The organism is Natrialba magadii ATCC 43099, assembly GCF_000025625.1.
In the GTDB taxonomy this organism is placed as follows: domain Archaea; phylum Halobacteriota; class Halobacteria; order Halobacteriales; family Natrialbaceae; genus Natrialba; species Natrialba magadii.
On sequence record NC_013925.1, the window covers coordinates 1 to 49,711 of the forward strand.

A 49,711-nucleotide genomic window follows, 5' to 3' on the forward strand; every position below is an offset into this window, starting at 1 on the left:
AACCACACCAATGTTCAAAGCAATCGCTACGAAGTCCGAACTTGAATCGTTCACAGATCCCATCAGCCAGCTCGTCGAGGAGTGCAAAGTCAACCTCAACGAAGACGGGCTGCACGTCCGAGCCGTCGACCCCGCGAACGTCGGGATGGTCGAATCCAACGCCCACGCCAGCGGCTTCGAGTCCTACGAGGCCGACGGTGGCCTGATCGGCCTCAACGTCGACCGGTTCGAAGACGTCATCGGGATGGCCAACTCCGGCGACCTCGTTCACCTCGAGCTGGACGAGGAGACGCGGAAGCTGGCCATCCAGATCGAGGGGATGGAGTTCACGCTCGCGCTGATCGACCCGGACTCCATCCGGGCCGAGCCGGACATCCCCGACCTCGACCTGACGTCCGAGATCGTCCTCGAAGGGCGGCACATCGACCGCGGCATCAAAGCCGCCGACATGGTCTCGGACCACATCACACTCGCCGTCGACGAAAAAGAGGAGCTGTTCGAGATCGAGGCCGAGGGCGACACCGACGACGTCCACATCGGCCTCGAACGCGACGACCTGATCGACCTGCAGGTGGGACCAGCCCGCTCGCTGTTCTCGTTGGACTACCTGAAGGACATGAGCAAAGCGATCGATGCGGGCGACGAGGTCACCATCGAACTCGGCGAGGAGTTCCCGGTGAAGCTCGCGTTCACGACTGAAGAGGGCAACGTCGACGTCCAGTACATGCTCTCGCCGCGGATCCAGAGCAACTGAGTGATCACGATGACTGAAAAAACCATCTCAGGCTGGATCGTGGTCGACTGGCGGAAGGGCAAGCACCGGACTCGGCAGTCGAAGCCGAAGGCGTCCGAACTCGGCAGTAACGAGCTGCTCGCGAAGCTGGCGATCGACGTCCACGTTCCGGAGGTCGAGGTCCCCGAACTGGCCGTCGAGATCGACGTTCCGGAACCACACGTCCGTGCGGCGACGCTGGAGGCCCTGGACGAGGAGCAGCTACCGGGCTGGACGGACGTCGCGAACGAGTTGATCCCGTCGACGATCCCGGACGAACCCGACGAGTTCCGGAACGAGATCAACCGGATCACCGTGCGAACCATGACCGAGGCATCTACACGGCCCGATCCAGAAGCGGTCCGCGAGTACGTCGACGAGACGATGCGGGCCGTCGCCGCGGGAGAGGAGGTTGATGCGTGATGGCGCTGGCCTGTCAGGCTCCTGAGTGCGATCACGAGTTCGATGATGCGGTCAGCTGGGACGAACACGACGCCCGCGACGCTGGCGAAACGCCGTACTTCACCAGGGTCTACGAGAACCCCGACGGAATCGGGATGATGACGGACTATATCTGCTCGGCTGAGTGCATGCGGGACTACGTCGAGGCTATCGATGGAGGGCAGGACGATGCCTGAGGCAGCGATATCCGAAATCGTCGTCGACGATTACGAACTCTCGATCGAGGTAGAGGGCGAGGAGGCCGGGAAGGTAGCGACCGATCTACGCGATCGCTTCTACCGAGTCGTCCAGGCGCTCGAAGACCCCGACGTCGCGACGCCCGCCGATGCCGAACCGCACCCGGCCACGATCGCCTGGGAACGACTCGCGGAAGAGGAGGACTCGGAAGATGAGTAAGACCGGCGATCGCGTCCGTGAGCTAGCGGAGATCGTCGACTACGTCGAGGACGAACGCGAGGCGACGGTCCGGGACATCGACGTCGAGTTCAAACGCCGGGCGAACAACGTCATCGAGGCCGCGATGCAGACCGGCGAGCGCGTCCCGGTCTTCGACCTTCAGATCGTCCCGGATGACGATCGGGACGACGCCGGCGACGAGGACCTCCCGGACGACGTCGACGACGAGGGCGTCACGATCGACCTCGAGGAGCCCGCCGGGTCCGTAGGGGGTGACGAGGCCGATGGTGAGTGAGTCCGACGAGTTCGCCTGCGCGAACTGCGAGGAGGTCCACGACGACCGCGGCGACGCGATCGCCTGCTGTGGCGATATCCCGATGGTCGTCTCTCGAGGCCCTGCCGGAACGACGGTGAAGGGGCCGGATCCGGCAGCGTTCGCTGACGCGACGGACTCTCATCCCGGAGGTGAGGCCGATGTCGAGTGAGGATTCTACCGAGCTCCACCACGCGAAGCAACTCGTCGCGGTCGCGGACGTGAATGACCAGAACCCGTTCGACGTTCTCGTCGAGGCGATGCACGAGCACCGCGGAAACTACTCCGATGTCCACGAGGCGATGGAGGAGACGTACGACTCCGTCGACGAACTCGCGTTCAACGAGTCGAAGCGCCTGACGGCGGACGGAACGGTGGTGGTCGAGTGATGCTCGAGCAGCGCGACCACCGCGGTCACCCGTTCACGATCGGCGACGATCGCGACGACCGTCGGGACGAGATCGACGAGGCGGCGGAACTCGAGCGCCAGGCCGAGCGGGAGCAACGCATCCTCGAGGAGGCCCGCGCAGTCACGGGCGGAGGTGGCCGATGAACAAAGAGACGGGCGAAGTCAACCGCCCGTCAGAACCGGCAGAGACGTCGGAACAGTCAGAGACCTCAAAGACGTCAAAGAGCGCAGAGAACTGCGCCCGCTGCGGGAAGCCGCTCGGATCGACTGTCCACCCGACGATGGATGGGGCGAGCTGCCACTCGTGCTACAACGACCAGGAGCCGACGTTCCTCGGCGTTGTCAACGACTGGGAGTTCCAGTCGGCGGCGCAGTCCGACGACGTCCTCCCGAGCGTCATCATCACGCTCACGAACGACGACCAGACGGCGATCACCGTCACCGATCGCGAGCAGGCGAAGGACATCGGCCCGGAGATGGTCGGGAAGGAGTGCTGGGATCACGGTGACGAGTGGAAGTTCAACCCGGTGGACGCCGGTGATTCCGATGACGAGTGAGGAGTTGAACCGGCTCGCGTTCGAACGCGATCTGGCACTCCGGCAGGCGAAGCTCTCAAAAGCTGATCTGCAGGTCATCCAGCTGGCACTCAACGAGAACCGACCGCTCGAAGCACTCTATACGGTGAACAACGCGATCGAGCGCCTCGATGAGGAACTCGACGCGATCGAGGAGTTCCCCAACGAGACGCAAGCGGACCCGCGTGAAGGAGCGAGCAAAGAAGGCGAGATTCGAGAGAACGTTCCGACACGAGAGGTTGTCGACGACTGGCTCTGGGAGCAGTACGACTTCGGCCTCAAGAAGATCGAAGAAGAGTACGCTGAGTTCGCGTTCACGGAGTCGCCCGAGGAGGTGGACGATGCCCGGTGAGACGCCGATCTCCTGGTGCGAGTCCAGCTGGAATCCGCACCACGGCTGCTTCAAAGTCAGCGAGGGCTGTCAGAACTGTAACGCCGAGCGGACGAGCTTCCACCGCTACGGTCACACCGACGACGAGTGGACGGTCTCGAACGCCGAGTCGAACATCACGCTCCAGGAGCACCACCTCGAGTGGCCGTCGACGCTCGACGAGCCGCAGCGCATCTTCGTCAACTCGATGAGCGACCTGTTCCTGCCGCCAACGTTCGTCCCGGACGAGCATCTTCACCGGATCTTCGACCAGATCGAGGCGAACCCGGAGCACGTCTTCATCGCGCTGACGAAGCACGGCACCGAGACCGGCGGCCGTCATCCCGACGAGGCGCGGATCCTCCAGTGGGATCGCGAGTACGGCCGCTGGCCGGACAACCTCTGGATGGGCGTCTCGATAGGCACGAACGGGCGGGCCTACCGCGCCGAGTGCCTGCGACGGACGGGCGCGTCGACGAAGTGGATCAGCTTCGAGCCATTAGTTGGGCCAATCGAGGACCCGGCCGGGACGCTCGCGGGCATCGACTGGGCGCTCGCCGGCGGAGAGTCCGGCGGCGAGGAGCGCCGGGAGATGGATCATTCGTGGGCGCGAGACATCCGCGACGCCGCTGAGGAGTTCGGGATCCCGTTCTACTTCAAGCAGTCGAGCGGATCAAAGCAGGGCCACGAACCCGAGTTGGCCGAGGCAGGAGCCGACGCTCAGGAGGCGGCCTGGGAGGGCGAGGGAACGACGCTCTACCGCGAACTGCCCGAGCTGACCGACGAACTTCGAGAACATCGCCCCGATCTCGCCGAGTGGGAGGTGCGCGAAGATGCCGCGTAGCACCTCGCAGTACCTCGAGAAGACGGTCAAGTCGCGGCAGGGCTACTGGTACGAAGTCCACGAAGCCGCTCGCGACGACGAGGACCTCCACCTGGTCCCGGTCGACACTGTTCCCGGCCAGTATGTCTCGGTTGAGGACCTCGACGAGCGGATGGCCGACGGCTGGGAGCTCGTCTACGACGGGACGACCGGCCTTCACGACGACGGCGAGGTGTCGGTATGAACGACGCTGAGACGCAGGTCGGACACTGCCGCCACGACGACATCGACGTCTACGTCGGTCGCGGTGACAACGGCGAGCGACACCTCCTGAACACCGATGTCCACGAGCGCGGCTGGCTCGGCAACCCGTTCCGAACGGACGAGCACGGCCGCGTTCAGTGCATCGACCGGTTCCGGAGCGAGTTTGAGGCTCGCCTAAACGATGACGAGGAGTTCCGCGAAGCGGTCGCCCAGCTGCAGGGGAAGGTCCTCGGCTGCTGGTGCCAGCGCCTCAACGATGACGGGCCTGGCTGCCACGCAGAGGTCATCGCCGAGTGGGCCGATCGCCTCGGTCGCGACCAACCGGACGCGATCTCCGAGCCCGCCCAGCGCGACCTCGAGGGCGAGCCGACCGGACAGACGACGTTCAACGTGGAGGAGGACGATGTTTAGGCGACTCATCGACGCCATCTACGACGGCCTGCTCCAGGTTGGCGAAGACGAGACGGTCGAGATGGGAAGTCACGACGGTCCCGACCACCCGGTCGGTGACGGTATCGAGCTGACCGAGGTCGGATCGGCCCGCGACTTCCAGGAGGACGTCGCTGAGGAGGTACAGGTTTCGATGATCCCTGGCGACGACCCGCGCCTAGCTGAGGTGACGATGACGTTCGTCGACGAGAACGGCGTTCGTCGCGAGTGGACCGCATCACATCACGAATACAACACGGAGAGCTACGAATGAGTCACGTTACAGATAGAGAGCTTGCGGAAAAGGCGAAGCAACGAGCGAACGAGCAAGATACTGGCGAGTTCGATCTGGTCAACCTGCTGTGCCCGATCTGCAACGAGCCGTATTTCGCAGAGGATCCCAACCCGAACGACTTCACCATCGATCCCGACGACGGTGAGTACGGCAACGATCGGGCTGCCTTCCAGATCAGTCCCTCGAACATCCTGGATCTCGATCCGGAGAACCCCTGGGACCGCATCTGTGTGTACCCGAAGGAGGTCGAGTACGACGACGGCCCGCAACTCCAGGTCGACTACGCCCGGCACGACTTCTCGCAGGAGAAGTACCAGAAGTGGAAGGAGGCGCTCGAGTACTTCAAAAAGAACGAACGGCGGAAAGAACAGAACCAGGGCCTCGACTCGTTCACGGGTGATGGGGATGTCTGACGCCGCCCGCGAGATCGAAGCCGAGCCTCGTTCGGCGTCGATCAGCGTCTACCTGGCCGGGCCGGTCGGCCACTCCGAGGACGCCGGGATGGGTTGGCGCGAGGACCTCGAAGCGGAGTACGCCGACGGGTTCGCGTTCAACAACCCGCTCTCGAAGTACAACGTCCCGGCTGACAACCTGTCGGTCGTCGACGGCGTCTCGGATGCCGACAACGACGAGACGGTCGGCGTCGACGAGATCGTGCGCGGAGACAAGCAACTCCTCGAGGGATCCGACGCGGTGCTGGTCGGCTACGAACCAGTCCGCTCGATCGGGACGCCGATGGAGGTCATGTGGGCGTACGAACGAGACTACCCGATCGCGCTCTGGCCGATCCACGGTGCCTGGGAGTCGAACCTCTCGCCCTGGTATCGCTACCACATCGGTCACATCGGGCCGGTCGAGTCCTGCTTAGCGTACTTCTCCGAGGAGGTCGATCCCGATGTCTGAGGCCACACCTCCCCGTCCAGAGATCAAATTCGACGATCGGCACGTCGACGCGATCATGGACGGCGAGAAGACGGTCACGATCCGCTACGAGTTCGAACACGAGTTCGAGCAAGGAGACGTCATCAACCTGCTAAACCAGAACGGCCACAAGTTGACCACGGCGAAGGCAGTCACACAGTTCGAGTTACGAGCCGACTGGGTCTCGTTCGCCGATTTTGAGGGTCATCGCCGCTACACTACGACCGGAGAACTCCTCGACGAGCTGGCCGAGTACTATCCCGGGGAGCCGATAGGGCCTGAGACGGTACTCGATGTGATAGTCTTCGAGACTGACCTGATCATCGCCGATGGCGGTCAAGAACCCCGTCAGGATGATCGAGAGCGTGTCACCTTCGCCGAGTCGTACGACGATATGCCGGAGAAATTAGATGTGTTAGTCGGCGATTCTGGCTTTATCGTACCGGCAAGTAACGCGATCTCGTTCAAAGAGCGCGTCCTCGTGCAGTTCGACGAGAACAAAACCGGGAGGCCAGGTGGCGAGAGGCATTGGATTCCCGACCGATGCCTTGAACGGGAACCTGAACGAGAGGGGGTTGATCTCGATGCTACCTGATGCCCTGGTCGGACTCGGCATCGGCATCGCGGCGATCGTCGTGCTGAAGCTCGCGATCCTCTACCGGTTTCACCGCAGAGGCTTCCGGTGGCCCGACGAGGATCGAGAGGACTACATCCGCCACAGTCCGCGATTCGAGCACGTCGCCGGCGACGTCTACCGCGACGAGTGGTCGGGCGAGCACATCGATCTTGAGGAGGTCGATTGCGATGCGTAACGGCCTCCCCGAAACGTTCGATGAGTTCCTCAAGGCCAGCAACGTCGCGACCTGCGACAACTGCGGCGACACCGTTCAGTGTCGATTCCTCGAGGACAGCGTTTGCGTCGGCTGCCGCCACGCCCCGGCGGCTGCAGGAGGTGTTGATGCAGATGCCTGAAACGATCGATCTGTCGTGCCCGAGCGGCTGCTTCGAACTCGAGGTGAGCGGTAGTCACGAACTTCGAGACGACCGCGAGTTCCTCGAGGACGTCGCGATCGATGACGATGCCGGGGAGTGCCCGGACTGCGGTTCTGACTGCCGAGGTGGGAGCGATGTCTAATCCCGACAACCCGCCGGTCGGCACCTGCATCCGGTGCGACGCCGAGCGAGAGGGGCACTCGTACCTCCTGCTCTACGGCGACTGGGATGCTGACCGGGACGGCTTCTCGAGGCCACCGATCACCCGTCCGCTCTGTCGCAGCTGCTGGAACGAACGATACGACCGGCTCGCCGGCGCCTACTACGAGGTCGACGACGTCCAGCGGCTCTGGGACATCCTTCGAGCCGCGAACGGCGATCTCGTCGCCGACCTCAAGCACATGTTCGTCGGCGGCCGCCCCTTCGTCCGCGTCGTCGACGGCGAGCTCCAGGGCGCGACGACGAAGCCGAAGGACGTCGGCGACAAGACGATCCGATTCGACCCGGAGATGGTCGATGTCGACCGGGACTGGCTGTTCGAGGTGTTCGGCGAAGACGACGAACTCCCCGATCGGGAGTACCCGACGATCGCCATCATCCGGCCAGTGGAGGAGACGCCGTTCGAGGACGTTCGCGAGCGCGGTGGCGACTCTCACAAGATCTCGAGGTGGTCGAAGTGACGAACCTCACCGACTTCGGCGTCGAGGTCGGCGACGCCCCCACTGGCGAGCCGGATCCCCAACCGGAAACCGACCCCGAGCCGAGCGAAGAACCGAGCACCGGCTACCCGAACGGTCGCTGCCCGGCGATCGCGAACGGCACTCGGCGCTGTCAGAATCCCGTCTCGCGGATGAACTCGGCTGGCGACTACTGTGGGACTCACGCCAACCAGGCCGGTCCCGTCTCGATCGACAGCCACCCCGAGCTACTCGTCCGCTGGCTCGGCAACGTCGACGGTCGCTCCGCGAGGTGCCGCGCGATCCAGGGCAATGGCGAGCGGTGTACGAACGACGTTGGTCCGCTCGAGTACTTCTGCGGGATGCACGAGGACGTCGACTGCGAGATGGTCGACGACCTGGACGACGACGAGCTCGACGTCGAACTCATCCGGACGGCGCTGCACACCGTCGCGGGGCTAGAAGACGAACCGCTGACCGTCAGTGAGGACGGCATCTGGTTGCCCGAGATGTACCGGATGCCCTCGAACATCGTGATCCGGACGCCGACCGCGACTCACCAGGCGACCTCAAGCGGCGACGGGTGGCGGAAAGCGGTGTACCCACTCGTGAACGTCGAGGACTGGGATTCCGAGAACCTCGAGCCGGAGGAGGGAACCGACGAACTGCGGAACCCGGAGTGCGTCGAAGATGGGCCGAAGGTCGGCCTCAAGGTGTACGGCGGCGATCAACGCTGGTTCCCGGTCGAGATCGTCAACGGAGGTGACTCGACCGATGCTTGAGAGCAGTCAGTTCCTTGGGACGCATCGGTACAAAGAGCCGGAAGACATCCAGGCCCGCATTGGCTACTCCGACCCGCCGACGCACGTCTCACTCTTTAGCGGCATCGGCGGGTTCGATCTCGGGTTCTCCCGGGCAGGGTTCAAGAACCTCGTCGCGGTCGAGGCGAATCAGGACGCAGCCGACACCTATCGGGCGAACCTGATCAACGACTGCGAGAACTACGGCCAGGACGAGCCACCAGTCCTGATGGAGCGCGACATCACGAAGGTCGCGACGTGGGAGATCCTCGAAGCCGCCGGCATCGGCGTCGGCCAACTCACCGCGGTCTCCGGCGGGCCACCCTGTCAGGGGTTCAGCCATATCGGGAAGCGCGAGGAGGACGATCCGCGCAACGAGCTCTACCTGGAGATGGTCCGGATCGTCCATCAAGCCAAACCCGTGTTCTTCGTGATGGAGAACGTCCCGGGGCTCGCGACGATGCACGACGGCGAGGCGATCATGGAGGTCTGCGAGAACTTCGAGGCAGGTGGCTACGAGGTGACCTGGGACAAACACGATGCCGCCGACTACGGCGTCCCGCAGCACCGAGAGCGCGTGCTCGTCATCGGCAAGCGCGTCGACGTGATGGGGATGCCCGAGGAGGGCAACCCGCAGTTCCACATCGGCGCGAAGCCCGGCGGGATCAAGCACCCGGAGTTCTTCCGAGAGCGTCACGATCTGAAGGAGCCGGACCAGGCGACGTTCGATGCGTTCACGAACGACGACCCCGAGACGCTGGACGCCCTGATCGAGCAGGTCATCCAGGACGGGATCCATCCAGAAGGAGGGCAGGGCGATGACTGAAGAGATCGACGTCCACGTCACGGCGACGGCGAAGTCGAAGGCGTTCCGGATGTACACTGAGCGTGAGCTCGTCGACATCGCCCGGTCGGCGTACCGCGGCGATCTCCGAACGTTCCAGAAGGGCAACCAGAGCGAGTTCCATGCCCTCTCCGAGGACTACGCGGTGGTCATCAAACCCGAGAACGGCGGTCTGGTCGTCATCACACAGATGCACCAGCACGAGGACTACAACCGCGCTGAGGTGTACCGGTACGTCGACTCGATCCGGTCGGCATCCACGGACGATCGAGGTGATCGGCGTGTCGAAAGCTGAGATCGAGCGGTTGCTGTACTGCGACCACTGTGTCGGCGACACGCTCCACCACCTGGACGATGACGACATGTGGACCTGCTCGAGCTGTGGGCGGTGGTCGACATGATCTCCGAATGGACCGGCGACATCCACGAGGGTGACGCCGAGGAGGTTCTTGCAGAACTCCCCGAGTCCTCGGTCCACTGCGTCGTCACATCTCCCCCGTACTTCGGGCATCGCGATTACGGAGTCGACGGCCAGATCGGCCTCGAGGACAGCCTCGACGAGTTCATCGAATCACTCGTCGACGTCGCGAGCGAGATCCGGCGAGTCCTGCGGGACGATGGGTCTTGGTGGCTCAACCTCGGAGATTCCTTCGCTGGATCCGGCGGCGCAGGTGGTCAGTGGGGCCAGAACGAACACGGCTCGGCGACTCGTCTCGCGGACGCTGGTGATGCGTACAACGGCCCGCTGAACACGAGCAACATCCGACGAAAGTCGAAGATGCTCGTCCCTCACCGGGTGGCGATTGCTCTCGAAAACGCCGGCTGGATCATCCGCGCCGACGCCGTCTGGACGAAGCCCAACGGGATGCCGAGTTCCGCACACGACCGTCTGAACGAAAAGAAGGAGTTCGTGTTCCACCTGGTTCCCGAGCCGCACTACTGGTTCAACCTCGACGCCATCCGCGAACCCCACTCTGAGGCGTCGCTGGAGCGGGCTGGTCGGCACGACCAGGCGAAACGAGGCTACCCGAGTAACGACCACTCGCTCGAGCCATCGCGGTTCTGCCACCCGAACGGCAAGAACCCGGGCGACATCTTCGAGATCAACGCCGCGCAGTTCTCGGACGCTCACTTCGCAGTTTTCCCCGAGGAGCTGTGTAAGGACCCCATCAAGTCATCGTGTCCTGAGAAGGTTTGCGCTGAGTGTGGAACGCCGCACGAGCAACTGACCGAGGAGATCGACCCGTGGAACGTCGAGAGCCCCGATCGCGAGCAGCTTCGCCGGGCGATCGAGGTGTACAAAGCGTCCGATCTCACGGAAGATCACCTCGAGGCAGTTCGTGCGTACGGGTTCGCCGACGCTGCGGCGGGGAAGAACCAGAACCGCTCTGGCCTGAATGACGAGCGCGTTCAGCAGCTCGCCAGCGAGGCGAAGGACGTCCTCGAGGGGTACTTCCGCGAGTTCACGACGACGTACGAGCGCCACATCGGGTGGGAAGCCGCCTGCGATTGTGAGACCGACGAGACGAACCCGGGAATCGTCCTGGACCCGTTCGCGGGCGCCGGCACAACCTGCCTTGTAGCAAAACGATTCGGCCGACGGTTCATCGGCGTAGACCTAAATCCGGAGTTCGTTGCGATGGCCCAGCAGCGGATCGGCCTCGACGTCGACGACCCTGATCTCCTCCTCGACGAGGACGAAACGAGCCTGAGAGAGTTCATCGAGGTCGGTGATACCCCGTGACGACCGAAAACCCGTACTTCGAGGAGGTCGCAGGCGGGATCACCGTCGGAGCGAACCGCGCCTCCTGGGACGACCGGGCGATCGAAGTCCTCGAGCAGCGAGAGGAGCTCGTCCAGGAGTACGCTTGGGCGATCCCGAACGAGGAGGCGATCGAGACGGTCGCCGAGCACGCGCCGATCGTCGAGGTCGGCGCTGGCGCGGGCTACTGGGCGTGGTGCGTCGAGCAGCTCGACGTCCGGATCGCTGCGACCGACCCCGAACCACCCCGGCCGAACACCTACACGGAGATCATCACCAAGACGGCGACCGAGGCGATCGAGTGCGCCCGCGAGATCTTCGTCGACGGGTACACGCTGTTCCTCTGCTGGCCTCCCTACGGCAACGAGATGGCGGCCGACGCCGTCGAGGCCTTCGAGGGCGACACGCTGATCTACGTTGGCGAGGGCCGCGGCGGCTGTACGGGCGACGACCGGTTCCATCGACTCCTTCACCAAGAGTGGGAGCTCGTCGAGACGGTCGCGATCCCGACGTACCTCGGCATCCACGACCGGCTGGAGGTTTGGTCACGATGACCGTCTTCGAGGACGAACTCAACGATATGACGTCGACGGCGCGGGAGCTGATCCCCGACGTCTTCGGCGTTCCGCAGGAGGCGATGATCGAGGAGTTCCCCTACGGGACGTCGTTCCCGTACCGGACGGACATCGCCGGCGTTGACCTCGAGATGGACGTCGTCGAGCAGCGCCGAAGCGACTTCTACGGCCTGACACCGGTCAATACCGAGTGGCGGTTCCTGAAGTCCTACCTCCGCGCCCGCCGACTGTCGCCACTCTCGAAGAGCGCGTGGCTCGACGAGTCGAACTACCGGACGCCGGTCGAGATCTGGGACTGGCTCACGCAGAGTGGGTTCATCCAGTTCGACACGTTCGCTCAGCCGGGCGAGGTCCAGGACATCCCGCTCCACGGCGACCAGTGGGCGTTCGAACTGAAGCCGCGGGACTGGGAGAAGGCCCTCGAGCAGGCTGAGCGAGCGGTCTACGGCGTCGGGATGGACTATCACAAGCAGCGGATGGAGAACGCTCGCGACGATCTCCCGTATTCCCCCTACCAGCACGGCGGTTACGCCGACTTCTGCGTCGTGATCATGGACGCCGACCACGTCGACGAACCGCTCGATCACCTAGACGAGTTCGAAGAGAAGGGCGTCGGTCTCGCGAGCCTCGATCGAGACGAGCTCGAGGTCCACCTGGAGCCCGATCGCCAGGAACCCCGGCGCTGGTCGCGGAATCGCATCGACCTGAACGAACGCACACTCCCAACAGACGATGACTGACTTCACACTGGACACGGACGGAACCGACCTGGTATCGAATCCACTCGAAGACATGATGCGGCGGCATCACGAGGACGTGGAGCGAGCGTATCACCTGGGTCTACTCCACGGTATAAACGCTCAGTCGATGGCCGAGGCGAAGCGCGACGTCATGTCGTTCGAAGACTACCCCTGGTCTCCAGAACCGGAGCGTGATCGCGATGCCTGAGTGGGAGTTCTGCGCGAAGATCCACGAGGACTGCGGCGGCGTGGTCCGGTGGGTCGAGGCAGTCGACACGCCCGGCGTCGGATACCAGGGTGAGTGCCTCGGCTGCGGCGAGACGGAGATCGTCGTCGAGGCGATCATCCCGATCGAGGACCTCGGCCCGAGCGACGTCCTCGAACTCAACCCAGCGGACCTCGACGACCTCCGCTGGGACTACGATGCGGACTTCGACGAGAACCAGGAGCGGCTGCTTCAGGAGGTTCCGACCGATGGCTGACCAAGAGATGCTCTCGGCGTTCGGCGCTGGCGACCTCGACAACGTCGACTTATCGCTTCCGGAGGATGGAATCGACCTCGAGGCCAAGCAGGAGGTCGAGGCATACGCCGAGCGCGTCACGACCGGCGGCTGGGAGCTCGTCAACATCTCCTCTGACCGCGTGTCATGGTGGAATCCGGACGGCCACGAGACCTACTGGATCGAGCGGAAGAAGTCCGGCTGGCACGGCGTCCGCAGTAAACGAGACGTCCGACCTCACTACACAGAAGACCTCCAGGAGGCACTCGACGGAGCCGCCGAGTGGATGGCGGACCATCCGCTGCGGGACGTCGTCGACGAGGCCGATGACTGACCCCAGCGTGTTCGTCCGTCGCGACTGGAAGCAGCACGTCGAGTCGCACCGTCGTGTCATCTACGAGCGGGCGGTCGTCGACGGCGACGAGATCGGGCCGGGCGACGTCCTGGCGACCAGCCGCGAGTACGTTGACCCGGCGATCGCGGGCTCGGTTCACGTCTTCGAGGTGGACTGCGTCGTCTACTCCGCCGACCGCTACAAGATCCGGCCCTCGTCGGGCGGCTACCAACTCCTCGAGGACCTCGTCGAGATGCCCGAGTGGGTCCCCGCCGATCTCCTCGTGGGTCGTCGTCTCCCGGCGGACGTCATCCAGTACGTCGACGGCGAAGTCGTCGTGCGGTAGACTGCGGTTTCTCGCCTCACCTTATCAAACATCTAACCCGGTATGCACCCTCTAATGTTTGATAAGGTCATGACTCTCCCCGCCGATCCGGCCCGCCTTCTCTGCCGCTACAGATTCGAGTTCTGACAATACTCTTATCAGTGAATAACCGGTAATCACGCACTAACGCGCTCCCACGCAAGGAGGATAGTTACCCCAGAGCTGCAAACCCACCCCGAGAATCCGTATACTGCTAAAAGTCACTACGGAGGGGTACGCGGAGCAACCTTCTCAGCTACGCATATGTCAACCAATCCCAAGTCAAACGAACGAACCACTCTCCTGGAATGCAAACATCCGGACTGCGACGAATACGGTCACGTCTGGGAGTTTCAGGAGGAGTACTGCTCGAACAGATGTAACGTCCGGCACGAGGGCCGGAAGGAGCTCGCGAAGCTGATGTACGACCACTGTCTGTGCTTCAGCTGCTTCCGCGAACTCAAGACGATCGAACCACCAAAGCCCGAATTCGCCTTCGACGAGGACGGCTACGGTTGGACGCGCGACGAGGAGACGGGCGAGCCGACCCTCGAGTACTACTCGCAGGAGGTCACTCGCCAGGTCGCCGTCGGCTTCCAGCACCTGACGCCGTTCGCGTCGAAGGGCGAGAAGCAACGAGGCGACCACGTCGGGTGGGGAACGATCTGTGGTCACTGCGGTAACACCGACCACAAGTTCCACTACCCAGACCCGAGCAACCGCGACGTCATCGGCCGTCTGGTAAGCATTCTGCTGGCCGAAGACGACGTCGTGATCGACATCGAGACGCTGCACCGAGAGTACGAACAAACCACCGACATCCAGCTGGCGGTCGGCAGATCACTCTGACGCGATCGCCGTTCCAGTCGACGCCTCATGTCTACCGATTCCCACCCCGAGAGCGACATCCCCAGAGATCCATCTGCCTACCGCGCGACCCTGCACTTCAAAAGCCGGTTCGAGGACGCCTTCGACGACTACAACCGGCACCTGGACGGCGAGATCGTCCGGCGCTGTATCACCGAGGGCGAGCTGACTCAGCAGGACTACCACACCTCGCTTTTCGAGTCAGTCATCGGCGGCGTCACGTATCGAATCGTCGTCAACCCGCGCAACGGCACCTGTGTCAGCGGGTTTCCGGTCGCGATTGACTGGCAAACCGCTCTTGACTCTGGGCGTTGGACTAGGATCCAACTAAAAGAAATTGAGGAGTTCCTCGACGCCAAGCCCAACCCCCGCCAGCGCTACTGATCGCCCTCCATAGTCCCGATGACGCCCCCGCGATATTCGCGGGAAACGGTCGAGGGACCTTGATTCGCGCGTTCACATGCTCCTGGCCTCTTCGAACGTCGAGGCGATCGGGCATCGTCACCACTCCATGATGCTGGCCAGCACTGTCGACGTCGAACGCCGTTCCGTATTCCCCCGGCGCTCGCGATCCGACAGGTCACCACTGGCTCGCATCTACCCCTGCCCGTTACAGAGCAGCTGCGCCCAGGTCCGTTCGAGGCCAAGAACACCGTCGACGCACGTCGACGACCAATCGGCGGTTCAAATCCGTCCCTGGGCATCAACCAATATCCCTGGTAGTCATGAATGAAAATAAAGCAAACGGCACGAGCGTTGGCCGGGTTCGCGACAGTTATCACACTACTGGCGCTGATCGTGGCCGACACGGTACACCCGCAGATCGCTCTCGGAACCGACGACAAGGTGATCCTGATCACGCTGATCGGCGCTCTGCTGGGTGTCGATCGCTTGCTCAGAGAACTCCCTCTCATCGAGGAACTCAGCGACGGTCTCAGTATCGAGATCGCGCCAAACAGCAAGGAGGATGACGACGATGATTGATCCCGGTATCGCCGACATACTCGGCATGATCGCCGGGGGGGTCTGGCTCAGTGGTGCGATCTACTTCCAGATGATCCGCCAGGGCCGGATCCATCCCGGCTGGATACTACTGATGTTCCTCGTCGGCACCGCGTTGATGATGGGATCCTCCGCGATCGCGCTGGCTGGCCGCGACGAACTCGTCGGCCTGTTCGGCATCCTCGCCAACGTGCTGTTCCTCGTTCTCGGCCTCGGCGTCTGGTACACGCTCGAGTGCCACGTCTGCACGCAGGAGACGAAGGCCATCGCCGAGAGCGAGTCGGACAACGTTCACTGAGTCGAGTCACCCCACTGAACGCAGATACCAGCTGTGTTCGGTCGAACCACCAGGGAATCGGTTACGAGGCGTCACGATGCAACTTGAAGAACTACCAACACCGGAACGAGAGGAATCGGTCGACCCGGAGGAACTCCAGGTCGATGGAGCGAACCCGAACGAGCAGAACGAAGAGACGTTCGGGCTGCTCTGCAAGAACATGCAGACGAAGGGCTGGATCGGGAATGCGATCGTCGCGAACACCGGGGACCTTCCCGGGTACGACGGCGACGCGGAGGGGCTGATCGCCGATGGCGAGCATCGCTGGCGAGCCGCCAAGGAGATCGAGCTCGAGGAGGTCCCGGTCAAGTTCTACGACTTCGAGGACGACGCGGAACGACGACTCTGGCGGCAGGAGCTCAACAAGATCTCCGGCGAGCACGACCAGACCCGCGATGCCCTCGAGTACGACTACCTCCTCAACAACGGCAAGACCGAGGAGATCTCCGCGCTGGCCGAAGCGAGCGGCGAGGACATCGATGCGCTACTGGCGCAGATCCGTGACGACTCCCGTGCTGGTGTCGCCTACGAGTACGACGTCGACCACCAGGTGTACTTCGAGGACTGCATCGAGGGCATGTCCCAGCGCCTCGAGGGTGACTCGGTTGACCTCGTCCTCACGGATCCACCGTACGGCATCGACATCGACCTCTCGGAGACGCTCGGCTCCCGATCCGTTCAGCACAGCGGCACCGTCGCGAACGACGATCTCGACGGCGCGCTCTCGGTCTTCCGTGACGCTGCGAAGGAGATGCGGCGTGTCGTGAAGCCAGGCGGTCACGTCTACGTGTTCGCCAGTTGGAAGACGTACGACCTCTTCCGAGACATCCTCGTCGACGAAGAGTTCACCGTCCGCAACTGCATCGTCTGGTGCAAGACGGTCCCGAACAACCAGCCGAACTTCGGGACTGGCGGGACGAACTGGGGCCTCCAGCACGAGTTCGTCATCTACGCCACGCTCGACTCGCCGCGACCACTGAAGCACACTCGGCCGGACATCATCGTCCACAAGCACTCGACGTCGGGGAACGAGCACCCCACGCAGAAGCCGGTCGGCCTCCTCGAGGAGTTCATCGAGCAGAGCTCCCAGCCGGGCGACGTCGTCCTGGACCCGTTCGCGGGCTCCGGCTCGACGGCCGTCGCCTCGGTCCAGACCGACCGCGAGTGCATCGGCTTCGAGCTCGAGGGCGACGTCTACCAGGAGGTCGTCGATCGCCGCATCAGCGAAGCGGTCCGAGCGAAGGAGGCGGCCGAGGACGGCGACGCCGAGAATGGCGACGCCGGTGATAATGAGTGATGATATCGAGTACGGCGCGATCGATATCCCGGAGGAAAAACACCCGACGGAGTACTCCTACGTCGAGCGCCGTGCTGAGATCCTATCACTCATCGAGCGAGCCGGGCATCCCCGGGCGATCACCCAGACCGAACTCGCCAAGCGATACGACACCTCGCAGTCCAACATCTCGAAGGACTTCGACCGCTTACGCGACTACGTCCACGACCGCGTCGGCGATGACGCGAAGGTGGTCTCCGAGCTCGTCTACAACCGCGCCATCCAGGACCTCCTCGACGAGGGGGACGCCTACAAAGCGGCGAAGGTCGTGAAGATGCGCGACGAGTGGCTGTTCGACCTCGGCGAACTCGAGCGCGCCCCCGATCGCGTCGACGTCGCCGGCGAGCTCGAGGTGGACAACAACCTCGAACTCAGCGACACCGACCGCGAGATGGCCCGCGACCTCCTCCGGGAGCGTCACCAGCAGGCCGCAGCGAACTCCGACGACGCCGACAGCGATACCGATTCCGACGGCGACGTCGACGACTGACTCTTTCCACACCCATGTCACGCAAAACCATCAGCATCGACGAGGACCTCCACGATCGCCTCGACCAACACAAGGGCGACGATGAATCGTGGACGGACTTCGTCGAACGACTATACGAGGCGGCGTATATCGAGGGACGAGACGATGAACGCACAGTGCGTGCACCGCTCGAGGACGTCGACGAAGCCGACATCCACACCTACCACGACGCCGTCGAGGAGCTCCACGACGAGATCGCCAGCTTCAACGATCAACTCGAGGGCGTCCTCACCGAAGAGCACATCGACGACATCGCGAACGTCACCTCGACTCAGACGGGCAAGGAGATCGAGAATCGGATGACGCCGCGATGAACGCAGTTTGCATGCACCCACCCGCCTGCCAGCAGCACGCGGTTTTCCATACAGAGGACTGAACGATGGGATACGACTACGAGTGCGACGTCCAGATCGACGACGTCTGCGACATCGGCGGCGACGTCCCCGGGCTCGCGGCACAGTTTCGAGAGGCCACCTGGCTCAACGACGAGTTCGGCGGCCTCATGCAGGATCGGGGCTACACCCTTCGCGACACGATCACCGTCTGCCCCAGCTGCACGCTCGAGCTACTCTCCGAAAAGCACCGATGAACGACGACTCCCCCGCCGATGGCCGTGCGGGCTCCCGGAACGTCTTCTGGGACCTTCACGATCGCGACCACTACGCCTGCCCTGGCTGCGGGCGCTCTGCGGACGAGGTCTCCTCCGTCCACATCCACCATCGAGACGGCAACAAGCACAACGACTCCCGACACAACCTCGTTGGCCTCTGTCACCTCTGCCATCTCGGTGGCCGACACGACCTCGACTTCGAAGACCCCCGACTCACCAAGCCGACGCCCGGTGGCCTGGGGAAGCCATCCGTGCGTGCAGACCCGCCGTCGGCCGATTTCTGAGCCGGGGCGGGATATCGACGAAACCAAACCACATGGCGCACCCTTAGAACGATGACAGATACCAACTCGAAATTTCACGAAGAGGCCCACCCCGAGGCCATCCAGATCACGAATCAGGAGCGTGATTACGGGCAGTGGGGGCAGTGTGTAGTTGACCCAGCGAAGTCGACCGGCGAGCGATGCACGCAGCCGGCGAAGGGCTCGCATGGGAAGTGCCACACTCACGGCGGCTCGACGACGACCGCCGACGAGAACCCGAAGCAGGGGCGCGGCGACCAGGACGGCAACGACAACGCCGTCGAACACGGCGCCTACCGGGAGAACTTCATCGATCACCTCACCGAGAGCGAGCAGGAGATGATCGAGAGCGTCTACGGCGACCTCGAGACGGCGGAGGACGCCCAGGACGTTGCCCGGTTCGTCGCCTCGATCCTGCTGGCGCAGTTCAAGCGGTCGGACTTCGATGAGCGGTTCGCCCGCCGGTTCGAGTCGATCTGCGACAAGGCGGGGATCTTCCCGGCCGAGGAACTCGAGATGACGGCCGACGTCAACCAGACCACGCAGATGGAGCTGGGGGACGACGAGAAGGACATCGCCCGCAAGCTCCTCCGTGAACGCCACGAGCAGGCCGCGGGTGAGTCGCGAGATGAGTAGCGAGCAGTTCGTCCCCGAGGAGCAACTCTCGACGTCGGAGGCGCTGGACCACCAGGCCGATCGGCTCGTCGAGGCGACGCGCGACCTCGAGACGAAGCGCGAACTCCTCAACCCGTTCGAGACGGGCGACTGGCTCACCTTCGCCAACGAGCTGACGATGAACTACATGGCGGAGGAGATGGAGGACGATCCGTACTACCTCCTCGACGAGCACCACGGCCTCTGGCTCGACAAGTTCGACTCCGGGGACCGCATCCTGCTGTGCCACCGGGACGGCCTGAAGACGACGATCACGCTGGCGTACCTGATCGCGGGACTCGAGTACAAGTCGGGATTCCGAGGCATCTGGGCGATGAACAACCAGATCCAGGTGGGCAAGAAGGCAGACACGGAGTTCTGGAAGATGGTCGATCGGAACCCGTGGCTCATCAACCTGAACGCCCCGCCGGAGAAGGAGGCGGTGAAGGCGAAGGTGTTCGCCAACGGCTCGATCCTGAACGCTGGCTGGCTCGGCGGCGGGATCGAGGGCGATCGCGCCCATCTCCTCATCCTGGACGACATCATCAAGGAGAAGGGAGACGGCGACACCGAGGACGTCCTCGACTGGATCGAGGCGGTCTGCGTCCCGATGGTCAAAGACCACGGGCGGACCGTCGTGATCGGGACGCGAAAGCGGCCGGACGACATCTACACGCACTTTCGCACCCTCGAGGGCTACGAGTTCGACGAGTACCCGGCGATCCTGGACTACTGGGACCAGCAGTTCAGCGCCGACGACGACTACGAAGTCCGCCGTCCCGACGAGGACCTCTACACCGCTGTCGACGATCCCTGGAACACGGGGGAGACACTACAAGTGCTCTGGCCCGAGGCTCGAGGCCCGCGCTGGTTGGCAGACAAGCGGTCGAAGATGGCCGATCACCGCTTCTGGCGGGAGTACTCGCTCGTCATCATGGGCTCGTCGGGCGACCTGATCGACGCGAAGGACGTCCGAGTCCCAGCGGAGGATGGCGGCTGCTCGATCGGTGACCGAGACCCGCCGCCGAAGTACCGAGCGGGGCCTGGCGAGGTGGTCGTTCTGAGCCACGATCCGGCGAACTCGCCGACCGGCGACGACGCCGCGTTCACGGTGTGGCTCCTGCAGCGCGACGGACGACGTCGCCTCCTGGACTGCCACGCCGAGTCGGGGATGGGGCCGACCGACATCAAGACCCAGCTGGTCGAGTACGACCGGGCCTACGACCCCGCGATCATCGTGATCGAGGACAACGGGATGCAGAGCTACGTCGTCGAGGACGCGATCGAGTTCGACTCCCAGCTGGGCGCGAAGGTGACTGGCCTTCCGATGACGGGCAAGAAGCACAGCCTCGAGAACGGCATCGCTCGCCTGCGAATCCTCGTCGAGAACGGACGCATCCTCTTCCACCGAGGTCACCAGACGACCGAGGACTTCATCACGTCGATGCAGTCGCTCGAGCGCCGGGACGGCAAGATGCACGGCCACACGCCCGACTACATCGCTGCCTGGTACATGGCGGAGAAGGGCCTCCGAAAGCTGGAGGAGATGGGGCTGGTCGACGCCGACGACACTGCGGCGCACGACGTCGACGAGGACGATGACGAGGAGAGTACAGGCGGCGGTCTCTACGGAGCTTGATTCTCATGAAACGAAAAGACGACAGCGAATCCGACGACGAGTCGAGGGCAAAGTACGCGATCGTGGGCGGTGAATCGACCGTCGACGAGATCCGAGCCACGCTGGATCGCGAGGAGGATGATGACGACTGAAGTCCAGTCGGCCCACTGCCTCCGGCGGATCGTCGTCGCACGGGTGGCCGCTGCGGACCTCTTCCGCGAAGACGTCCGCGTCGTTGACGGCATCCCGGACGACGCCGAGGTGAAGTCGACGTATCTGGATCCGGACACGGACTCGATCGTGTTCATCGTCCAGTCGAGCTCGTTCGAGCCGGTAAAGGAACGCGCGACGATTCCTCGCCTCGATCTCGAGGTGGAGGCGGTCGAACCAGAGCGGCAGAGGAACGCACAGGTCATCAACGAGGTGGAGCGCGCCGATGGGTGAGACGGACCCGCCGAAGATCTGGATCGATCACTACGACCTCAACCTCGGCGTCCGCGGTGGATCGCAGGACACCATCGAAGACGTCAAAGAGGTCTTTGACGAGGAACTGGAGAAGGCGATCGAACGCGACCCGAAGCTGGGAGAGGAGATCCCGGAGGACTCACGCGACTTTCAATGACACAACACGACCACATCCGAGCCGATCGGCTTCGGGTAGACTACCGGGACAGCGTCCCCGACGTGGCGAATACGGCGATGATCGCCACCCTCGAGGAACTCGTCGACGGGCCGCTCGTCGACGTGCGTTCCGGCGGGCTCCTCATCCACGAGTACGGGGCTGGGATCGATACGCAGCTGACGATCTACACGCCGCCGACCGTAGACGTCGTCGACGGCGAGGACGTGAACGAGGCGGTGGCGAAGCTCACCACTGGAGGTGACTCAGCACGATGAGTAGCAACACTGACAGCGGGCTCTACTCCGACATCACGAAGTCGGTCACGGAGAAATCCGCTGAGACTCAACAGCTCCAGGAGGAGCGCGCGTCTCGGACGCGGGGAGGAGCGCGCCGGCCACCGTTCAACCCGGTGAAGATGGCGGAGCTCCTCGAGCACAACGAGACGCACGCAAAGTGCGTTCACGCCAAATCGCGGTACGTCGCGGGGTTCGGAATCAACATCATCCCGCATCCCGAGGCGGAGGATCCCGATCGAGACGGCGAGCAGTACGAGCGCGTCTGGGACTTCTGGTTCGGCGACGACTCGAACTGGCAGGTCGGTCCGATGGAAAGCGAGCGGGCGACCGCGACGGACGTCCTCCAGACGGCCTGGACCGACTACGAGGCGATCGGCTGGCTCACGATCGAGATCCTCACCCAGACCGATGGCACGCCCACCGGGCTGGCGTACGTTCCCGGTCACACCATCCGGAAGCGTATGGACGAGCGCGGCTTCGTTCAGCTCCTCGAGGAGAAGGAGAAATACTTCGGCGTCGCTGGCGATCGGTACCAAACGAACGGTAACGGCGACCTCGATCCAGTCTTCGTCGACGCCGACGACGGCTCCACCGGAACCTCGGTGTCCAACCCCGCGAACGAACTCATCTTCAAGCGGAATCACTCCCCGCTGTACCCCCACTACGGCGCACCCGACATCATCCCCGCCGTGAAGACGATCCGCGGCGACAGTGCGGCGCAGGACTACAACATCGACTTTTTCGAGAACGACGGTGTTCCGCGCATCGCCATCATCGTGAAGGGGGCGGAGTTGACGGAGAAGGGGCGCGAGGAGATGCGGAACCTGATCGAGGACAACAACGAGGATAACCACCGGACAGCGTTCATCGAGACCGAGAAGATCGTCCAGAACGAGGACTACCTCAACCTCGCCGACGGCGCTGATCGCTCCGACGTCGAGATCCGACTCGAGCCGCTGACGGTCGGAATCGACGAGGAGGCGTCGTTCCTCGAGTTCCGCGGCAGAAACGAGCACGACATCCTCAAAGTCCACGACGTCCCGCCGGTGATCGCGGGCGTCGTCGAGTCCGGAGCGTTCTCCACCGACGCCGAGGAACAGCGGAAGGAGTTCGCTGAGGAGACGATCCAGCCCAAGCAGCACGACTTCGGCGAGCTGCTGTACGAACTCGTTCACAAGCAGGGCCTCGACGCGCCCGACTGGACGATCGAGTTCGAGCTGGCGAAGCCCGACACGAAACTGCAGGATGTCGAGATCGCCTCGCAGCGCGTGCAGGCGATGCAGGGCCTGCTCACCGTAAACGAACTCCGGGATGAGTTCGGATTCGAGCCGTTCCCGGAGGAACACGTCTACGGCGGAGAAACGCTCGTGGCAGAGGTCACCGGTGGAAGCGGTCCGGGCGGGGGAATCGGAGACCAGATAGAGCAGCTCGTCGAGGACCGAGCCGACGAGATCATCGACAGCTACCAAGCCGATTTGGAGACTGAGCAGCTGATCGAGATCGGGGCGAACGCCGATTCCTGACCACTGATGAGTACCACCAGCAGTTCGTCAACGTCGAGATCAAAGCTCGCCGATCGTCGCGAGCACATCCGGCACCTCCACAAGCAGGACGACCTCGTTCCCGAAGAACAGGAGGCGTACGAGGAGTTCCTCGACGACTACGTCGAGGGGCTCCAGCCGCTCGAGGACGAAATCGAGCAGTGGCTCCAGAGCGCCTCGGAAGAGGACCTTTCGTCGCTCGAGTCGATCCGAGAGGGGATCAACGGGCTGATCGAGGATGGCGACTACACGGACGACTTCGAGCAGGTGTTCCGGGAGGGCGGTGAGCGGTCTGCCCAGGCGGGCCGCCAGCTGGCCGACCGTCGATACAACCTCGGCGTGGCGACCGACGTCGTCCCTGAGGCAGCACTCGAGTCGATCGACGACTGGGTAGACGAGGCGGCAGGCAGCACGCTCGAGACGATCACGGAAGACTCGACAAGTTGGCTTCGCGGCGCACACGAGGAGGGCCTATCGATCCCAGAGATACAGGGTCAGATTAATGAGGATCTCTTCGAGGGCCGACTCGAAGATCACGTCGCCGAGCGGGCGGCGAGGACTGGGACGATCTCGACGTCGAACCTGGGCGTCCACAGCAGTTTCGAGGAGTCTGACCTCGTCATCGGTGAAGAATGGATCGCGATCGGCGACCAGCGCACTCGCGACGATCACGACGACGCCGACGGCCAGATCGTCGCAGTCGACGAGTCGTTCCTAGTGGGTGGCGAGGAACTCGACCATCCAGGCGACCCCTCGGCACCGCTCGAGCAGATCGTCAACTGCCGCTGTACGGTGGTGGCTGTCTTCGCTGATGACCTCACCGAGGACGAAATTGAAGCACTCGAGGCTGGCGAGCGGATCCAGAAAGCCACCGTCGACGAGACGGTGAAGATACTCGACGATGGTTCTCACGAACCGTTGGCTGCCGGAGTATAGTGCGGGAATTACGATGACGGCACTGCCCCCGCCGGGGCCTCTGCTTGAGGAACGTACCGGCGTTCTCACAGGATACAAATGAGCAACAACGAGAAGCGTCGCTTTACCAAGCACGTCGCGATCAAGACGATCGACGAGGAGGAGCAGACCGCCACGGGGATCGTCCTGACGCCGTACGAGCTGGACCATCAACTGGACTTCGTCTATCCCGACGGCGTCCAGGCGATGTACAACCCAGCGCCGGAGGACGGAGTTCTCCACGCTGCCTTCCCAGAAGATGCAGCCGAACTCGAGTTCAACGAGGTCCTCGAGGAGGACCAAGAGATCGATGGCGAAGAATTCGAGGAGGGTGACTGGGTTGTCCGGAGAAAGTACCATGACGATGAGCTGTGGTCGTTCGTCGGTGAGGTCCTACACGGGTTCTCCATCGGTGGCGACGTCAGCAAGGCGGATGAGTTCGAATCAATCGATGATCTGCCCGACGAGGTCGAGATTCCGGATAGCGTCGATCCCGACGCGGTCGACGATGAGCACTGGCCCCCGGCGGGCATCCGTAACGGTGCCACATCGGAGATCTCCGACGTCGACATCCCGGCGGTAACGTCGGCGATGTACGCGACGAAGGGGCGCGACCTCGAGAAAAACCTCTACGAGAGCGCCGAGGACCGAGATGACTTCGTTGATCGGATGACGAGACGTGGTGCGCCCGAGGAGGGTGCTGGCGGCCTCTACGATTACCTTGACCAGTTAGAGAAGACGGCGCCCGACGGTGCCGTGACGAAGTTCTTCGCTGACGCGGAGAAGTTCGATTTCGACAGCTGTGTGGAGAGCGTCATGGAGGATGGCCATACCCAGGAGGAAGCAGAGGAGATCTGCGGCGCGCAGTACCACGATACAAAAATGGAACACAGCAACACACCCGACGAAGAGCCCGACGACGCCACGAAGTGGCAGATGTTCAAGTCGTGGCTAGCTGGCACTGGCGGTCCCTTTGATGCCGCCGAGTCCGATGACGGCGTAAGTCCCGCGGAAGGGCAGTCCGAGGTCTCGGCGGGGACGTTCTCGAAGGCAATCGATGTCGCCAGAGACGTCACGAAGGAGGGCCGGACGCTCAACGCCACGAACCGAGAGGCGTTGATGGCTGGCCACGACGCGATCGAAATGGCGCTCGAGTCGGACGTAGACTTCGAGACGAACCGATTCACAGATGACGACAGTACGGAGTTCGACATCGTTCAGTACGGTTCTTCCGGGGAGAGTGACGACGAAACAGAGAAGTCACGCCCGGTAGAGAAGCTGACCGAAGAGCAGGGTGAACTCGTCTTGGCCGCGATCCAGCGGTTCGTGGACAATCAGGGCGAGGCTGCCTTCTCCGAATTCCGATCCTGGGTTTGGTCGACGGATATCCTCGACGACGACACAGCGTTCGCCGCTGACGAAGCCGCCTATCAGTACCGAGAGTGGGATCGCGAGCAGCGCGAGCAAACTTCGGTCACTGAGGATTTCCTCGACTGGGTCCAGGACGAGAGCGACACCGACACCGAGATCACCATGAGCAAGGACGACAACACCGATTCCGAGACGGACAAAGCGATGGAAGACGCCCCAGAGTGGGGTCAGGCCATCTACGAGGAACAGCAGAAGAACAGCGACCGCATCGACGAGCTGAGCAAGGCGATCGACGACGAGGGCGATGCCGACGGTGGCGAGACCTCGGAGTCCGACGGCGACTCGAGCGGCGACGGCGAAGGCGAGACGAGCAAGTCGGCCGACGGGGAGACTGCGCCCGAGTGGGTGCAGCCGATCCAGGACGGCATCGAGAAGAACGCCGAGAATATCCAGGCGGTGGCGCAGGCATCGGGCCACAGCCAGCAGCTGGACTACGACGGCGAAGCTGGCACCGAGAAGAACGCTGACGAAGAGCCGGACGACGGCGAAGTCAAGAAGGCGTTCCTCGGGCTGTAGATCGACTGACAACCAACACACCCATTAGAAACCTGAGATTTCAATGGCATCCCGAACCATCAACAACGACCTGAGTCGCATCACTGAAAAGAACGCTCTGACCGTCGACGACCTCGACGCTGGAGGCACGCTCCCAGATCCGCTCTGGGACGAGTTCTGGACGGACATGATCGAGGAGACTCCGCTCCTCGACGCGATCCGAACCGAGACAGTCGGCGCGAAGAAGACGCGGATCCCGACCCTCAACATCGGCGAACGACACCGCCGACCGCAGGACGAGGGCGAGTGGAACGAGAACGAATCCGACGTGTCGACCGGTACGATCGACATCAGCACCGAGAAGGCAACGGTAGCGTGGGACCTCCCGCGAGAAGTTGTCCAGGAGAACCCCGAGGGAGAGGCCCTTGCGGACCGCATCCTGAACCTGATGACCGACGCCTGGTCGGCAGACGTCGAGGACCTCGCCGCCAACGGCGACGAGGACGCAGAGGACTCGTTCGAGAATCAGAACGACGGCTTCATCACGGTTGCAGAGGGCGACGTCGAGACGATCGACGCCGCTGACGACATCCTCGACAACGACCTCGTCATCCGGACGATCGCGGGCCTCGACTCGAAGTACCGCGCTCGGATGAACCCGGCGCTCATCGTCTCCGAGGACCAGCTCCTCAGCTACCACTACACGCTGACCGACCGGGACACCCCGCTCGGCGACAACGTGATCATGGGCGAGGCGGACGTCAACCCGTTCAGCTTCCCCATCATAGGATCGGGGCTGTGGCCGGACGACAAGGCGATGTTCACCGATCCGCAGAACCTCATCTACGCGCTGTACCGCGACCTCGAGATCGACGTCCTCACCGAGTCCGACAAGGTGAGCGAGCGCGACCTCCACGCCCGGTACTTCATGCGCGGCGACGACGACTTCGCGATCGAGAACACCGAGGCTGTAGTCCTCGCCGAGGGTCTGGGCGACCCACTCGAGCACCTCGAAGAGGAGACCTCGTAACGGTGAACGATGGCTGAACGCACCATCCGACACCGAGACGACGGACCACCCGGCTTCAGCCGGTACGCCGACTCCATCTCGACGGAGCCCGGCGACGAGATCTCCGTCGACGGCGAACTCGCCAAGTACCTCGTCGACGAAAAGCGGTACTTCGAGTACGTCGACGACGGACCAACCGCTGACAGCGTCGACTCGGACGAAGAGGCGGAAGCCGAAGACGATCCGGATGACGCCGACGACTCCGAGGACAGCGGCGACGAAGACGGCGGCGACGAGGGCAGCTACGAGTTCGACGAGGACTCCTGGTTCGAGGACCACGACGACTACGAATCCCGCATCGAGCGGGTAGAGTCGGGCGACGTCGACGATCACCTCGACACGATCGCCGATATCGAGAGTAGCGAGCAGGTCAAGGACTCGATCGGCGTCCGTCGGGCGGAAGTCGAGGGGTAATCGCTCATGCCGCTCGAGCCTTCGGATGTCGAGTCTGAACTCCCGTTCGACGCGAAGGCGTTCGGGTGGAGCGAGGAGAAGTTCAAGAGCGAGCTGGAGACGTACATTGCCGCCGCTACAGAGACGGTCGAGAAGTGGATCAACACCACACTCGAGCCGGAGACAGTCACGCGAGACCTCTCCCGACCGTCGCACGTCGACGGTCACGATCTTCCGATGCCGTCCCGTCCCGTCCAGGACGTCGTGTCGGTCACGATCGACACGGACCGCGCGATGGGCCGCGACGTCGACGAAGACGACTACTGGGTTGAGGAGACTCACCTGGAGCTGAAGCCCGGCGCCGACCGGAAGTCGTGGCCGACCGACCGACGGTCGATCACTGTGGAGTGGGAGTACGGCTACGAGGAGGTACCGGAGTCGCCGAAGAAAGCGATCATTCGGCTCGTACGTGCGCGTCTTCGAGCGATCAACGCCGAGGGCATCTCGTCCGACACGATCATGGGGGACTCGATCTCCTACGATCCCGAGGATGAGGTGGTCCTTGCTGCTCGAAAGGACGTCGCCGGATTCGAGGCCCCGTCGTACTACGGAGGTGTCGAATGAGCCCGCTTCCATCATCGGCTGCGGCCGTTCGACAGCGCCTCCACATGCACGGCGTTGACATCTCGATCCAGCACTACGAGGTCGGCGAGGGCGGCTCACGCGGGAGCCCGGCGGAAGAGTCGGCGACCGATGACGTGAAGGCGTACGTCCAAGACAAGAGCGCCTCGACGAGCCTCAGCGAGTTGCTCGGTCAGGAGATGAGCATCGACATCGTGTTCACCGTACTGGCCGACGACGTCGACGAAGATCTCCGAGATGGCGGCCACGATGCCGCGTCGACGGTGACCTATCACGGTCGATCGTACGTCGTAGAGCACGCCGAGGACGAAGGGGGCGCGACGATCACACTGCACTGCTCGACTCGTGAGGACAGCTAACATGATCGATAACTACGAGGACCGAAACCGGGAGCAAACGCTCAACGCGGCGGGAGACTTCTCAGGCGATCGCCTGGAGGAGTTCCTTGAGTACGAGCGCGAGCACAAGAACCGGAAGACAGTCATCGAGCCACTCGAGCGGGAGTTGCTCACCGTGACGACGACCGGCCGCAACTACGTTGCTGGCCTCTGGTTCGACAGCATGTCGGAGGAGAAGGTCGTTCGACGAACGACGAGAGTCGAGCAGGCGATCGAGCGCGAAGAACTCCGCGAGGTGGACTGATGGTCGAGGACGAGAACAACATCCCGGAAGCCCGCGAGGCGATCCAGGACGGCCTGACGGACGGCCTCGAGCGTCTTCACACGATAACGCTCCGTGAGCTCATCACCAACATGAGCGACGGGCAGGATGCGCTCGGCAACCCGTGGGAGCCGTTGAAAGAGTCGACGATCCGGGCGAAAGGTTCGGATACACCGCTGATCGACAACTCGCGTCTCCTCACCGACATCAACGCGGCGTCGATGATGGATCGCGCCAACCGGATGGCGGTCATCGGGACAAATCTGGACTACGCGGAGCACCACGAGTTCGGCGCTCCAGAGGCTGGTATCCCTGCCCGACCGATCTTCGGGCCAGCGGGTGCGTACGCAAGTCAGCAGGCTCCTGATGTCATCGGTGACGAGATCGACACGAACCTCGAGGGTGCTGTAATCGACTGAGAGAGGAATTACTACGATGCTCACAACTGCTGAAGAGGACCGATTCGAGGAGGCGCTGCCACTCGAGGGCCTCGAGGTCAAATGGGATGGCGAGTCCTACGAATACGACCTCGATCCCTTCTGGACTGGAGGAGATGCGGCTGACGAGGAGCCGACTGAGTCAGTCGAGTATCCGGCGATCGTGTTCGACTGGGAGACGCAGAACCAGCCGGAACTGGGTCGCCAGCCGTTGAATGACCTCCATTCGATCGACGTCTCGTCGGACGAGTCGGTCCTCACAGAGACGAAAACAGCGGAAGTGAGTGATGACCTCGCGATCACGATCGCGGTCGAAGCAGCGTGGGACGACAACGGAGTCCCACCGCAGGCTCGCGTGACGCAACTCACCAAGCAGATCTGGCGGTTCCTACGGTTCGAGCTCGACCTGAACAGTGAGGGCGAGAACGAAGAACGGCCGATGAACGTTGAAGTTCCAGATGAGAGCTCGGTCGAGCCGGTTCGAGTCGAGCACACGATTCGAGCACCCTGGCAGATCCGCTTCCACCACGCTGAGCGCCACGAGGAGGAGCACAACACCGTCGAGGAGTTCGAGATCAACATCACGATCGAATAGTCAAACGACCAGCAGTCACACAACCGACACAACAACATGCCGAAACAAATCGTAGAAATCGAACTAACTGCTGAAATCGCAGACCGCCCACAGGAGACGTTCACGGACGCGGCGATCGTGGGCACAGCAGAAGAAGAGCCGCCGGACGCCGAGTTCGGTGAAGTAAACCAGTACAGCACGTCGACGTCGGTCGGCGACGACTACGGCGAGGACAGCGACGTCTACACGGCGTCGGAAGCCATCGAAGAGATGGGCGCTGAGCAGTGGCGCGTCATGGTCCTCGAGGCGACTGAGGTGACCGAGGAGGAACTGAGCGATGGCGACACCATCGATAAGGTGCCAATCCTCGGGAACCACGAGGTCGAATCGCCTGACGGCGATATCGAGTTCACGACCGACGACGATCCGGACGTCGAAGACTTCGATGCCGAGATCGTCATCAACTCGGCGACCGGCGACGTCGCGACCAGCGAGGACTCGATCGAGCTGACGTACTTCCACGCGGACTGGAGTCAACTCGACGAGTTCCCCAGCGACGTCAACAACTTCGCCGTCGCCGATCGTCGATTCGACCTGAAGGGCGTCGGTGTCCTGGACGAAACCCACAGTTGGGCGAGCGACGAGGACATGGGAATGATCGCGAACGGAGTCAACGTCGACGACTACGACTCCGTCGACGAAGCGATGGATGTCGCACACGAGGTCGCAGGGTACGTCCCCAGCGGCGACCTGATGATGATCGTCGACGCATCCGACGACGATCTCGCCGCCTACCAGCTGGGCAAGTTCGCGGTGAGCGAGCCCTGGTACAACCCGCTGTGGAACGAACTCCCAGCGGGAGAAACGGTCTCGAAGAACGTCGGCGATCCTGAAGAGCAGGGGACGTTCGAAGGTGGCGACGAAGCGGAAGGCGAGGGTCCGGTTAACGTCCTGATCGATGTTTCGGATGCCAACCGCGTCTCGAACGCCGTGACGACCGCAGGAGCCGACTCGGACACATCGTTCTTCGACATCCGAAGGACGAAGGTCTACACGGCCGAGATGCTCGAGCTGGATCTCGAGAGCTTGCAGGTGAGCGACGACGACGTCCCGTTCACCGAAGACGGGCAAGCGATGATCGAGGACGCGATCAAGGGAACGATGTCCGGCCTGACCGGATCGGTCGGTCAACCACTCGCAGAGTACGAAGTTGACGTCCCAGAGTGGGACGACGACGACGTTGACCGAGTGAACCGAAACTGGGGCGGCATCGATCTGGATGCCCGACTGGCCCAGAGAGCGCACACGTTCAGCCTCGGTCTGAACGTGAGCGTGTAATCGAGGTGAGCATTATATGGGAACTCAATACGACGGCAGTGACGTATCGGTGATCTTCGCAGGGATGCGAATCGAACAGCTACAGAGCGTGTCGACGCCGGACGTGTCATATCCTGGCGAGTACGACCGGACACTGGGCGACGATGACGACGTCTTCGTGACCGACGATACGCCAGAAGAACTCGAGGGGGAGTTGGTTGTCGCACCGACATCCGGCTCGATCGACGACCTCGAGCAACACCTTCACGACCGGACGATCGACACGCTGACGATTCGGTTCCCACCGGATCACTCGCAGAGCAGCGAAACCTACTCCGGCACGGCTCTGACGGAGCGGTCGGACGAAGACTTCGACGGCGACGATTCGGACGACCGAACGTACAGCTTCGTCTCTGAGGACATCGAGTGATGACGGACCGAGACATCACCGAGTACGAGGAGCAAGAATGGCCGATCGAGGAGGGCGAAACGCAGTCGGAGATCGAGTACGAGTTCCTCAACGGAGGCTCGATGAAGTACCTCGTTCAGGACCCAGAGACGGAGACGATCATGTCGTTCATCGCGCCACAGATGGGCGAAGAGGAGAAGACGCAGTCCGAGCGCCAGTTCGAGCTGAACCGCGACTCGATCGTTGCGCCGGAGCTAACGATGGAGAGGTGGCGTGACCTGCGAACCGCGGACCAGATCGGGCTAACCAACGAGGTGTCGGAAGCCATCGGACTGGACCGTGTTTTGGGAAATGCCGTCGACTCGCGAGATCACCTACCGGACGAATTGCTACCCGAATAGCTCGCGAGTTCAACCTCAACTCGAGCGACCCCATCGGTGAAGTCCTCGACTGGCCGTGGCAGCGAGTAGTACTGTACGCGGAGTGTCTCAGCGAAGATGAGAGGGACCAAAACGAAGCAGCCCGCGAAGGGATGCCAGAGATCCCCGACTCCGTTGAAGGTATCGACGATATCCCGAACAAGTATCGTCCGTAACAGGGCCACTTCCACCGTGCTTGGCTCGGTACTTTAAGTCAGGAAACGTGACTCTCACGTAAGACGATGGTCTCGGGTGACGAGCACGAGTGCCCAGAATGTGGTAAAGCATTCGACAGCCACCAATCTATGAGTAGCCATCATGCTGGTCTCCACGGAGGACCACCGTTCACGAGTACATGTAGCGCAAAATACTGCAACGCTGAGTACTCAACACCGCCGTCTCAGAGTAATAAAGACAATAAATACTGTTCAAAAGAGTGTAGAACGTCGGGTGCTTGGCGAGACGAAGAGGTCATGGAAGCACTCTATCTGCTGAGGGGCATGTCGGTTTCTCAGATTGGTGATTATCTTGGTTGCTCAGGTCAGACGGTTTGGCGATGGCTGGATGAACACGGTATCGAGGCTCGACAAGCGAGTGAGCCGAAATACCCTCGGATTAGTTCAAAAGACTGGTTAGTAAAAACGTACGTCGAGAAAAACATGACCTCTGGCGAGATCGCAGAGTGGGTTGGATGCTCGAGTGGTGTGGTCTGGGAGTGGTGTCAGAGGCACGGAATCGACTGTCAAGAGAACGGATCTTGGCCGCGTGGCGAGGATCACCATCTGTACGGCGGCGGCGACATCAAATACGGTGAAGGTTGGAATAAAAAGAAAAAGGAGCGAGTTCGAGAAAGGGATGGTCGCGAGTGTCAGCACTGTGGCCGTGGTGAACAGGAGCACGTCAAACTGTTCGGAACGAAACACATCGTCCACCACGTAGTCCCGGCCAGATCGATCGAAGACGCTCAAGAACGAAATGCGATGAAAAACCTGGTCACGCTGTGCCGAGGTGACTGCCACAAACGGTGGGAGGAAATGGCACCACTACGCCCCATCACTTCTCGAGTAGAAGTTCGGGGTTGAACCCGTGATTCAATCAAACCGGTCGCCATCGATGGCGTCCTGGAGCTCGTTGAGATCGTTGTAGATCTCCTGAGCGTCTCTGTAGGCATCTTCAGCGCTACTAAAGAACGGATCAGAATCATCACTTGGACCAGGTGGATCCTGTCCGACGAAGGGCATGAGTCCGTTTCTGGAAGACCCGGCAACAGCAGCCATCGCGAGGAAAAAGTCGTTTACCTCCATGAATAGGTCAAAGTCCTCATCGAACCGGTCGCGGGCCTCTTCGGAAAGTGTATCATAGATATCGGCAGCCTCATCGAGTTCCCCGATGGCAGTTTCAATACGTTCGGCGGTCTGTTCGCTGGGGGCTTCGAGAACCTCGAGGTTCGATTCGTAGTACGACCACGCTTCAGCTTCGCTTTCTTCAAAATCCCAATCGTCGAGCGCTGAGTTACTTCCCAGACAGCCACTCAGGGCCGCGAAGCTAGCGGGTACAGCCATCGCGAGGAGTGAACGTCGGTTCATGCAGTGACGTATAGCCTGATTGATTAGTAAACTTTGGTTCACAATCCACCACAAACCGAGAAACTGAGATGACACAATCATGATTCCAGGAGGAGGCGGCGGCAATATCCGGCGGCTGGCGACGGTGATGACCGCCCAGGATAACGCCAGTGAGACACTCGACGACGTTGAGGAGAAAGGCGGTGAGACGGCCGAGTCCATGGAAGAAGTCGAAGAGAGTTCTGAGGGCGTCTCGAGAGGATTTGATTCGATTGATAGGGCAGGCGTTGCGCTCTCGGGGACACTCGCGGGAACTGGTGTCGCACTGCAGGGTGTCCTCGATAGGACATCTGAACTCCGCGGCAGCTTGGCTCTCACTGCAGGTATGATGGACGACGTCGACGGGTCGGTCGATGCGCTAGCGGCATCAATGTCAGATGCCACGTTCCCGACGCAAGACGTCGTTCTGACGATGGAAGAACTCCGGCATCTCGGCGTCGAGACTGAAGAGGAAATGGAGAACGTGGCGCTCGCAGCCGATCAACTCGCCGACGCGACAGGGTCGTCAGCATCGGTGATCGCTGGCAGCCTCGCGCCGAGTATTCAGGCTCTCGACGGCGATCTCGATGCACTTGAGGACCGTTCGGACGCCTTTACCCTGGCCCTGAACGACAGCAGGCTTGAGGCTCAAGACCTGAACAGTGTAGTTCAACGTTCCTCGCAGGAACTGCAGGAACTCGGCCTCACAAGCGACGAAACAGCCGGTCTGATCTCGATGTATGCTCAAGCGAATCAGGTTGAAGGAACACAAGCAGCCCGCCAGTTCAGGGAAGCGATTCGGGAATCCAACGGGGACCTCAACGAGCTCAAAGACGAACTCAATCTGTCCGAGGACGCACTCGATGAGTGGAACGAGACAGTGATGGAGAACGAGGGCGAGACCGAGCGCCTCGCAGATGAGTATGCCGAGACGAAGACGGTGATGGACGAACTGCGCGTCGTCGCGTCCGATCTGCAGCTGAGATTCAGTGGGGTACTCCAGCCGCTGAGCGCACTCCCCCCTGTACTTTTCGCTGCCGGGTCGGCAGGCCTGTTCTACTCGACGGTTCTGCAGTCGAGTGCAGTCCCTGCAACAGTCACCTCAACGGCAGCGACCACTGCGAACACCGCAGCACTGACCGGGAAGACCGCGGCGCTTCGCACAGCCTCTGGCGCACAGACCCTAATGACGATGTCGACCGCCTCGCTCGCGACGGCCACTCGAGCAAAGACGGCGTCGATGTGGGCATCGGTTACGGGCATGGGCGCGAGCGCAGTCGCGGCCCTGTCCGCTGCAAGTGCGAAGGGAATCCTGACTGCCGCGACCGGTGGCCTCACCGCGGGTGTCTTGGCTCTCAACGCGGCTCTCGGGCCGATCGGTGCCGCTTTCCTACTCGTCGGAGCGGCGACTGCTGCGCTGATCGGTCTGTGGAAGACCGATCTTTTCGGGGCGGGTGACGCAGCCGCTGGAGTGCTTGGTAGAATCCGAAGCGGGGCCTCGACGTTGGTCGCGATCGTCCAGGAACTCATCGGGATCCTGTACGAACTCGGCCGGATCGCTTTGACACTCCCGGTGATGGCGCTCCTCGCACCGTTCGCCGCGGCGTTGAATTTCCTCGAGGACCCATCGAGATGGCTCCAGGCAGGGCGGGAGATCCCGTCGATGATCGCAAGTGGGATCTCGAGCGCGGCGTCTGCTCCGATCGACGCTGTGAGCAACGTCGCCAGCGGCATCCGCGATCGTCTTCCGTTCTCGCCCGCACTCGCCGGGCCACTGCAAGACCTCGATCGCGTCGGCCCAGCTTTAGTAGGTACGATCACAGATGGGATCCGCGACCGAGCGTCTGCGCCCGTCGATGCGGTGACTGACGTCGCAAGCGGTGTTCGAGACCGACTCCCATTCTCACCCGCGCTCGCCGGTCCGCTCCAGGACGTCGATGAGGTCGGCGGTTCACTGATGGGGACGATCGCCGGCGACGTCGAAGGCGAGGGAGGCACATTGTCGTCAGCCCTCGAGTCGACGCTCGGTCAAACACCGCTCGGTGAAGCAGCAGGATCTGCGGCCGGTGCAGTCGGCGATGCCCTCGGTGGAGGCGGTGGCGGCGGTGGCGGCGAGCACATCGAGATTACGATCGAGGAGATCAACGCCGGAGGCGAGGGCTCGAGTGAGGAGAACATCCGTTCCGCCGGTGAGGATCTCGCCGGCAGAGTGATCGAGGAGATCTCGGAACACCTGGCACGGGAAAACAACTACGAGCCAAACGGCTCAGCTAACGGATCATGACCACAGTCACCATCGAAGACATCGTGTTTGACGGCATCCCGTCGTCGGATATCGATGTTGAAGGCGTCACGAGCGTCGACGACAGCGGAGCGTGGGACGCACCAGAGCAGGCGGTTGAAAAAGGGTTTGACTACTCGTCGTACAATCAACCCGAACCGATCACAGCATCGTTCGAGGCCTGGGCGACACCCGAGCACAGGGCGACGCTGGTCGAGCTTCGAGACGCTACTGAGCCGTTCGCGGCATCAGTCGATCAGCTCGTCCTCGGCTCCGCGAAACTGACTCAGTTGGACACGAACCGAGAGGTGAGTTCGGCGTCTCACTACCGCGTCACAGTAGAGTTTGAAGAGGTCCGAGAAGCCGAGCTCGAGACGGCCGAGATGTCGGTCGAATCGGACTCTGGTGACCTTTCGAGCTCGTCTGAAGACGCCGACGTGTCGTACGAACAGCCTGAAGAAGATGACACCGGGACGTCCGAAGAAACAACCGATGACGGCGGAATCGTCGGCGCGCTGTCGAGCGTTCGTGAAGGTCTCTCGGGGGTGCTGTAGATGGGGGAGATCATCCCAATTCCCGAACGGAGAGCCCGTGACAAACGGCCGATCAACATCGAGTTTCAACCACGATCGATGCCAGGACAGCGGTTCGCGATCCGGATGGACTGGAACGACGTCGCCGGCGAGTGGACGATGGAGATCGAGCACGTCACTCGCGAGCACAGGATCACCAAATCCGTGGCGAAGGCGTTCCGAGCGTACGAGTACGAAGAGTTCGTTTATTTCGTGTTCATCGATCCGAGTGGGAACGAGACGGAGATCACACCCGAGAACCTGGGCGACGAGATTCGGTTGTTTGCCTTCCCAGGTGAAGCAGGCCAGCCGCCGGATGAGTGGTAGTGATGGTGTTTCAACAGCACAGAAGCGTCCAGGCGGGCGATGTGAATTTGGACGGGCTCGATCTCGATATATCCGTCACGAAATCGAGCGATGACCCGCTCGAGTTCGAGGTGTCGACGTGGAACCTCAGCGAGGCCTCCTGGCGGAAAATCGATGAAGGTGACCAGTGCCGCATCGAACTCGGGTGGGCCGACGGGGAGATCGCGACGGTCTGCTTCGGTGAGATCACGAGCACAAAGCCGGAGATGGATGGAGGCGACCTCCGCTACCAGATCAAAGGCATCGACGAGTCGGAAGGTGCCACCTACGCCAGACCCGACGAGGACTGGGGCCAGAAGAGCTGGGTGAACACCTCACCAGACGAGATCGCCTCGGATATCTTCCAGTCCTGTGGCCTGACCGCTGCGGTCGAGCCGGTTGGAGGGAACATCCAGGGCGTGTGGTCGGCGACGCCAGACAAGCGCGCCCGGGACCTCGTCGACGAGCTGCTCGAGTACGCAGTTGAGATCTCTGGAGAGGCCTGGGAGTGGTACGCCGAGCAAGGGCGCGGCTACTTTCAACCTCGAAACCAGGAGACCGTCGATGCACCGGAGCTGAGCTACGACTCCTCGCTGGTCTCGATCAACGAAGCATCGAGTGAGGACGACGACGCCGAGCTCGAACTGGACTTCGAAACCATGCTCGACCCTCGGATCCGTAAGGGCGCGGCCGTCTACGTCGACGTCGATCAGCACCGCGGCGGCTACCGTGTGGACTCGTTCGAGTTCTCATCGGACACTACGTCCGGTACACACATCGTGAATGGGACGCTGATCCCCATCGACGCCGATTACTCAGTTGCATAATCATTATGCCATCAAACCTAATCTCGGAATTAAAGGGCATCGTCCGGTCAGAAGTACAGTCCGCTCAGACAGTAACGTTCGTCCGAGTTGAAGAGGTCGACGACGATCGACGGGCGACTGTCTCACTCAAGCGCGACAGCGACCTGCTGATCGACAACGTCCCGATCGCATCGACCTGGGCAGGCGATGGTTTCGGAGTCGTGATCCCCGTCGATCGGGGTGTTGAAGGGTTGGTTCTCCATCCGAAGGAGCCACTCGAAAAACAGATCCAGCAGCGAGGCGAGCAGGAGCCCGGGAGCGAACGCCGGTTCGAGCTCGAAGACGCTGTCTTCTTCCCGCAACTCTGGCTCGACGAGGACGACGTCCCAGACCACGAGGACGACGAGTTCGTGGTCAAGCACGAGTCGGGGAGCGAGTTCCGGCTCGACGACGATGGCGTCCATGTGGAGCCAGAACTGTTCGTCGACGGCATCGCGTTCACCGAGCACTCCCACGACTTCGACTACGACGGTGGTGGCGAGGACTCCTCGTCGCTCTCGGGTACTACCGAGGCTCCCGACGAATAAGACCGATTCTTCACAACACACGCATGAAATTCAAACGAACACTGGCCCAGACAGCGGAGGGTGACTTCCGCGTCGAGGGCGGTAACTTAGTTTTTACCGGCGGTGCCGCCGGTGTAGAACAGGAACTTCGAACGATGCTCGCGACGATCGAGGGCGAGGATCCGTTCAACCCCGATCACGGTCTCGCGATCCTCGAGGCCGCAGGGGCCGACCCAGCGATCATCGAACGGGGAATCCGATCGGCGCTCGAGGACGACGATCGCGTCTCGTCAGTCGATGCTGTCGATACCGACGACGCCGGAGCGAACCGGAAGACGACCGTCGATATCGACGTCACGCTCGTCGACGGAACGTCGGTCGGATTCGATCTGGAGGTGTAAATCACGATGAGTGAAAACAGCGATTACGGAGTACAGGACGATGGAACATTCCGGCGCAAGCACGTCGACGTCATTCGAGATGACGCCGAGCGTCGATTCAAAAACACAGCCGGAGAAGACATCGAGTTCAACCCGAGCTCGGGGCAACAGGCCATCATCGACATACTGACACAGGAGGCCGCTGTTCAGTGGATGGCGCTCGAAGAAGTCTACTACGCAGGATTTTTCGAGGATGCCTCTGGTGAGGCGCTTGATAAACAGCTGGCGCTCGCTGGCTTCAGTCGTCAACCGTCTCAGTCGGCGACCGGCGAAGTCGTCTTCAAACGCGACGATCCCGCCGACGACGACATCACGATCGACGAAGAGACCGAGGTGACTACGAGGCGATCCGACACCCGCCCGGCCATCCCGTTCGAAACGACTGAAGAGGTCATCCTCCAGGAGGGCCAGACCGAGGTCACCGCATCGATCGAAGCCCGGAAAGCCTGGCAGGTTGACCTCGATGAGGAGTGGCTCGGCGAAGAGACCAACATTCCCGCCGGTGAGATAACCGAGTTCGGGGATCCCGTTGCTGGTGTCGACGACGTCGAAAACGAACTGCCCACCGGAGACGAGGACGAAGGCTTTCAACCAGGTAGAGATCGGGAGAGCGACGCCGAGTTCAGACTACGCTACCAGAACTCGCTCGCCGAGGGTGGCACGTCGACCGCGCCGGCGATGGAATCGAGCGTCTACAACTACGACGAGGACATCATCGACGTCCGAATCGACGAAGTCCGAGACGAAGACGAAGGGTTCGGACCGCGAGTCACGGTGTTCGCACCGGAGATTGAAGACGATGATATCGCGCAGGCCATCCTCGAGGCGCGTGGTGCTGGGACCGAATCGATCGGTGAAGAGAGTGGAACGGCAGAGTTCGACGCTGGTGACGAGAGTACGGAGCACTTCGACCGGGCAGAAGAGATAACGATCTACGTCGACGCAGAACTCACGACGTCAGATTCGTTCTCCGATGACGACATCGACACGATCACCGATCGGATCATCCAGTACATCGGCGGCGAAGCCGGTGACGACATCGTTTATCCCGGTCTGGAGATCGGAGACGAAGTGATCTACGACCAGATCTTCCGCCGCGTGATGGAAACCAGCGGCGTCATCGAGGCAGACCTCGAGGTCGGTACTGACGAGGAGGACCTCGACACCGAGAACATCGACATCGACGACCGTGAGGCGGCGATGACCGGCCTCGATGAGGTATCCATCGATGAGTCGTGAGGATGTCCGCGAGCGCCTCGAACGGACGCTGAACAGTCCGTACCCGACCGACGGCGATATCTGGAACGCGATTCTCGAAACGTTCGCCGCCGAGTTCGCCGAGCTTGAGGAGGCCCGTGAGCAGGTCCTCGAATCGAAGTTCGTCACCGATGCAACCGGCGAGCAGCTGGACCGTCTCGGGACGATCTTCGACTTGGACCGCCAGCGGGGCGAACCCGACTCGAACTATCGAGCCCGACTGCAGGTTGCGTTGCGAGCACAGCTGACGTCGGCGACCGTCGACGAGATCCGCGACGTCATCGCAGTCCTCCTGGACATCGATGCTGCCGATGTCGAGATCGAGGAGCCGTACGATCGCGAGCCGATGCACCTCAACGTCAGCGTCGACGGTGAGGCGCTGGACGATGCAGGGATTGGCGACGACGAGTTCATCTCCGTCGTCGATACCGTTGTCGCGATCGGCGTCTCGGTCGGCCTCCTCATCGAGTTCGACGTCGAGGAAATTGTCGGCGTCCAGGACGACGTCTCCGCCGAGATCGACACGGTGCAGACGGCGTACGTCGACGACGCGCGGACGAACATCGACACACTCAGTTGATCCATGACTTCAGTAACAGCAAGCGAAACGGTCAGCCTGGCCGATAACGTTCAGGTCGACCTCTACGACGCAGACGAATTGGCGAATCGCATCCCCGGCTGGGAAGCGATGACTGACCGCGAGCGCCTCGGCGCACTCGAGGACGTCGACCCGGTAGGCGAGTTCTCCGAGCACAACGTCACGACGCTCGAGTACCGAACGCATCTCGCCGAGTTACTCAACCCGGACGTCGACGTCGATCCAGTCGAGGCAACGCACCTCGCGTTCGGCGATGACGATACGCCGCCGGACGAAGACGACGAGGAACTCGAGGGCGAGAACTACCGGACGGAACTCAGCGACATCATCCAGGAGGTCGAACGCTACCGGACGATCACGCTTCTCGGCTCCGACGACGCGGTCGGAGACGAGCTGATCGAGTCGGGACTGGTCACGGCCGCCGACCCCGGCGACGCCGGGGACATGCTCGTGAACCGCGTCATCCTCGACGACGATCGCCTCCGGCCGAAGACGACCGATCACGCGGTCCGGATCCGGGTCGATATCAGCTACCACGACGTCGCCGACGAGACGGTGGTGAGCTCATGACCGAGCGCGTCCTTCCCGGCGCCTCCGGCTCGAACCTCTACGGGATCGAGATGGCAGAGGCCTGGGGCCAGTACAGTGATGGATGGATCGTCCCGGCGAGCGACCCGACGAAGTCCGCCCAGCGGTACGAGGACATCGACGAGACGGTGTTCACGGCGTTCGAGGTCACGTACAGTAGCGAAGACCTGACTGTGGAGATCGGGCCGGGTGAGGCGTTCGTCGACGGCCTCGTGATGCTCGACGAACCCCGTGAGATCACACTCGAGGCCAACACCCAGGACCAAGAGGTCGCGATCGGGTGGGATCCCGACGCGATTTACCACTCCGATGAACACGACACTCGCGACGAGGCCGACCGAGTCCTGGTCGACCTCGCGAGCGAGATCGACGACGATGACCCGTCGGTCGTGATCTGGAGCTTCGACACTGACGGCAGTGGCGTCGTTGAGGCACGAAACGAACGGTACATCGGGCCGGTCGTCAAGGCCGGAAAGGTGACCGTCGAAACGATCGAGGACCTCCCCAGCGCCGAGGACTTCCCCCTCGGGACGGAGTTCTTCGTGGAAGAGGAAAACCAGAGCTACGAGGTAACACAAGATGAGTAAAATCTGGGAACCGAGCGGTGGCGTCGACGACAAGGTCCTCTTTGGGATGTACCCCGAGGACCTCGACGCCCAGGATCGACAAGAACTGTACGCTGAGGCGTTCGAGGATATCGTCAAGTCCTACTCGACGATGGCGACCGCCTGCCGGTATCAGGCGATCATCGATGAGATGATCGACGACGAAACTCGAGCCCAGCTGATCGCTGACACGCAGGCGGCGATGGAAGCGGTCAGTATCGCCCGGACCGCGATGGACTCGATCAGCGAGTCGTCCACAGCTATGGATCCGATCAGCGTGTCCGACGTCGCGTTGGATACGATCTGGGAGAGCGAAATCGCTTGGCAGATCGTCCGAGACGTCGCGATGGCGGTCGGAAAGTTCGTTGCTGGACTGGTCGAACTCGACGGGGCGGACTACGCCGATATCGGCGAAGTCGCAGACGACGCGGCCGCGATGGATCTGGTCTCTGTCGACCAGCGGGCAATGGATGCGGTGAGCGTCTCCCAGACGGCGATGGACGCGGTGAGCGTCTCCACCGTCGCGATGGAGGCAGTCGCCGCCAGCGCCCTCGCGATGGACGCGGTGATCGCTTCAGACGATATCGCGTTACCGACGATTGTCGAAGAGGAGATCGCGATGGACGCGGTAAGTACGTCCGAGACGGCCATGGACGCGGTAAGTACGTCCGAGACGGCCATGGACGCGGTAAGTACGTCCGAAACAGCGATGGATGCGGTTGGGGGCTCCCAGACGGCGATGGACGCGGTTGCGGCGTCCATCATCGCAAGAACCGCTGCGATTTCCAGTGCGTACACGTACGACACGATCTGGTCGACAGACCTCGCGAGCGGCACCATCTGGGACACGGGCGACTTCGCGAACGACCCGACGAACAGCGGTTGGTGGAGCCAGTCGTTCGATCTCTCGAACAGCAGCACCTTCAGCGTCTACACGAGGGCGGACAACGGATCGCCTGATCTGAAAATTAAGATCGGTGGATCGGAGGTATTCGGCACAGACAGCGACCACTCCTCTTGGACTGAGCGGAGCTTTGACGTCTCCTCGTACAGCGGTGAGACGACGATCGAGCTCGGGCTCGAAGGCTACGACAACAGTCCGGATGACTATATCTCGGACCGGTACAACGGTCGTTCAGGCGGCGAATCTCTTTACATCCGAATGGAAACGTTCGGCAGCGTTGGTAGTTCGTCTGAATATGCCGAGTTCAGCGACATGAAACTCGAATAACCGATGGAACTCATTTTCACACCGGAGGATTCCGGCACGAAGCGGGCGAGTGGCTACGCGACCGTTCCATACTCCAGCGATGCGGAGGACGAGACGGTCGTTGAAACAACTAAAAGCGAGCTTGCGGCAATCTTCGAGGCGGCGAAGTCTGACGGTAAGACGCTCTCTAGCGTGGATGAGGGGATCGGGGCAGCAGTTGAGGATCCGCTCCCCTACCGCGACTTTCTAATTCTCAAGAACGGCGAGATCGTCTTCGACGAGGGATATACTCGTAGCAACGAATAAATGGCCAGATAGGTCACCAGTGTGACCGGCGTGGTGTATGTCCAAAGAGAGACATGCCCACGAAGACGCACTGAACGAGACCGAATTCCAGAAACTCCTGGACGGCGCGCACCTTCTGACGCCGCCCGCGAACCTCGAAGCCACGTTCGTCATCACGATGAGCGGGAAGCTCGGGATGCGGATCGGGGAGATCGCCCACATGAAGCGGACCTGGGTCAAGCCCGACCAAGGCCTGATTGAAGTTCCGAGCCACGAGCCCTGCGAGAAGGGGCGCGACGGCGGCCTCTGCGGCTACTGCCGGCGCCAGGCCAACCGGACCTACCAGAACGATCCCGAGAACCGCGATCTCGACGAGCTCCTGAAGTCGTACTGGGAGCCGAAGACAGAGGCGGCCGAGCGGGCCGTCCCCTACGAGTTCGATGAGGACGTCGAGGACGTCGTCAGCTCGTTCTTCGAGTACTACTACGAGGTTCCGTTGAGCGTCAACACCTGCCGCCGCCGCGTGAAGGATGCAGCTGAGGCCTCGGACCTCAACCGCCGAGTCTACCCACACGCGCTCCGTGCAACGGCTGCGTCGACGCACGCGTACGAGGGCCTCAACATCGCGTCGATGAAGGCGATGATGGGCTGGGCGAAGCTGTCCACAGCTGAGAAGTACATCCGGATTTCCGGTGGCCGAACGAAGCGAGCTCTACTCGAGATCTACGGCTGATCGCGCCACTTCATCCTTCGTTTTGGTTGCGTGAGTAACTCTCGTCGAAGACGATCTCGCCGTCCCTAAGGATGAGGTAATCGCGGTACGAGAGGGGATCATCGACAGCAGTGTCGATCGATTCGTCAGCACCTTTGAGTGTGGCTCCGTTGTCCTGAGCCTCCTGAAATACGCTTGCGAGCACGTCTTCTGTGATTTCGGCGACCGTTTCCTCTTCGCTGTCACTGGAGTATGGAACGGTCGCGTAGCCACTCGCCCGGTTCGTGCCGGAGTCATCCGGTGTGAAGATCAGTTGCATTGGTTCAGATCAGGTTTATATTGCTGAAGTAGGTCATCCAGTCGCCGCCAGTCCACGAATCAGTATCCGTGAAGAACAGTACGTCGTGGGTACCACTGTACTCCGAAACATCTACGCTCCGATTCGTCCAGCTGCTATTCCCGCTATTCGAGAATAGGGTGGATCCGTCAACCTCGACTCCGTGATCAATACGAGAGTCAGGGACGGAGTCGGCTCGCATCTCGAACTCGAGCGTGGTCGCGTTGCTCAGATCCAACTCCAATGTGAGACCACGACGGTAGGGATCGTCGGAATCAACAACCTCGATTTCGAGGGCCGACGTAGCGTTTCCAGGGAGACTGATGTCGCTTCCGTCTTCGATTCGGAGGTGTGTCCCAGACGATCCTGAACGGCTGTCGTCGTAGGTGTGCGGGAGCGTCGGTGAACCTCCCTCTTCGAGGATAGTCCTTGCGCCCGGAGACGCCGCCCAAAGAGAGGAAACAGCGTAGTCAGAGTCGAAGACGGCACTTCGCGGCATGATGGACGCCGCAACCGCGTCCATCGCCGTCTGGGAGCCCGCAACCGAATCCATCGCCGTCTGGTCAGACGCGACGGCATCGATATCGGCGTAATTCGAGCCCTCCAGGCCCGCTCTGGCGGCTACAAACTTCCCGACCGCCATCGAGACGGCAGCAACGGTGTCCCAGGCAAGCTGCGAATCCCAGATCGCATCCATCGCGAGGGTGGAGGCACTTACCGCGTCCATGGCCGTCTCGGACGTACTTACCGCGTCCATCGCGGTGTCGGACGTACTTACCGCGTCCATGGCCGTCTCGGACGTACTTACCGCGTCCATCGCGGTCTGAGAGGAGGCGACATCGTCGATATCGGCGTAGTCATAGCCGCTGAGGCCCGCTCGGCCCACAGCGAACTTCCCGACGGCCATCGAGAGGTCGCGGATCATCCCCCACGCAACGTCGCTCTCCCAGAGCGAATCGAGCGCGAGATCGGAGAGACTGACCTCGTTCATGGCCGTCTCAGTTTCGACGATTGTCGGTAGCGCGATGTCCTCCGAGGCGATCGCGGCATCCATCGCGATAGTGGAGGCGGCGACTGCCTCCATCGCGACGGCGGACGCGCTCACCGCGTCCATTGCCGTCTGGGAGTCGCTCACCGCGTCCATTGCCGTCTGGGAGTCGCTCACCGCGTCCATTGCCGTCTGGGAGTCGCTCACCGCGTCCATTGCCGTCTGGGAGTCGCTCACCGCGTCCATTGCCGTCTGGGAGTCGCTCACCGCGTCCATTGCGGTCTGCGACGTGCTCACCGCGTCCATCGCGATCTGGCTCTCGACGACAGCGGGGAGCGCGATATCGTCCGAATCGATCACGGCCTCCATCGCGACGATGGACTCGCTGATCGGATCCATCACGAACTAACCCAGAAACCCACAACCAGTACGATGAGTTACAACTCCATCGACGTACAGACCGCAGTTGCACAGACCGGAACCGCGCTCGACGAGATCTCGCGGTCCGAACCGCTGACGATCGCGGCGCCGCTGTTCATCATCCTGGCGACGTACGTCCTCTTTTACGAGGGTCTGCTCTGGTCCATCGGCACCGACGGCTGGCGCGGGATTCGCTCGCAGCTTCCGCTGTTGGACAAGCTGGCCGAGTCGGCTGGAGCGTACACTCACTACGAAATCGATCCGGAGCGGGAGACGGTCGGCGTCCTCGAGCTCGACGTCGACGAGGCGATCGACGTCTTCCAGGAGGACCACGGCTACCTGGATGGACCGGTGGCCGCGCACAAGGGCCTCCCGGACGGTCGCCAGGAGGCAGCGTCGCTGGTCAAGTACGGCTTCGAGAAATACGACATCTGGTTCGACGCAGAAGTGATCGAGGGGATGCCGCCGGGGATCCGGTTCCTCGTCATCTTGCTGATCCCGAGACAGCGTCACGCGACGCTGTTCCCGGGTGAGGAGCCAGGCGAGACGCTGGTCACCGCCCACCAGGAGTACTCCGCTCACAGCGTGTTCTTCGCGTACTGGCACTTGATCGCGAAGGGGATGGACATCGACCGCGGCGTCCGCGAGGTCACGGACGAGCTGAAGGAACACGACCGATTCGAGGCGACCTCGAGGGCAAAGGATCTGTGGCTTGAGTGGTTGAAGGCTCCGCAGTGAGAAGACGACTTACTCGGGTAACTGGTCGGGGTTCACCCACCAGACGCGTGCGTTCGCACCGACTTTCTTCGTCTCGAGGCCGGGGTATTCGTCGTCGAAAAGCCCGTGCAGGCGGTTGTGTGCAGTGGTTTCAGAGCATCCGACGCCGTCGGCCACCTCGCCGACGGTCAACGGTTCGGGGTGCGCCTCGACGAGCGCGTCAATGACGTCCTCGTCTCGATACTTCGGCTGGAATAGTCCGTCCTCGGCCTGTTCGACGTCGCCGCGGACATCGCCTCCGGTCATGGTCTCTGTTTTCCTCTCCAGTACTATAACGGTACTCCTACGTAGTTCACCGTCGCGGCTTCGACTCGTGGACGGGAGTCTCGCGATCGGGGCGGCGAGTAGTGAGCACCTCGAGCTCGCCGCCGTCCTTCTTCTCGCGGACGAGTAGCGGTTCCTCGGTCAGCGTTTCGACGTGCACCATCTTCGCGTCGATGCGAACGCTGACGTCGTCACCAGCGACCAGGTCGACGCCGGTACAGTTCTCGGTGACGGTTCGTTTACGATCGCCGTTCTGGTGAGCAGTGACAACGCCGGTGTCGGTGTTGTAGTGAATCTCGGTTGCTTTCATCATATCTTCGTCACGACCCCATCGGGAATAGGTGTTCCGCCGCTGCTACGGACGCAGTGGTCGTCTTCGGTGATCTCGTAGCGGCCGGAGTAGGTGTACGCCGACCCGTCGCGATGCAGGACGGTCATCGTCTCGCCGGTGGTCTCTCCGGTCGCCCGGACGATCTCCTCGAACGGCCGCGCGGGTTCGGCGCAGTAGATGGACTCCATCAGTCGGGCCATGTACCAGCTGTCCGCGCGGTCGTCGACGTCCGGAGCCGACAGCCAGGTGCCGTTGTGGGCGAGCATCGCGACCGGTTCGCCGTCTCGGTCACGAACCTCGAACGGGTGGGCGTTCCGCAGCGAGATCTCGCCGCGGGTGGCGAAGCGGGTGTGCCCGAGAGCGACGTCGGCCTCGGGGAGCGCGTCGACAGCGTCGATGGGCATCGCGCCCACGCCGCGTTCGCGGTGAAGCTCGCCGTCGACGGCAACCGCGACGCCCCAGGAGTGGCCGCCCGACCGTTGCTCGTTCTGCTGGCAGGCCGCGACCGCCCGCTCGGGGGCGTCGTCGCCGCGGTAGATGCTCATCCAGCACATCGTCTTAGGCCTCCTCCTCGGCGGTGTCGGCGGTGCTGGTGTGGTCGCGCGGGCCGTTCGTCCAGCGGAACTCGCCCTGCTCGGCGTCGATGTTCCAGAGCGCGTCGACGTTGTTCGCGGGCGAGTACTCGTCGCGCCCGGCTCGAACCAGGTTGTACGCCCGGCAGCGCCAGGTGTTCGGCGTCTGTGGGTACGCTACCTGGATGGCGCGGAGGACGTCCCACGCGCTCTCGAACTCGCGCTGGTCGACGCCCGGGATCCCGCGTCCCTCCTGGAAGGTGATGCCGCCCTCGATGGGCTCCTGCATCGCGGTCATCAGGCCGACGTCGGTCGCGCGCTGGTAGATTTTCTCGTAGACGCGCTCGAGGGTGCGGCGGTGGTTCTCCAGCTTGGGGCTCCAGCCAGCCTCGATCGCGCGGCCGGTGACGCGCCGGAGCGTAAGCAGGCCGTTGAGGGCCATCGCCGGGTGGGCGTCGTTCGCGCGCAGTTCGATGGTGAGCGGTTTCCCGCTCGCCTGCGCGGGGTTGAACGTGACGCTGCTGTACTCGCGCCGGTAGCTCCGGGGGTTCGCGACGCGGTCGCGGACGCTGTCCTGGCTGAGTCGCGTCGTCTGGCCGTCCGCCCAGTGCTCGACGTTGAGCTCGCTGCGGCGGTAGGTCGTCCCCTCGCGGAAGCCGTTCTCCCAGTCGTGGCAGAAGTACGGCGCGAGGAACGGGAAGATCTCGGCTACGGTGTTGTAGCTGATCGTCCACGCGGTGATCTCGTCGTCAAAGACGTCCCCGGCCACGCAGAGGTGAACGTGCGAGCCCGCGCCAGCGCCGTTGTTGGCTCCGTGCCAGTCCCAGGTGATGTCCTCGTCGCGCGTGTCCTTGTAGAACCGGTTGAGGATCGTCTTGCAGTTCTTGTACGCGCCGATCGAGGTCTCGCGGGGGCCGCTCGCGTCGTTGTGCCAGCCGTCGAGGCTGCCGCGGTTGTTGTTCATCGTGTAGCTCCGGACGTCGCTGGGGAGCGGGCCGGGGAACTGCTCGATCTCCATTCCGTGCGTAAACGGGCTTCTTCCGTCTGTTTTCATCGTTTTAGGCCTCCTGCAGGTGTCTCATGCATAGGGGTAATAATAAAGGTTGTCCCACGTAGTTAACCGTCAAGTATGGCGATTTCGGACGAATCGGCGTGGTCGGGAAGGCCGCGAAATTTACTTACGGATGCGCCTGTTCTTTTTTGACATGAGCAACCGCGACCTCGAGGAGGCCGAGTAAGACCTATGGCAATCGTCACCAATCGTAGTAATATGGAGCCGACGTCGACGGGCGGCGACGGAAGCGATGGCGAGGACGACGTCCCGCTGGGGACGTTCCTCTACGAGGCGCTGCCGGACTCCGAGATCGATTCGGTTGAATCGGTCCGCGAGCTGCGCGAGCGCGAATGACGCTGTTCGTCGACACGAACATCCTCATCGCGGCGACGGTCGGCGAACCGGAGCGGGGTGAGGTGGCGCGGGATCTTCTCGACGCCGACTACGAGTTCGCGACGACGCTGCTGAACGTGATGGAGTACCGGACGGTCCTGACGAAAAAGAAGAAGTTCGAGCAGGAGCGCGTCGAGGAGCTGATCGATGGGCTGTTCGACCGGATGGACGTGTACGGACCGGAGTCGAGCGACCTCCTCGAGGCGTACGCGATCCAGCGCGAGACGCTGCTCTACACGATGGACACGGTGATCCTCGCGACGTCGAAAGAGGTGGGCGGCCCGCTCGTCACGTTCGATGGCGAGCTTCTCGACAACGGCGCGATCTCCCCGGAGGAGGTCCTCGAGTCCTAAATCGTCTCGAAGTGGTCGTACGTCCGTTCTGTGGTTTGAAGCGAGCGGTGTCGAAGTCGATTCCTGACGTCGTAGAGGATGTTTCCTGTCTCCACGCGTAGCATTCGCCAGGCGAGTGAGTGACGAAGCGTATGCGCTGAGACGTCGTCCGGCCCACCGCGTCCCTCGAACGTGAACGGTCGAATATCAGCTCGTCGAGCCGCGCGCTTGACGACATCGTT

General features: G+C 62.2%; 84 protein-coding genes (1 of these 84 cut by a window edge). 76 read left to right on the forward strand and 8 right to left on the reverse strand.

The window, feature by feature from the left end:
• The first annotated feature begins 10 nt into the window (after positions 1-10).
• From NMAG_RS20195 to NMAG_RS21325, 60 genes are all read left to right on the forward strand, one after another.
• Positions 11-754, forward strand: a complete 744-nt coding sequence (locus NMAG_RS20195) for a DNA polymerase sliding clamp (RefSeq protein ID WP_004217564.1) — start codon at positions 11-13, stop codon at positions 752-754.
• A 9-nt stretch (positions 755-763) separates the two neighbouring features.
• Positions 764-1,195 carry a hypothetical protein gene (locus tag NMAG_RS20200; RefSeq protein ID WP_012996994.1) on the forward strand — a complete coding sequence of 144 codons (432 nt, stop codon included), beginning with the start codon at positions 764-766 and terminating at the stop codon, positions 1,193-1,195.
• A complete protein-coding gene (locus NMAG_RS20205) occupies positions 1,195-1,410 on the forward strand; it encodes a hypothetical protein (RefSeq protein ID WP_004217566.1) in 216 nt (71 codons plus the stop codon). Before NMAG_RS20200 ends, NMAG_RS20205 begins: the two co-directional genes overlap by 1 nt.
• Positions 1,403-1,630 (forward strand): hypothetical protein, encoded by a 228-nt coding sequence (locus NMAG_RS20210; protein ID WP_004217567.1) that lies wholly within the window; start codon positions 1,403-1,405, stop codon positions 1,628-1,630. Before NMAG_RS20205 ends, NMAG_RS20210 begins: the two co-directional genes overlap by 8 nt.
• Positions 1,623-1,925, forward strand: a complete 303-nt coding sequence (locus tag NMAG_RS20215) for a hypothetical protein (RefSeq protein ID WP_004268176.1) — start codon at positions 1,623-1,625, stop codon at positions 1,923-1,925. Before NMAG_RS20210 ends, NMAG_RS20215 begins: the two co-directional genes overlap by 8 nt.
• Positions 1,915-2,115 (forward strand): hypothetical protein, encoded by a 201-nt coding sequence (locus NMAG_RS20220; protein ID WP_004268177.1) that lies wholly within the window; start codon positions 1,915-1,917, stop codon positions 2,113-2,115. The genes NMAG_RS20215 and NMAG_RS20220 overlap by 11 nt, the downstream gene beginning before the upstream one ends.
• A complete protein-coding gene (locus NMAG_RS20225; protein WP_004268178.1) occupies positions 2,105-2,332 on the forward strand; it encodes a hypothetical protein in 228 nt (75 codons plus the stop codon). The genes NMAG_RS20220 and NMAG_RS20225 overlap by 11 nt, the downstream gene beginning before the upstream one ends.
• Positions 2,332-2,496: a hypothetical protein gene (locus tag NMAG_RS22290; protein WP_004268179.1), complete on the forward strand. Its 165-nt coding sequence runs from the start codon at positions 2,332-2,334 to the stop codon at positions 2,494-2,496. The genes NMAG_RS20225 and NMAG_RS22290 overlap by 1 nt, the downstream gene beginning before the upstream one ends.
• Positions 2,493-2,909, forward strand: a complete 417-nt coding sequence (locus NMAG_RS20230; protein WP_004268180.1) for a hypothetical protein — start codon at positions 2,493-2,495, stop codon at positions 2,907-2,909. The genes NMAG_RS22290 and NMAG_RS20230 overlap by 4 nt, the downstream gene beginning before the upstream one ends.
• Positions 2,899-3,279: a hypothetical protein gene (locus NMAG_RS20235; RefSeq protein ID WP_004268181.1), complete on the forward strand. Its 381-nt coding sequence runs from the start codon at positions 2,899-2,901 to the stop codon at positions 3,277-3,279. The genes NMAG_RS20230 and NMAG_RS20235 overlap by 11 nt, the downstream gene beginning before the upstream one ends.
• Positions 3,269-4,141 carry a DUF5131 family protein gene (locus tag NMAG_RS20240; RefSeq protein ID WP_004268183.1) on the forward strand — a complete coding sequence of 291 codons (873 nt, stop codon included), beginning with the start codon at positions 3,269-3,271 and terminating at the stop codon, positions 4,139-4,141. The genes NMAG_RS20235 and NMAG_RS20240 overlap by 11 nt, the downstream gene beginning before the upstream one ends.
• Positions 4,131-4,364 (forward strand): hypothetical protein, encoded by a 234-nt coding sequence (locus NMAG_RS20245; protein ID WP_004268184.1) that lies wholly within the window; start codon positions 4,131-4,133, stop codon positions 4,362-4,364. Before NMAG_RS20240 ends, NMAG_RS20245 begins: the two co-directional genes overlap by 11 nt.
• Complete coding sequence (locus NMAG_RS20250; protein WP_004268185.1) at positions 4,361-4,795, forward strand: DUF4326 domain-containing protein; 435 nt, start codon at positions 4,361-4,363, stop codon at positions 4,793-4,795. Before NMAG_RS20245 ends, NMAG_RS20250 begins: the two co-directional genes overlap by 4 nt.
• Positions 4,788-5,087 (forward strand): hypothetical protein, encoded by a 300-nt coding sequence (locus NMAG_RS20255; RefSeq protein WP_004268186.1) that lies wholly within the window; start codon positions 4,788-4,790, stop codon positions 5,085-5,087. The genes NMAG_RS20250 and NMAG_RS20255 overlap by 8 nt, the downstream gene beginning before the upstream one ends.
• The gene (locus NMAG_RS20260; protein WP_004268187.1) at positions 5,084-5,521 is read left to right on the forward strand and encodes a hypothetical protein; all 438 of its coding nucleotides are present in this window, start codon (positions 5,084-5,086) and stop codon (positions 5,519-5,521) included. The genes NMAG_RS20255 and NMAG_RS20260 overlap by 4 nt, the downstream gene beginning before the upstream one ends.
• On the forward strand, positions 5,514-6,011 hold the full coding sequence (locus NMAG_RS20265; protein ID WP_004268188.1) for a hypothetical protein: 498 nt from the start codon (positions 5,514-5,516) through the stop codon (positions 6,009-6,011). The genes NMAG_RS20260 and NMAG_RS20265 overlap by 8 nt, the downstream gene beginning before the upstream one ends.
• The gene (locus NMAG_RS20270) at positions 6,004-6,624 is read left to right on the forward strand and encodes an ASCH domain-containing protein (RefSeq protein WP_004268189.1); all 621 of its coding nucleotides are present in this window, start codon (positions 6,004-6,006) and stop codon (positions 6,622-6,624) included. The genes NMAG_RS20265 and NMAG_RS20270 overlap by 8 nt, the downstream gene beginning before the upstream one ends.
• Positions 6,614-6,841 (forward strand): hypothetical protein, encoded by a 228-nt coding sequence (locus NMAG_RS20275; RefSeq protein ID WP_004268190.1) that lies wholly within the window; start codon positions 6,614-6,616, stop codon positions 6,839-6,841. Before NMAG_RS20270 ends, NMAG_RS20275 begins: the two co-directional genes overlap by 11 nt.
• Complete coding sequence (locus tag NMAG_RS22295; protein WP_004268191.1) at positions 6,834-7,001, forward strand: hypothetical protein; 168 nt, start codon at positions 6,834-6,836, stop codon at positions 6,999-7,001. The genes NMAG_RS20275 and NMAG_RS22295 overlap by 8 nt, the downstream gene beginning before the upstream one ends.
• Positions 6,988-7,164, forward strand: coding sequence for a hypothetical protein (locus tag NMAG_RS22300; protein ID WP_012996997.1), 177 nt, complete (start codon positions 6,988-6,990; stop codon positions 7,162-7,164). Before NMAG_RS22295 ends, NMAG_RS22300 begins: the two co-directional genes overlap by 14 nt.
• Complete coding sequence (locus NMAG_RS20285; protein WP_004268203.1) at positions 7,157-7,702, forward strand: hypothetical protein; 546 nt, start codon at positions 7,157-7,159, stop codon at positions 7,700-7,702. The genes NMAG_RS22300 and NMAG_RS20285 overlap by 8 nt, the downstream gene beginning before the upstream one ends.
• The gene (locus NMAG_RS20290; RefSeq protein WP_012996998.1) at positions 7,699-8,481 is read left to right on the forward strand and encodes a hypothetical protein; all 783 of its coding nucleotides are present in this window, start codon (positions 7,699-7,701) and stop codon (positions 8,479-8,481) included. Before NMAG_RS20285 ends, NMAG_RS20290 begins: the two co-directional genes overlap by 4 nt.
• Complete coding sequence (locus NMAG_RS20295; protein ID WP_004268205.1) at positions 8,474-9,325, forward strand: DNA cytosine methyltransferase; 852 nt, start codon at positions 8,474-8,476, stop codon at positions 9,323-9,325. The genes NMAG_RS20290 and NMAG_RS20295 overlap by 8 nt, the downstream gene beginning before the upstream one ends.
• Positions 9,318-9,638 carry a hypothetical protein gene (locus NMAG_RS20300; RefSeq protein WP_004268206.1) on the forward strand — a complete coding sequence of 107 codons (321 nt, stop codon included), beginning with the start codon at positions 9,318-9,320 and terminating at the stop codon, positions 9,636-9,638. Before NMAG_RS20295 ends, NMAG_RS20300 begins: the two co-directional genes overlap by 8 nt.
• A gap of 102 nt (positions 9,639-9,740) precedes the next feature.
• A complete protein-coding gene (locus NMAG_RS20305; RefSeq protein ID WP_015968053.1) occupies positions 9,741-11,087 on the forward strand; it encodes a DNA-methyltransferase in 1,347 nt (448 codons plus the stop codon).
• A complete protein-coding gene (locus tag NMAG_RS20310) occupies positions 11,084-11,659 on the forward strand; it encodes a hypothetical protein (protein ID WP_004268211.1) in 576 nt (191 codons plus the stop codon). Before NMAG_RS20305 ends, NMAG_RS20310 begins: the two co-directional genes overlap by 4 nt.
• Positions 11,656-12,420 carry a hypothetical protein gene (locus NMAG_RS20315; protein ID WP_004268213.1) on the forward strand — a complete coding sequence of 255 codons (765 nt, stop codon included), beginning with the start codon at positions 11,656-11,658 and terminating at the stop codon, positions 12,418-12,420. Before NMAG_RS20310 ends, NMAG_RS20315 begins: the two co-directional genes overlap by 4 nt.
• On the forward strand, positions 12,413-12,628 hold the full coding sequence (locus NMAG_RS20320; RefSeq protein ID WP_004268216.1) for a hypothetical protein: 216 nt from the start codon (positions 12,413-12,415) through the stop codon (positions 12,626-12,628). Before NMAG_RS20315 ends, NMAG_RS20320 begins: the two co-directional genes overlap by 8 nt.
• Positions 12,621-12,902 carry a hypothetical protein gene (locus NMAG_RS20325; RefSeq protein WP_004268217.1) on the forward strand — a complete coding sequence of 94 codons (282 nt, stop codon included), beginning with the start codon at positions 12,621-12,623 and terminating at the stop codon, positions 12,900-12,902. The genes NMAG_RS20320 and NMAG_RS20325 overlap by 8 nt, the downstream gene beginning before the upstream one ends.
• Complete coding sequence (locus NMAG_RS20330; RefSeq protein WP_012996999.1) at positions 12,895-13,254, forward strand: hypothetical protein; 360 nt, start codon at positions 12,895-12,897, stop codon at positions 13,252-13,254. The genes NMAG_RS20325 and NMAG_RS20330 overlap by 8 nt, the downstream gene beginning before the upstream one ends.
• Positions 13,247-13,600: a hypothetical protein gene (locus NMAG_RS20335; protein WP_004268223.1), complete on the forward strand. Its 354-nt coding sequence runs from the start codon at positions 13,247-13,249 to the stop codon at positions 13,598-13,600. Before NMAG_RS20330 ends, NMAG_RS20335 begins: the two co-directional genes overlap by 8 nt.
• 282 nt (positions 13,601-13,882) lie before the next feature.
• A complete protein-coding gene (locus NMAG_RS20340; protein WP_004268224.1) occupies positions 13,883-14,467 on the forward strand; it encodes a hypothetical protein in 585 nt (194 codons plus the stop codon).
• A gap of 27 nt (positions 14,468-14,494) precedes the next feature.
• The gene (locus NMAG_RS22570) at positions 14,495-14,869 is read left to right on the forward strand and encodes a hypothetical protein (RefSeq protein ID WP_004268225.1); all 375 of its coding nucleotides are present in this window, start codon (positions 14,495-14,497) and stop codon (positions 14,867-14,869) included.
• Positions 14,870-15,214: 345 nt separating this feature from the next.
• The gene (locus NMAG_RS20355) at positions 15,215-15,469 is read left to right on the forward strand and encodes a hypothetical protein (RefSeq protein ID WP_012997000.1); all 255 of its coding nucleotides are present in this window, start codon (positions 15,215-15,217) and stop codon (positions 15,467-15,469) included.
• Positions 15,453-15,785 carry a hypothetical protein gene (locus tag NMAG_RS20360; RefSeq protein WP_004268227.1) on the forward strand — a complete coding sequence of 111 codons (333 nt, stop codon included), beginning with the start codon at positions 15,453-15,455 and terminating at the stop codon, positions 15,783-15,785. Before NMAG_RS20355 ends, NMAG_RS20360 begins: the two co-directional genes overlap by 17 nt.
• 76 nt (positions 15,786-15,861) lie before the next feature.
• On the forward strand, positions 15,862-17,121 hold the full coding sequence (locus NMAG_RS20365) for a DNA methyltransferase (protein ID WP_004268228.1): 1,260 nt from the start codon (positions 15,862-15,864) through the stop codon (positions 17,119-17,121).
• Entirely contained in the window at positions 17,114-17,650 is a 537-nt protein-coding gene (locus NMAG_RS20370) for a hypothetical protein (RefSeq protein ID WP_004268230.1), read from the forward strand. The genes NMAG_RS20365 and NMAG_RS20370 overlap by 8 nt, the downstream gene beginning before the upstream one ends.
• A 14-nt stretch (positions 17,651-17,664) precedes the next feature.
• Positions 17,665-18,003 (forward strand): DUF7557 family protein, encoded by a 339-nt coding sequence (locus tag NMAG_RS20375; protein ID WP_004268235.1) that lies wholly within the window; start codon positions 17,665-17,667, stop codon positions 18,001-18,003.
• Positions 18,004-18,068: 65 nt separating this feature from the next.
• The gene (locus NMAG_RS20380; protein WP_004268238.1) at positions 18,069-18,278 is read left to right on the forward strand and encodes a hypothetical protein; all 210 of its coding nucleotides are present in this window, start codon (positions 18,069-18,071) and stop codon (positions 18,276-18,278) included.
• Positions 18,275-18,583: an HNH endonuclease gene (locus tag NMAG_RS20385; RefSeq protein WP_004268240.1), complete on the forward strand. Its 309-nt coding sequence runs from the start codon at positions 18,275-18,277 to the stop codon at positions 18,581-18,583. The genes NMAG_RS20380 and NMAG_RS20385 overlap by 4 nt, the downstream gene beginning before the upstream one ends.
• Positions 18,584-18,634: 51 nt before the next feature.
• On the forward strand, positions 18,635-19,237 hold the full coding sequence (locus NMAG_RS20390) for a hypothetical protein (RefSeq protein ID WP_004268242.1): 603 nt from the start codon (positions 18,635-18,637) through the stop codon (positions 19,235-19,237).
• A complete protein-coding gene (locus NMAG_RS20395) occupies positions 19,230-20,894 on the forward strand; it encodes a phage terminase large subunit family protein (protein WP_004268243.1) in 1,665 nt (554 codons plus the stop codon). The genes NMAG_RS20390 and NMAG_RS20395 overlap by 8 nt, the downstream gene beginning before the upstream one ends.
• 5 nt (positions 20,895-20,899) lie before the next feature.
• Positions 20,900-21,025: a hypothetical protein gene (locus tag NMAG_RS22670; protein ID WP_004268244.1), complete on the forward strand. Its 126-nt coding sequence runs from the start codon at positions 20,900-20,902 to the stop codon at positions 21,023-21,025.
• Positions 21,015-21,317 carry a hypothetical protein gene (locus NMAG_RS20400; RefSeq protein ID WP_004268245.1) on the forward strand — a complete coding sequence of 101 codons (303 nt, stop codon included), beginning with the start codon at positions 21,015-21,017 and terminating at the stop codon, positions 21,315-21,317. Before NMAG_RS22670 ends, NMAG_RS20400 begins: the two co-directional genes overlap by 11 nt.
• The gene (locus NMAG_RS20405; RefSeq protein ID WP_004268246.1) at positions 21,310-21,495 is read left to right on the forward strand and encodes a hypothetical protein; all 186 of its coding nucleotides are present in this window, start codon (positions 21,310-21,312) and stop codon (positions 21,493-21,495) included. Before NMAG_RS20400 ends, NMAG_RS20405 begins: the two co-directional genes overlap by 8 nt.
• Positions 21,492-21,770 carry a hypothetical protein gene (locus NMAG_RS20410; RefSeq protein ID WP_004268247.1) on the forward strand — a complete coding sequence of 93 codons (279 nt, stop codon included), beginning with the start codon at positions 21,492-21,494 and terminating at the stop codon, positions 21,768-21,770. Before NMAG_RS20405 ends, NMAG_RS20410 begins: the two co-directional genes overlap by 4 nt.
• A complete protein-coding gene (locus NMAG_RS20415) occupies positions 21,767-23,314 on the forward strand; it encodes a phage portal protein (protein WP_004268248.1) in 1,548 nt (515 codons plus the stop codon). The genes NMAG_RS20410 and NMAG_RS20415 overlap by 4 nt, the downstream gene beginning before the upstream one ends.
• Before the next feature lie 6 nt (positions 23,315-23,320).
• Positions 23,321-24,268, forward strand: coding sequence for a phage head morphogenesis protein (locus NMAG_RS20420; RefSeq protein ID WP_004268250.1), 948 nt, complete (start codon positions 23,321-23,323; stop codon positions 24,266-24,268).
• A 78-nt stretch (positions 24,269-24,346) separates the two neighbouring features.
• Positions 24,347-26,233: an XkdF-like putative serine protease domain-containing protein gene (locus NMAG_RS20425; protein ID WP_004268251.1), complete on the forward strand. Its 1,887-nt coding sequence runs from the start codon at positions 24,347-24,349 to the stop codon at positions 26,231-26,233.
• 43 nt (positions 26,234-26,276) lie between these two features.
• On the forward strand, positions 26,277-27,242 hold the full coding sequence (locus tag NMAG_RS20430) for a phage major capsid family protein (RefSeq protein ID WP_004268254.1): 966 nt from the start codon (positions 26,277-26,279) through the stop codon (positions 27,240-27,242).
• Positions 27,243-27,251: 9 nt separating this feature from the next.
• The gene (locus NMAG_RS20435) at positions 27,252-27,695 is read left to right on the forward strand and encodes a hypothetical protein (RefSeq protein WP_004268255.1); all 444 of its coding nucleotides are present in this window, start codon (positions 27,252-27,254) and stop codon (positions 27,693-27,695) included.
• A 6-nt stretch (positions 27,696-27,701) separates the two neighbouring features.
• A complete protein-coding gene (locus tag NMAG_RS20440; RefSeq protein WP_004268256.1) occupies positions 27,702-28,298 on the forward strand; it encodes a hypothetical protein in 597 nt (198 codons plus the stop codon).
• A complete protein-coding gene (locus NMAG_RS20445) occupies positions 28,295-28,675 on the forward strand; it encodes a hypothetical protein (protein WP_012997003.1) in 381 nt (126 codons plus the stop codon). The genes NMAG_RS20440 and NMAG_RS20445 overlap by 4 nt, the downstream gene beginning before the upstream one ends.
• 1 nt (position 28,676) lies before the next feature.
• On the forward strand, positions 28,677-28,958 hold the full coding sequence (locus NMAG_RS20450; protein WP_004268259.1) for a hypothetical protein: 282 nt from the start codon (positions 28,677-28,679) through the stop codon (positions 28,956-28,958).
• The gene (locus NMAG_RS20455; RefSeq protein ID WP_004268260.1) at positions 28,958-29,395 is read left to right on the forward strand and encodes a phage virion morphogenesis protein; all 438 of its coding nucleotides are present in this window, start codon (positions 28,958-28,960) and stop codon (positions 29,393-29,395) included. The genes NMAG_RS20450 and NMAG_RS20455 overlap by 1 nt, the downstream gene beginning before the upstream one ends.
• 16 nt (positions 29,396-29,411) lie before the next feature.
• A complete protein-coding gene (locus NMAG_RS20460; RefSeq protein ID WP_004268261.1) occupies positions 29,412-30,008 on the forward strand; it encodes a hypothetical protein in 597 nt (198 codons plus the stop codon).
• 36 nt (positions 30,009-30,044) lie between these two features.
• Positions 30,045-31,325, forward strand: coding sequence for a hypothetical protein (locus NMAG_RS20465; protein ID WP_004268262.1), 1,281 nt, complete (start codon positions 30,045-30,047; stop codon positions 31,323-31,325).
• A 16-nt stretch (positions 31,326-31,341) separates the two neighbouring features.
• Complete coding sequence (locus NMAG_RS20470; RefSeq protein WP_004268265.1) at positions 31,342-31,734, forward strand: hypothetical protein; 393 nt, start codon at positions 31,342-31,344, stop codon at positions 31,732-31,734.
• Complete coding sequence (locus tag NMAG_RS20475) at positions 31,734-32,114, forward strand: hypothetical protein (protein WP_004268266.1); 381 nt, start codon at positions 31,734-31,736, stop codon at positions 32,112-32,114. The genes NMAG_RS20470 and NMAG_RS20475 overlap by 1 nt, the downstream gene beginning before the upstream one ends.
• A gap of 323 nt (positions 32,115-32,437) precedes the next feature.
• Entirely contained in the window at positions 32,438-33,214 is a 777-nt protein-coding gene (locus tag NMAG_RS21325) for a helix-turn-helix domain-containing protein (RefSeq protein ID WP_004268267.1), read from the forward strand.
• Between the two features lie 9 nt (positions 33,215-33,223).
• On the opposite strand, the gene NMAG_RS20485 is transcribed toward NMAG_RS21325, so the two are convergent.
• The gene (locus NMAG_RS20485) at positions 33,224-33,718 is read right to left on the reverse strand and encodes a P-loop NTPase family protein (protein ID WP_004268268.1); all 495 of its coding nucleotides are present in this window, start codon (positions 33,716-33,718) and stop codon (positions 33,224-33,226) included.
• 79 nt (positions 33,719-33,797) lie between these two features.
• Between NMAG_RS20485 and NMAG_RS20490 the strand changes: the two genes are divergently transcribed.
• The 13 genes from NMAG_RS20490 to NMAG_RS20550 are packed head-to-tail and all read left to right on the forward strand — an operon-like array spanning position 33,798 to position 44,022.
• Positions 33,798-36,020, forward strand: coding sequence for a phage tail tape measure protein (locus NMAG_RS20490; protein ID WP_012997004.1), 2,223 nt, complete (start codon positions 33,798-33,800; stop codon positions 36,018-36,020).
• Positions 36,017-36,571, forward strand: coding sequence for a phage baseplate protein (locus NMAG_RS20495; RefSeq protein WP_004268270.1), 555 nt, complete (start codon positions 36,017-36,019; stop codon positions 36,569-36,571). The genes NMAG_RS20490 and NMAG_RS20495 overlap by 4 nt, the downstream gene beginning before the upstream one ends.
• Complete coding sequence (locus tag NMAG_RS20500; protein ID WP_004268271.1) at positions 36,572-36,916, forward strand: phage baseplate plug family protein; 345 nt, start codon at positions 36,572-36,574, stop codon at positions 36,914-36,916. It abuts the gene before it with no gap.
• Positions 36,917-36,957: 41 nt separating this feature from the next.
• Positions 36,958-37,761 (forward strand): hypothetical protein, encoded by an 804-nt coding sequence (locus tag NMAG_RS20505; RefSeq protein ID WP_237076867.1) that lies wholly within the window; start codon positions 36,958-36,960, stop codon positions 37,759-37,761.
• A 5-nt stretch (positions 37,762-37,766) separates the two neighbouring features.
• On the forward strand, positions 37,767-38,327 hold the full coding sequence (locus tag NMAG_RS20510) for a Gp138 family membrane-puncturing spike protein (RefSeq protein ID WP_004268274.1): 561 nt from the start codon (positions 37,767-37,769) through the stop codon (positions 38,325-38,327).
• Between the two features lie 23 nt (positions 38,328-38,350).
• Positions 38,351-38,707: a GPW/gp25 family protein gene (locus NMAG_RS20515; RefSeq protein ID WP_004268276.1), complete on the forward strand. Its 357-nt coding sequence runs from the start codon at positions 38,351-38,353 to the stop codon at positions 38,705-38,707.
• Positions 38,708-38,713: 6 nt separating this feature from the next.
• Positions 38,714-39,985, forward strand: a complete 1,272-nt coding sequence (locus NMAG_RS20520; RefSeq protein WP_004268277.1) for a baseplate J/gp47 family protein — start codon at positions 38,714-38,716, stop codon at positions 39,983-39,985.
• A complete protein-coding gene (locus tag NMAG_RS20525; protein ID WP_004268278.1) occupies positions 39,975-40,583 on the forward strand; it encodes a hypothetical protein in 609 nt (202 codons plus the stop codon). Before NMAG_RS20520 ends, NMAG_RS20525 begins: the two co-directional genes overlap by 11 nt.
• Before the next feature lie 3 nt (positions 40,584-40,586).
• Positions 40,587-41,171, forward strand: a complete 585-nt coding sequence (locus NMAG_RS20530; protein WP_004268280.1) for a hypothetical protein — start codon at positions 40,587-40,589, stop codon at positions 41,169-41,171.
• A complete protein-coding gene (locus NMAG_RS20535; RefSeq protein WP_004268282.1) occupies positions 41,168-41,776 on the forward strand; it encodes a hypothetical protein in 609 nt (202 codons plus the stop codon). The genes NMAG_RS20530 and NMAG_RS20535 overlap by 4 nt, the downstream gene beginning before the upstream one ends.
• Positions 41,769-43,025 carry a hypothetical protein gene (locus NMAG_RS20540; RefSeq protein WP_012997005.1) on the forward strand — a complete coding sequence of 419 codons (1,257 nt, stop codon included), beginning with the start codon at positions 41,769-41,771 and terminating at the stop codon, positions 43,023-43,025. The genes NMAG_RS20535 and NMAG_RS20540 overlap by 8 nt, the downstream gene beginning before the upstream one ends.
• 3 nt (positions 43,026-43,028) lie before the next feature.
• Positions 43,029-43,310: a hypothetical protein gene (locus tag NMAG_RS20545; RefSeq protein ID WP_004268286.1), complete on the forward strand. Its 282-nt coding sequence runs from the start codon at positions 43,029-43,031 to the stop codon at positions 43,308-43,310.
• 37 nt (positions 43,311-43,347) lie between these two features.
• Entirely contained in the window at positions 43,348-44,022 is a 675-nt protein-coding gene (locus NMAG_RS20550; RefSeq protein ID WP_004268285.1) for a tyrosine-type recombinase/integrase, read from the forward strand.
• 10 nt (positions 44,023-44,032) lie between these two features.
• On the opposite strand, the gene NMAG_RS20555 is transcribed toward NMAG_RS20550, so the two are convergent.
• Positions 44,033-44,320, reverse strand: a complete 288-nt coding sequence (locus tag NMAG_RS20555) for a hypothetical protein (protein ID WP_004268284.1) — start codon at positions 44,318-44,320, stop codon at positions 44,033-44,035.
• A 4-nt stretch (positions 44,321-44,324) separates the two neighbouring features.
• The gene (locus tag NMAG_RS20560; RefSeq protein WP_012997006.1) at positions 44,325-45,725 is read right to left on the reverse strand and encodes a hypothetical protein; all 1,401 of its coding nucleotides are present in this window, start codon (positions 45,723-45,725) and stop codon (positions 44,325-44,327) included.
• Between the two features lie 33 nt (positions 45,726-45,758).
• Here NMAG_RS20560 and NMAG_RS20565 point away from each other — a divergent pair, with 33 nt between their 5' ends.
• Positions 45,759-46,484 carry a hypothetical protein gene (locus NMAG_RS20565; RefSeq protein ID WP_012997007.1) on the forward strand — a complete coding sequence of 242 codons (726 nt, stop codon included), beginning with the start codon at positions 45,759-45,761 and terminating at the stop codon, positions 46,482-46,484.
• A 9-nt stretch (positions 46,485-46,493) separates the two neighbouring features.
• Here NMAG_RS20565 and NMAG_RS20570 read toward each other — a convergent pair whose 3' ends face one another.
• The 4 genes from NMAG_RS20570 to NMAG_RS20585 are packed head-to-tail and all read right to left on the reverse strand — an operon-like array spanning position 46,494 to position 48,744.
• Complete coding sequence (locus tag NMAG_RS20570; protein WP_004217542.1) at positions 46,494-46,769, reverse strand: helix-turn-helix domain-containing protein; 276 nt, start codon at positions 46,767-46,769, stop codon at positions 46,494-46,496.
• A 46-nt stretch (positions 46,770-46,815) separates the two neighbouring features.
• Entirely contained in the window at positions 46,816-47,100 is a 285-nt protein-coding gene (locus NMAG_RS20575) for a hypothetical protein (RefSeq protein ID WP_004217543.1), read from the reverse strand.
• Positions 47,097-47,672: a class II glutamine amidotransferase gene (locus tag NMAG_RS20580; RefSeq protein ID WP_012997008.1), complete on the reverse strand. Its 576-nt coding sequence runs from the start codon at positions 47,670-47,672 to the stop codon at positions 47,097-47,099. The genes NMAG_RS20575 and NMAG_RS20580 overlap by 4 nt, the downstream gene beginning before the upstream one ends.
• A gap of 4 nt (positions 47,673-47,676) precedes the next feature.
• The gene (locus NMAG_RS20585) at positions 47,677-48,744 is read right to left on the reverse strand and encodes a hypothetical protein (RefSeq protein ID WP_237076866.1); all 1,068 of its coding nucleotides are present in this window, start codon (positions 48,742-48,744) and stop codon (positions 47,677-47,679) included.
• Positions 48,745-48,960: 216 nt separating this feature from the next.
• Between NMAG_RS20585 and NMAG_RS22305 the strand changes: the two genes are divergently transcribed.
• Together NMAG_RS22305 and NMAG_RS20590 are read left to right on the forward strand one after the other, a co-directional pair.
• Positions 48,961-49,098 carry a hypothetical protein gene (locus NMAG_RS22305; RefSeq protein WP_004217546.1) on the forward strand — a complete coding sequence of 46 codons (138 nt, stop codon included), beginning with the start codon at positions 48,961-48,963 and terminating at the stop codon, positions 49,096-49,098.
• Positions 49,095-49,490 (forward strand): type II toxin-antitoxin system VapC family toxin, encoded by a 396-nt coding sequence (locus NMAG_RS20590; protein ID WP_004217547.1) that lies wholly within the window; start codon positions 49,095-49,097, stop codon positions 49,488-49,490. Before NMAG_RS22305 ends, NMAG_RS20590 begins: the two co-directional genes overlap by 4 nt.
• On the opposite strand, the gene NMAG_RS20595 is transcribed toward NMAG_RS20590, so the two are convergent.
• A protein-coding gene (locus NMAG_RS20595; protein ID WP_004217549.1) for a tyrosine-type recombinase/integrase crosses the window boundary here: on the reverse strand, positions 49,487-49,711 show its final stretch. Its footprint extends 375 nt past the window's final position; only the last 225 of its 600 coding nucleotides appear in the window; the start codon falls outside the window, past its right edge — the gene reads right to left on this strand; the stop codon is at positions 49,487-49,489. The genes NMAG_RS20590 and NMAG_RS20595 overlap by 4 nt on opposite strands.

What these genes read in the sequence shown, in the direction of transcription:
- NMAG_RS20255 (WP_004268186.1), top strand. Translation starts at nt 4,788, where the DNA reads ATGTTTAGGCGACTCATCGACGCCATCTACGACGGCCTGCTCCAGGTT.
- NMAG_RS20550 (WP_004268285.1), top strand. Translation starts at nt 43,348, where the DNA reads ATGTCCAAAGAGAGACATGCCCACGAAGACGCACTGAACGAGACCGAA.
- NMAG_RS20250 (WP_004268185.1), top strand. Translation starts at nt 4,361, where the DNA reads ATGAACGACGCTGAGACGCAGGTCGGACACTGCCGCCACGACGACATC.
- NMAG_RS22300 (WP_012996997.1), top strand. Translation starts at nt 6,988, where the DNA reads ATGCAGATGCCTGAAACGATCGATCTGTCGTGCCCGAGCGGCTGCTTC.
- NMAG_RS20530 (WP_004268280.1), top strand. Translation starts at nt 40,587, where the DNA reads ATGACTTCAGTAACAGCAAGCGAAACGGTCAGCCTGGCCGATAACGTT.
- NMAG_RS20205 (WP_004217566.1), top strand. Translation starts at nt 1,195, where the DNA reads ATGGCGCTGGCCTGTCAGGCTCCTGAGTGCGATCACGAGTTCGATGAT.
- NMAG_RS20245 (WP_004268184.1), top strand. Translation starts at nt 4,131, where the DNA reads ATGCCGCGTAGCACCTCGCAGTACCTCGAGAAGACGGTCAAGTCGCGG.
- NMAG_RS20305 (WP_015968053.1), top strand. Translation starts at nt 9,741, where the DNA reads ATGATCTCCGAATGGACCGGCGACATCCACGAGGGTGACGCCGAGGAG.
- NMAG_RS20495 (WP_004268270.1), top strand. Translation starts at nt 36,017, where the DNA reads ATGACCACAGTCACCATCGAAGACATCGTGTTTGACGGCATCCCGTCG.
- NMAG_RS20520 (WP_004268277.1), top strand. Translation starts at nt 38,714, where the DNA reads ATGAGTGAAAACAGCGATTACGGAGTACAGGACGATGGAACATTCCGG.
- NMAG_RS20335 (WP_004268223.1), top strand. Translation starts at nt 13,247, where the DNA reads ATGACTGACCCCAGCGTGTTCGTCCGTCGCGACTGGAAGCAGCACGTC.
- NMAG_RS20325 (WP_004268217.1), top strand. Translation starts at nt 12,621, where the DNA reads ATGCCTGAGTGGGAGTTCTGCGCGAAGATCCACGAGGACTGCGGCGGC.
- NMAG_RS20535 (WP_004268282.1), top strand. Translation starts at nt 41,168, where the DNA reads ATGACCGAGCGCGTCCTTCCCGGCGCCTCCGGCTCGAACCTCTACGGG.
- NMAG_RS20380 (WP_004268238.1), top strand. Translation starts at nt 18,069, where the DNA reads ATGGGATACGACTACGAGTGCGACGTCCAGATCGACGACGTCTGCGAC.
- NMAG_RS20555 (WP_004268284.1), bottom strand. Translation starts at nt 44,320, where the DNA reads ATGCAACTGATCTTCACACCGGATGACTCCGGCACGAACCGGGCGAGT.
- NMAG_RS20455 (WP_004268260.1), top strand. Translation starts at nt 28,958, where the DNA reads ATGGTCGAGGACGAGAACAACATCCCGGAAGCCCGCGAGGCGATCCAG.
- NMAG_RS20300 (WP_004268206.1), top strand. Translation starts at nt 9,318, where the DNA reads ATGACTGAAGAGATCGACGTCCACGTCACGGCGACGGCGAAGTCGAAG.
- NMAG_RS20400 (WP_004268245.1), top strand. Translation starts at nt 21,015, where the DNA reads ATGACGACTGAAGTCCAGTCGGCCCACTGCCTCCGGCGGATCGTCGTC.
- NMAG_RS20260 (WP_004268187.1), top strand. Translation starts at nt 5,084, where the DNA reads ATGAGTCACGTTACAGATAGAGAGCTTGCGGAAAAGGCGAAGCAACGA.
- NMAG_RS21325 (WP_004268267.1), top strand. Translation starts at nt 32,438, where the DNA reads ATGAGTAGCCATCATGCTGGTCTCCACGGAGGACCACCGTTCACGAGT.
- NMAG_RS20510 (WP_004268274.1), top strand. Translation starts at nt 37,767, where the DNA reads ATGCCATCAAACCTAATCTCGGAATTAAAGGGCATCGTCCGGTCAGAA.
- NMAG_RS20545 (WP_004268286.1), top strand. Translation starts at nt 43,029, where the DNA reads ATGGAACTCATTTTCACACCGGAGGATTCCGGCACGAAGCGGGCGAGT.
- NMAG_RS20420 (WP_004268250.1), top strand. Translation starts at nt 23,321, where the DNA reads ATGAGTACCACCAGCAGTTCGTCAACGTCGAGATCAAAGCTCGCCGAT.
- NMAG_RS20590 (WP_004217547.1), top strand. Translation starts at nt 49,095, where the DNA reads ATGACGCTGTTCGTCGACACGAACATCCTCATCGCGGCGACGGTCGGC.
- NMAG_RS20230 (WP_004268180.1), top strand. Translation starts at nt 2,493, where the DNA reads ATGAACAAAGAGACGGGCGAAGTCAACCGCCCGTCAGAACCGGCAGAG.
- NMAG_RS20465 (WP_004268262.1), top strand. Translation starts at nt 30,045, where the DNA reads ATGCCGAAACAAATCGTAGAAATCGAACTAACTGCTGAAATCGCAGAC.
- NMAG_RS22290 (WP_004268179.1), top strand. Translation starts at nt 2,332, where the DNA reads ATGCTCGAGCAGCGCGACCACCGCGGTCACCCGTTCACGATCGGCGAC.
- NMAG_RS20370 (WP_004268230.1), top strand. Translation starts at nt 17,114, where the DNA reads ATGAGTGATGATATCGAGTACGGCGCGATCGATATCCCGGAGGAAAAA.
- NMAG_RS22295 (WP_004268191.1), top strand. Translation starts at nt 6,834, where the DNA reads ATGCGTAACGGCCTCCCCGAAACGTTCGATGAGTTCCTCAAGGCCAGC.
- NMAG_RS20430 (WP_004268254.1), top strand. Translation starts at nt 26,277, where the DNA reads ATGGCATCCCGAACCATCAACAACGACCTGAGTCGCATCACTGAAAAG.
- NMAG_RS20375 (WP_004268235.1), top strand. Translation starts at nt 17,665, where the DNA reads ATGTCACGCAAAACCATCAGCATCGACGAGGACCTCCACGATCGCCTC.
- NMAG_RS20295 (WP_004268205.1), top strand. Translation starts at nt 8,474, where the DNA reads ATGCTTGAGAGCAGTCAGTTCCTTGGGACGCATCGGTACAAAGAGCCG.
- NMAG_RS20415 (WP_004268248.1), top strand. Translation starts at nt 21,767, where the DNA reads ATGAGTAGCAACACTGACAGCGGGCTCTACTCCGACATCACGAAGTCG.
- NMAG_RS20320 (WP_004268216.1), top strand. Translation starts at nt 12,413, where the DNA reads ATGACTGACTTCACACTGGACACGGACGGAACCGACCTGGTATCGAAT.
- NMAG_RS20315 (WP_004268213.1), top strand. Translation starts at nt 11,656, where the DNA reads ATGACCGTCTTCGAGGACGAACTCAACGATATGACGTCGACGGCGCGG.
- NMAG_RS20355 (WP_012997000.1), top strand. Translation starts at nt 15,215, where the DNA reads ATGAAAATAAAGCAAACGGCACGAGCGTTGGCCGGGTTCGCGACAGTT.
- NMAG_RS20500 (WP_004268271.1), top strand. Translation starts at nt 36,572, where the DNA reads ATGGGGGAGATCATCCCAATTCCCGAACGGAGAGCCCGTGACAAACGG.
- NMAG_RS22305 (WP_004217546.1), top strand. Translation starts at nt 48,961, where the DNA reads ATGGAGCCGACGTCGACGGGCGGCGACGGAAGCGATGGCGAGGACGAC.
- NMAG_RS20390 (WP_004268242.1), top strand. Translation starts at nt 18,635, where the DNA reads ATGACAGATACCAACTCGAAATTTCACGAAGAGGCCCACCCCGAGGCC.
- NMAG_RS20560 (WP_012997006.1), bottom strand. Translation starts at nt 45,725, where the DNA reads ATGGATCCGATCAGCGAGTCCATCGTCGCGATGGAGGCCGTGATCGAT.
- NMAG_RS20235 (WP_004268181.1), top strand. Translation starts at nt 2,899, where the DNA reads ATGACGAGTGAGGAGTTGAACCGGCTCGCGTTCGAACGCGATCTGGCA.
- NMAG_RS20210 (WP_004217567.1), top strand. Translation starts at nt 1,403, where the DNA reads ATGCCTGAGGCAGCGATATCCGAAATCGTCGTCGACGATTACGAACTC.
- NMAG_RS20575 (WP_004217543.1), bottom strand. Translation starts at nt 47,100, where the DNA reads ATGATGAAAGCAACCGAGATTCACTACAACACCGACACCGGCGTTGTC.
- NMAG_RS20270 (WP_004268189.1), top strand. Translation starts at nt 6,004, where the DNA reads ATGTCTGAGGCCACACCTCCCCGTCCAGAGATCAAATTCGACGATCGG.
- NMAG_RS22570 (WP_004268225.1), top strand. Translation starts at nt 14,495, where the DNA reads ATGTCTACCGATTCCCACCCCGAGAGCGACATCCCCAGAGATCCATCT.
- NMAG_RS20565 (WP_012997007.1), top strand. Translation starts at nt 45,759, where the DNA reads ATGAGTTACAACTCCATCGACGTACAGACCGCAGTTGCACAGACCGGA.
- NMAG_RS20410 (WP_004268247.1), top strand. Translation starts at nt 21,492, where the DNA reads ATGACACAACACGACCACATCCGAGCCGATCGGCTTCGGGTAGACTAC.
- NMAG_RS20340 (WP_004268224.1), top strand. Translation starts at nt 13,883, where the DNA reads ATGTCAACCAATCCCAAGTCAAACGAACGAACCACTCTCCTGGAATGC.
- NMAG_RS20425 (WP_004268251.1), top strand. Translation starts at nt 24,347, where the DNA reads ATGAGCAACAACGAGAAGCGTCGCTTTACCAAGCACGTCGCGATCAAG.
- NMAG_RS20460 (WP_004268261.1), top strand. Translation starts at nt 29,412, where the DNA reads ATGCTCACAACTGCTGAAGAGGACCGATTCGAGGAGGCGCTGCCACTC.
- NMAG_RS20395 (WP_004268243.1), top strand. Translation starts at nt 19,230, where the DNA reads ATGAGTAGCGAGCAGTTCGTCCCCGAGGAGCAACTCTCGACGTCGGAG.
- NMAG_RS20540 (WP_012997005.1), top strand. Translation starts at nt 41,769, where the DNA reads ATGAGTAAAATCTGGGAACCGAGCGGTGGCGTCGACGACAAGGTCCTC.
- NMAG_RS20485 (WP_004268268.1), bottom strand. Translation starts at nt 33,718, where the DNA reads ATGAACCGACGTTCACTCCTCGCGATGGCTGTACCCGCTAGCTTCGCG.
- NMAG_RS20220 (WP_004268177.1), top strand. Translation starts at nt 1,915, where the DNA reads ATGGTGAGTGAGTCCGACGAGTTCGCCTGCGCGAACTGCGAGGAGGTC.
- NMAG_RS20265 (WP_004268188.1), top strand. Translation starts at nt 5,514, where the DNA reads ATGTCTGACGCCGCCCGCGAGATCGAAGCCGAGCCTCGTTCGGCGTCG.
- NMAG_RS20285 (WP_004268203.1), top strand. Translation starts at nt 7,157, where the DNA reads ATGTCTAATCCCGACAACCCGCCGGTCGGCACCTGCATCCGGTGCGAC.
- NMAG_RS20200 (WP_012996994.1), top strand. Translation starts at nt 764, where the DNA reads ATGACTGAAAAAACCATCTCAGGCTGGATCGTGGTCGACTGGCGGAAG.
- NMAG_RS20490 (WP_012997004.1), top strand. Translation starts at nt 33,798, where the DNA reads ATGATTCCAGGAGGAGGCGGCGGCAATATCCGGCGGCTGGCGACGGTG.
- NMAG_RS22670 (WP_004268244.1), top strand. Translation starts at nt 20,900, where the DNA reads ATGAAACGAAAAGACGACAGCGAATCCGACGACGAGTCGAGGGCAAAG.
- NMAG_RS20475 (WP_004268266.1), top strand. Translation starts at nt 31,734, where the DNA reads ATGACGGACCGAGACATCACCGAGTACGAGGAGCAAGAATGGCCGATC.
- NMAG_RS20365 (WP_004268228.1), top strand. Translation starts at nt 15,862, where the DNA reads ATGCAACTTGAAGAACTACCAACACCGGAACGAGAGGAATCGGTCGAC.
- NMAG_RS20405 (WP_004268246.1), top strand. Translation starts at nt 21,310, where the DNA reads ATGGGTGAGACGGACCCGCCGAAGATCTGGATCGATCACTACGACCTC.
- NMAG_RS20570 (WP_004217542.1), bottom strand. Translation starts at nt 46,769, where the DNA reads ATGACCGGAGGCGATGTCCGCGGCGACGTCGAACAGGCCGAGGACGGA.
- NMAG_RS20330 (WP_012996999.1), top strand. Translation starts at nt 12,895, where the DNA reads ATGGCTGACCAAGAGATGCTCTCGGCGTTCGGCGCTGGCGACCTCGAC.
- NMAG_RS20385 (WP_004268240.1), top strand. Translation starts at nt 18,275, where the DNA reads ATGAACGACGACTCCCCCGCCGATGGCCGTGCGGGCTCCCGGAACGTC.
- NMAG_RS20360 (WP_004268227.1), top strand. Translation starts at nt 15,453, where the DNA reads ATGACGACGATGATTGATCCCGGTATCGCCGACATACTCGGCATGATC.
- NMAG_RS20195 (WP_004217564.1), top strand. Translation starts at nt 11, where the DNA reads ATGTTCAAAGCAATCGCTACGAAGTCCGAACTTGAATCGTTCACAGAT.
- NMAG_RS20440 (WP_004268256.1), top strand. Translation starts at nt 27,702, where the DNA reads ATGCCGCTCGAGCCTTCGGATGTCGAGTCTGAACTCCCGTTCGACGCG.
- NMAG_RS20515 (WP_004268276.1), top strand. Translation starts at nt 38,351, where the DNA reads ATGAAATTCAAACGAACACTGGCCCAGACAGCGGAGGGTGACTTCCGC.
- NMAG_RS20580 (WP_012997008.1), bottom strand. Translation starts at nt 47,672, where the DNA reads ATGTGCTGGATGAGCATCTACCGCGGCGACGACGCCCCCGAGCGGGCG.
- NMAG_RS20470 (WP_004268265.1), top strand. Translation starts at nt 31,342, where the DNA reads ATGGGAACTCAATACGACGGCAGTGACGTATCGGTGATCTTCGCAGGG.
- NMAG_RS20445 (WP_012997003.1), top strand. Translation starts at nt 28,295, where the DNA reads ATGAGCCCGCTTCCATCATCGGCTGCGGCCGTTCGACAGCGCCTCCAC.
- NMAG_RS20215 (WP_004268176.1), top strand. Translation starts at nt 1,623, where the DNA reads ATGAGTAAGACCGGCGATCGCGTCCGTGAGCTAGCGGAGATCGTCGAC.
- NMAG_RS20275 (WP_004268190.1), top strand. Translation starts at nt 6,614, where the DNA reads ATGCTACCTGATGCCCTGGTCGGACTCGGCATCGGCATCGCGGCGATC.
- NMAG_RS20585 (WP_237076866.1), bottom strand. Translation starts at nt 48,744, where the DNA reads ATGAAAACAGACGGAAGAAGCCCGTTTACGCACGGAATGGAGATCGAG.
- NMAG_RS20450 (WP_004268259.1), top strand. Translation starts at nt 28,677, where the DNA reads ATGATCGATAACTACGAGGACCGAAACCGGGAGCAAACGCTCAACGCG.
- NMAG_RS20240 (WP_004268183.1), top strand. Translation starts at nt 3,269, where the DNA reads ATGCCCGGTGAGACGCCGATCTCCTGGTGCGAGTCCAGCTGGAATCCG.
- NMAG_RS20525 (WP_004268278.1), top strand. Translation starts at nt 39,975, where the DNA reads ATGAGTCGTGAGGATGTCCGCGAGCGCCTCGAACGGACGCTGAACAGT.
- NMAG_RS20435 (WP_004268255.1), top strand. Translation starts at nt 27,252, where the DNA reads ATGGCTGAACGCACCATCCGACACCGAGACGACGGACCACCCGGCTTC.
- NMAG_RS20225 (WP_004268178.1), top strand. Translation starts at nt 2,105, where the DNA reads ATGTCGAGTGAGGATTCTACCGAGCTCCACCACGCGAAGCAACTCGTC.